Raw genomic sequence first — 57,008 nt, forward strand, 5'->3', positions numbered from 1 at the left:
AGCCGCCAGCCTGTGCATCATTTCGACATCTCGCGGCAGTACAGCGGACGTCAGGATGTGCCGCAATCTGGCATGTTCTGCGCCATCGACACCCAGCAGGAAGGTCGCACCCAACCCGAGCTCCGACATTTCCTTTCCAAAAGGAACAGGGAAGTCTGAGGTGCGCAAAAGCACATCGCGCACCTGTTCATCCCGGGAAATGTGGATCAGGCCGCCCAGCTTCATCACCGGATTGAAAGACCGCGAAAAAGCGTACAACCGGGGCAGACTTTTCCGTTTCAGTGAAGCGCCGATCTTCGCAAATCTTCCCGCTGCTGCGAGCCTGTTCAGATCGAACCTGCGCGGTGTATTTTCTTCCCCGTCTTTATCACGGTCAATTTCCGAAAAATACTTGGCCTGAGGCATATCTTGCGATCCCGCTGCTATGTTTGCCCCTTAGTCGGTGTAAGTCGCAGCCTGGTTCAATCCATCTTTCAGCGCGGCGTTGCGCGACACATCGAGGTAGGGAAGCCAGTCGATGAAATGCGGTTTGAATTTGGGCTGGGCTGCCAGCATTTCCGCATACGCAGCTTTCGCCTCCGTCATTCGGTTCAGGCCGGCGAGAGCATTGATCCGGGCCACATGGGATGACCAATAGGCCGCTCTGCGCGACAGCGAAGCCTCAGCATGGACAATCGATTCTTCCAGATTGCCTTCGGTCAAATGGGCCATCGCCAATTCGCCTTCGGTGAAAAACAGATCGAAATCGTTGGGGCTAAGACGAATAGCCGTCTCGAGCGTTTCGATGGCCTCTTCGGTCTCGCCCTTGTGGTAGAGCGAACTGCCCAGCTGGGCATGCGCCATCACCAGGCTCGGGTTCAATTCCACGGCGCGGCGCAGCAACCCTTCTGCGCGGAGCGGCTGATGCAGCCAGAACTCCGCAATGCCAGCAATCATATGCCCGCGGGCATCGCTGGGATCGGCAAATATCGCTGCCTGGGCGGACTTGCGGAGCGCACGGATTTGTTCCTCTGACCCGCGACTGAGCCAAAGCTTCCTGACAGTCAGCCATGCCCGTTCGATCATGACTTCAGACGAATTGGGTTGCAGTTCTGCCGCCTGATCGAGAAGACCTTCCGCGATTGCGATATCCTCATCGGTCAACCTGACGAGATGCCAGCGCGCCTTCCAGATCAACTGCAGCAAGTCCGGATTGCGGTCCGTCGTTCCGATAGCGCGCAATTGCTCACTGTGGTCGATCCGGTGATCCAGCGCGGCGGTCAGACCATCCAGCGTCGCCTCGATTGCATCGGGGTCTTCAATTGCCTTGAGTACTATTGCCTCGTTCCACAAAGTCTGACCGCTTTCAGCATCAGCCAGACCGATGGACAAGCGAAAGCCGGACCCAGACGAACGCAGGCTCCCTTCCACGATATACCGCGCGCCCAATGCCCGGCCGGCAGCGACGGGGTCGGTCAGTTCCGGTGCCAAGGCAAAACTGGAACTGCGAGCAATAACCGGCAACCAGCGAAGCCGTGACAGGCGATTGATCAATTCTTCGCCAAACCCATACGCTGCGAACTCCAGATCGGGTTTGGGCGGTTCCATCCGGATCGGCAGCACAGCAATGGCCAGCTTGGTCGGCTTGACTTCGGAGGTATCCAACCCTGCATCTGCCTGAGCTGGCAGGCTGGAACCGTCGGAGGAGCCGCTCAACTCGCTGCGTTTCTCCCGCAGCCAATCTTCGAATGCCTCCTCCCCAGCAATGTCCATTCCTTCGAGGAATTCTTCGCCAGTGGACCCGGTATTTTGGAAGACATCGATCCAAAGCTGATCCGTATCCACCCACACCCGGCTACTGTCAGCCTGCAAAAGTGCCGGCTCCGACACGTTGACGGCCTTTTTAAGGTTCGAAAGTTCTTTGCGCAGGCTGGCCTTGGCCTGTTCGGACGGCTTCGCACACCACAGCGTGCTTTCCAGCCAACTGCGCGATCTTTCCCCGCGCGGCGATGTCGCAAGGATCGCGAGCAGCGCCTGCCCGCGCTTGCTGGTCACAGCGACACGATTGCCATCGGCACCGTTCAGGCCGAACGGCCCCAACAGCGTCAAACGAAATAGTGCCCCCTGATCAGGAGTTGCCCTCGTACTCCTCATGCAGCGCAAATAGCAGGTAACATGGTTAAAGGGCAACTTTTTCACGCATTTGGAACGCTGCTGGGACGCCGGTCGGATGCCTCACCGATATCCCTGCAGGCATTATGACCCATCAAACCTATCCATTCCGCATTTATGATCAGGTCCTCACGCAGTTCGAGGCAGGCCAGATCAAACAGGGCACACTCATGCTTGCAGGTGTCTTCGACGGAATTCTTGCAAGTGGAGGTGATCTCAAACGCTGGCGCCTCGATCTCAAGCGGCACCCTTTGCGGGACCTGCTCAGCTACAGCCCGCCGGTTGAAGGATCGGAGGCCCCGCCGCCTGCACGGTCGCCAGCAGCGTTCCCGCAAAGCTCGGCGCTGACAAATGCAGTCGATGAATTTTCAGGCAACCGCGCAAGAGCGGCCCGGGCGAAGTTGACCGAGCAGGCGCTAAGACAGGCGATCAAAAGCGGAAAGCTCATCAGTTTTGCAGACGGCACGGAGCAGGACGGTTCATGCGATTTGATCGCGGCACCGCACCTCCCCGACAAATGCACGGAACAAGAATTGATTGCTGAGCTAAGCGCGCTGAAGGCCAAACTCGCATCTGGCGGGACCATCCTGATTTCCAGTCTGGTGCCGGGTTATTTCGGCATTGGATGGCAGTATGTCTGCAATGGCGTTCAGCCATTTTGCCACGATGAAGATACGCTATCGCAGGTGGCGGCAGAAGCCGGGTTGGCTCTCAAACATTTCCGGGACGCGAGTGATTGCCTGATCTGGGGCGTGTTGTCCGTCTCAGAGCGAGACGCGGACGGGCTGGATATCTTCGATGGATAGCGGCGCGCTATTGAGGGCAATCGGCAGAGGGGATCGCGCTGCATTCACCCGGCTCTACCGAGAAGTCAGACCAGCGATGATGGCTCATGCTGCTGCGATCCTGAAGGGTGACTTCAGCACCGCCGAAGACGTGGTGGACGAGGCATTCACCGATATCTGGCGGCTTGCAGGCAAGTTCAAGGACATCAACAATGCGTCTGCGTGGATCAGGCGGATCGTGCGTAACAAGGCGATTGATTACCTGCGCAAACCGGCAAGCCGCGAGACGAGCCAGGAAAGCGCATTCTTTGAACACTATGAGGATCAGGCCCCAAATCCTGAAGAAGCGGCGATGATCGATGATGATAGTCGCTGGCTTCGCAGCGCACTGGCAATTCTGAACTTGGATCAGAGGGAAGCTGTCGTGCTCTGCTATTTCGAGGCGATGCCATTGCAGGAAATCGCGCAAGCGACCGATTGCAGCGTAAACACGGTCAAAACGCGGCTACATTATGCACGCCGGAAACTGCGCGGCTGGATAGAGGCGCAGAACCAGAGCAGCGCCGCACCGGAGCCGGCGAACAATCGCGACATTCCGCGTTTGAAGTTGGTCAGCTAACCACAGTCACAGGACGGCAAAGCGCAAATCCCTTGCTCGATCAGTGTTCCCTGGCCTGACGTGCGCCGCGCGGTACCCTGATCATTTCGACCAGCTGACCAATTTCTTGCGGTGGAGGCGGGGTAAATTTGGCGACGATGATGGCTACGCTGAAATTGATCAGCATACCGATTATGCCGATCCCCTCCGGAGAGATACCCAGAAGCCAGTTCGCCGCCACATTGGCCTGCGGGGCCCAAAGCTTGAAATAGGCAATATAAAGGAAGGTGAAAGCAAGCCCGCTGACCATCCCCGCTATCGCGCCCTCCCGGTTCATCGATTTTGTGAAGATCCCCATGAAGATCGCTGGAAACAGCGATGCTGCCGCCAAACCGAATGCGAATGCAACCACCTGAGCAACCCACCCGGGCGGATATATCCCGAGGAAACCGGCAACGATGATTGCCGCGCTGGCAGCGAGCCGGGCTGCACGCAGTTCTCCCTTTTCCGAAATCTCGGGCCGGAATGTCGATTTCAGAAGATCGTGGCTGACCGCCGCTGAAATCACCAACAGCAGGCCCGCCGCGGTCGATAGCGCCGCAGCCAGCCCGCCAGCGGCAACCAGCGCGATGACCCAGCCGGGCAGATTGGCGATCTCGGGATTGGCCAGCACCATGATGTCCCTGTCGACATAGACTTCGTTATCACTGCCCGCGACAGGCGCATTCGCCAGCAGCCGTTCACCGCTGGCACCTGTTTGTTCGAGATATTCAGGCGCGCCTTCAAACGCGTCACCGCTGGCGACTTGCATCACCCCATCGCCGTTCTTGTCCTGCCAGGCGATCAGATTGTTCGCCTCCCAATTGGTGAACCAAGCGGGGGCATCCTGATAGGCTGTCTGATGGACGGAATCGTTGAAGTTGATGCGTGCAAAGGCAGCAACTGCGGGCGCGGTCGTATAGAGCAAAGCGATAAAGACCAGCGCCCACCCGGCCGACCGGCGCGCATCCGAGGCCTTGGGAACGGTGAAGAACCTGACAATGACATGCGGCAGGCCAGCTGTGCCCACCATCAGCGCCGCGGTGATGCAGAACACGTCGACCGCCGATTTGCTGCCCTGCGTATAGGCTCCGAAGCCCATCATTTGCAGAGATTCGTCAAGCTTCTGCAACACGGTAAGCCCGGATCCGTCATTGACCACGGAGCCAAGCCCGAGCTGCGGCACGGGATTGCCGGTGATCAGCAGCGAAATGAAGATTGCCGGAACCAGATAGGCAAAAATCATAACGCAATATTGCGCCACTTGGGTGTAGGTGATCCCCTTCATCCCGCCCAGCACGGCATAGACGAAAACGATCGCCATCCCGATGACAACGCCGATTTCCACCTCCACATCGAGGAAGCGCGAAAACACGATGCCGACACCGCGCATTTGCCCCGCAATATAGGTGAAACTGATGAATATCAGACAGATTACCGCAACAGTCCGCGCGGCCTTCGAATAGAACCGCGTCCCGATGAAATCAGGCACGGTGAACTCGCCGAATTTGCGCAGATAGGGCGCCAGCAACAGTGCGAGCATGACGTATCCGCCCGTCCACCCCATGAGATAGACCGAACCGTCATAACCCAGAAACGCGATCAGACCGGCCATGGAGATAAATGATGCCGCGCTCATCCAGTCAGCAGCCGTCGCCATCCCGTTTACCACCGGGTGGACGCCGCCGCCCGCGACATAGAATTCCCGGGTTGATCCGGCCCGCGACCAGATGGCAATGCCGATATACAGCGCGAAGCTGAGGCCGACGAAAATGTAAATCAGAGTTTGCGTTGTCATGGCCGCGACCTCAATCGTCCAGATCGAATTTGCGTTCGAGGCGCTTCATCCGCCAGCTGTAGAAAAATATCAGGACGATAAAGACGTAGATCGAGCCTTGCTGGGCAAACCAGAACCCGAGCGGGAAACCGCCGATCATGAATTGGTCGAGGATTGGGCGGAACAGGATGCCGGCTCCGAAAGAAACAAGAAACCAGACGGTCATCAGCGCGCACAGGAGACGGATATTCGCTTTCCAATATGCGTCCGCCCTTTTGGAAGCGGCATCTGAATTCTTGTCCATCGCGGTTTCCCCTCCTATGCGACTATGCGTATTCGCACTGTGCATGGCATGCCAGCAATCTGGCGGCCTGAAAATACCGGCATGAAGATCGCGGTGCGTAATTCGCGCTGCAGAGCAAAGCCGCCGCAAGTTCGGGCAGTGCCGACGAAGGACACGAAAACAGACCCATGACCGACAAGACTTGCCGCCCCGAGAGCTTTACCGTTGCGGCCCTTTATCAATTCACATCATTCGATGATCTGGAGGCGGTCCAGGCACCGCTGGCCGAACTGTGCGAGCGAAACGGCGTCAAAGGTACGCTGCTGATCGCGCGAGAGGGCATCAACGGGACGATTGCCGGATCGCAAGCGGGCATCGACGCAGTTCTTGCGCACATCCGAACCCTACCCGGATGCGACACCATCGAAGTGAAGTTTTCCCATGCACCATCGATGCCATTCCGCCGAATGAAGGTCCGGCTGAAACGCGAGATCGTGACCATGGGCCAGCCGGACCTCGACCCCGTGGGCGATGTCGGCACCTATGTTTCACCCGAAGACTGGAACACGCTGATCGACGATCCCGATACGATCGTGATCGACACCCGCAACGATTACGAAGTCGGCATCGGCACATTCGCCGGGGCAATCGACCCGCAGACGGAAAGCTTCCGCCAGTTCCCCGAATGGTTTCGCGAAAAACGCGCGGAATTCGAGAAAGAGGGCAAGCTTCCCAAGATCGCGATGTTTTGCACTGGCGGCATACGCTGCGAAAAATCGACTGCTTTCCTGCGCAGCGAAGGGGTGGACGAGGTCTACCACCTAAAGGGCGGTATCCTGAAATATCTGGAAACAGTGCCGGAAGAAGAAAGCCGCTGGGAAGGTGATTGTTTTGTTTTCGATGAGCGGGTCAGCGTTAGACATGGGCTCGAAGTGGGCGACTATGCGCTGTGCCGGGCGTGCCGAAATCCGCTGTCGCGCGAACAGATGCAATCGGAAAAATACGTCGAAGGCATCAGCTGCCCGAACTGTTTCGATACACGGACCGATGAACAGCGCGCCCGGTATGCAGAGCGCCAGCGCCAGACCGAACTCGCCAAACAGCGCGGGGCGGACAGCGGGGAAGTGACGGAAGGGTCCGATGAATAAACCGGTCCTCTACAGCTTTCGCCGCTGCCCTTACGCAATGCGCGCCCGCATGGCTCTGGTGGCCAGCGGGATCGAACCCGAATTTCGGGAAGTCAAATTGCGCGAAAAGCCTGCTGAAATGCTGGAAGCCTCGCCTAAGGGTACGGTCCCGGTGCTGGTGCTTGAAAACGGCGAGGTGATCGATGAAAGCATCGACGTGATGCGCTGGGCGCTGGGCCGGAATGACCCGGAAAATTGGCTGCAAGACGCCGATTTCGATCTGATCGAGATGAATGACGGGCCATTCAAGCATCACCTTGATCGCTACAAATATTCGACCCGGCACGGTACCGATGCCGAGGAACACCGCACTGCGTGCCTTGCCATCTTGCAGAACCTGGATGAAAGGATCGGCAACGATCCATATCTGCATGGCCATAAGCCTGGGTTGACCGACGCGGCGATCATGCCGTTTGTCCGCCAATTCGCCGCGACTGACCGGGAATGGTTCGACACCCAGCCGATCCCGAATGTTCGCCGCTGGCTCGATACAATGCTCGAATCCGAATTGTTCAAGACGGTCATGGTCAAACGCGACCAGTGGCGGCCAGAGGCAGGATGACAACCGACAGTCTTGAGCTGGTCGCCGCGGAAGACAGCTTTCAGATCCTCCTCGGCAGCCGGGTCCTGCTTAGCCACGATCCGAATCGGCCAGCATTTTTCGCCGGCTCGGGCAGGCCGGACGTTCATTCGGACCGGGGCCATTTCAGTTTCAGTGACGAACTGGCGTGGAAGGGGCCGCTCTCAGTTGTGCGGCAATCCGGCTACTCTGTAGAATTTGGGCGCAGCGACGGCACGGAAACGATTCTGACGATGACGCTGGACCGGATGACAATCCGGCTGGAATGCACTGACCCTGAGGTGAACCGGTTCTGGATCGACTTCGAAGCCAGCGAGAGAGAATACGTGTGGGGCTGCGGGGAACAAATGTCCTACCTGAATCTGCGAGGGCGCAAATTCCCGCTATGGTGCGGTGAACCCGGCGTCGGCCGCGACCCGCATGGCATACCGGCCAGCGCGTCCAACCCGGCGCATATCGGGGATTACTGGACAACCTACTATCCGCAGCCGACATTTCTTTCCTCGCATCGTTATGCGCTGCACGCCGATACCCGCGCCTATGCAGAATTCGATTTCACATCGGACGACCGGCACAGACTGCACTTCTGGGACGTTCCGGCGCGTCTGGAAATTTTCGCGGCCGCTGACCTTTCGGGACTTGTCAGCCAGCTGTCCGACCGTTTCGGAAGACAGCCGCAATTGCCGGAATGGGCAATTTCCGGGTCGATCATCGGCCTGAAGGACGGTGAAAACAGCTTCGCCCGGCTCCAGCGGATAATCGATGCTGGGGCAAAGGTCAGCGCGCTCTGGTGCGAGGATTGGGCGGGCATCCGCCAGACCAGTTTTGGCCGCAGGCTTTTCTGGGACTGGAAGGCAGACCAAACGCGCTATCCCGATTTGGCAGACAAGATTGCAGGGCTGGCCGATCAGGGCATCCGGTTTCTCGGTTATGCGAACCCCTATCTTGCCGCCGACGGGGAATTGTTCGGTGAAGCAGCCGCTGGCGGGCACTTCGTTTTAAACCCTGACGGCGATGCGCCCTATCTGGTCGATTTCGGGGAATTCGAATGCGGCCTGATCGACCTTACAAGCAGTGCGGCGCGCGATTGGTTCGCCGCGCGTATCCTGCGCCGCGAAATGCTGGATTTGGGCATGGCAGGATGGATGGCCGATTTTGGCGAATACCTGCCGGTGGATGCGAGGCTGTCCGATGGATCGGACCCCATGCTGACGCATAATGAATGGCCGGTGTTGTGGGCCATGACCAACGCGGCGGCGGGGGATGCGCTGTTCTTCATGCGGTCCGGCCATAGCGAGGTCGGCGGTTTCTGCCCGCTGCTGTGGGCCGGCGATCAATCGGTAGATTTTTCGCGGCATGACGGGATCGGCACCGCGATATGTGCCGCGCTGTCAGCCGGGCTGGTCGGCAATGCCTATCATCACAGCGATATCGGCGGGTACACCAGCCTTGATGGGCGCACGCGGTCGCCCGAATTGTTGATGCGTTGGTCTGAACTGGCCGCGTTCACCCCGGTCATGCGGACCCATGAAGGCAACCGGCCGGAGGACAATCTTCAGATCGACAGTTCTCCTGCAATCCTGACGCATTTTGCGTGGATGTCTCAGGTCCACTCGGGTCTGTCCCCCTATGTCAGGCATTTGTGTGAGGAAGCGGAGCGCACCGGCCTGCCCCTGCAGCGCCCCGTATTCATGCATTATGAAAGCGACCCGAACACGTTCGATTTGCAATGGCATTATCTCTATGGCCGCGACCTGCTCGTTGCCCCGGTGATTGAGGAATTTGCCGATCGCTGGCCAGTCTATCTCCCTGCAGGGGACATTTGGGTCCACATTTGGACCAATCAGACCTTTGAAGGCGGGCAGTGGATCGATATTGACGCGCCATTGGGCAATCCGCCCGTTTTCTACCGGAAGGGAAGCAGCTTCTCTGCGACCTTCCAGACAATAGCAAAATCCAGGACCTATCAATGACCGAAATACCGCTACCCGCGATCAAGGCCGAACGCGAACTGTATGCCGGAGGTCCGAAAATCTCGGCCGCAGCCTGGGGTATGTGGCGCTTCCACGGTGTGTCAGTCCCGCAGGCGCGCAGCTTGATCGATGCCGCATTCGGGGCCGGGATCACTCTATTCGACACCGCCGACATTTATGGGTTCAACGGTTCGGACGGTTTCGGCGATGCAGAGACATTGCTGGGCCAGGTGTTCAGCGAAACGCCCGGTCTACGCAGCAAAATGGTACTTGCGACCAAGGGCGGCATCATTCCCGGAGTGCCGTATAATTCGTCTGCCGAATACCTTTCGCAGGCGCTCGATGCCTCCCTGTCGAGGTTGCAGGTGGAGAACGTGGATTTGTGGCAAATTCACCGGCCGGATATCCTGACCCATCCAGACGAGATTGCACGCGCGCTGCAAGACATGGTTGCTTCGGGCAAAGTCGGCGCGGTCGGCGTATCGAACTTTACGCAGGCGCAGATCGCGGCATTGCGCGCAGCTCTCGATATTCCGCTGGTCAGCAGCCAGCCTGAATTTTCGCCGCTCCATCTGGATCCGGTATTAAACGGGGAATTCGACGATGCTGTCCAGAACGGAATGGCGATCCTTGCCTGGTCGCCGCTTGGAGGCGGGAGGCTTGCCTCTCCGTCGAACGAGCGCGAGCAGGCTGTCGCGCAAGCACTGGATCAAGTGGCCAGTCAGTTCGGCGTATCGCGCGCCGTCGCCGCCTTCAGCTGGGTAGCCGCGCACCCCGCACGCCCCATTCCGATCGTCGGCAGCCAGACAGCGCAGCGGATTGGCGAGCTTGCCGATCTGGCTAAAGTCGAATGGACACGCAGCGCATGGTATTCGGTTATGCAAGCTTCGATGGGCAAGCCTTTGCCCTGAGCTGGGGGCAGCCAGCAATCAGCGAAACAGCGAGGCGAGCACCCTGCGCTTGCCCGCGAACGGCCGCCTGCCGTGCATGACGGTGAAATTGTCGACCAATACGACATCGCCTGCCTGCCATTGGTGATCGTAGACCAGATCATATGCCAGTTCGATTGCGCGCATCATGGCAGCGTGATCGATCGGGCTGCCATCGCCCAGGCTGATTGACCGGGATGCTTCATTGCGGCTGTCCGACCACCCGCGATATGCGGCGATCAGCTGATTGAAAAAGCTCCTGTCCCCGCTTGGCAGCACCCGCACTGCGTCAAGACGCGGCGTGGTTATGCGGAGCGAACCGTCGTCCTGCCATTCCCAGCTGTAATTCAGTTCAGCAAGACGGGCTTCTGCGGCGGTCCGGCTTTCCGCCCCCAATGTCGATTTCCAGCTGCGCCCTTGCCCGGAACCCGGATCGTCTTCGGCCGGCATGGTGTTGGAATAGCGGACGCCCTTTTCTTCGAATGAAGCAATCAAATCCGGCAGTTCGGCGCGCAGTTTTTCCAGCAGCACATCGGACCGGCAAAGCGGTGTTTCGCCCCCTGTTTCAGGCGCAGTCTCGCAGAAAAACATGAGCGAGGAGGGAAAGATCGGCGTTTGCGCCATCTCATGATGGAGGAAAATTTCGGTCGCTGGCGGGGCCTCGTTGGCCGTAAATACCCGCTCTGTGACGTTTACTCGCACCGCATTGGATAGCGATTTGGCATAGGCGAAGTTCTCCCCTCCCCATGCCTGCACTGCCGCGTCAAAATCCTGACCGTCCGACACATCGAAGCCGCGAAGGAGCACCGCGCCGCGTTCAACCAGCGCGCGTTCAATCGCCAACCGGTTCTCCCGAATGAACAGGCAAATGTCCGCCACGCCAGCGGCCGCGAACTGCGCCGGGGCGCTGTGGCTTGTATTGCTTTCCATCGCCCGATCTTCTGTCACCTAATGAAGCGCAGTCAACCGCATTCGAACCCATGCAAGACTGTCCAAACAAGTTTTGCAGTGGTAGCTAGTGCGCAATGAGTATTCTGGACCAGATCGTCTTCGGCAAAGTAAGTACTGCGCCCGATATCAGCCTGCGATACGCAGAGATGGGTAGCGGCCCTCTGGTGTTGATGGTGCACGGTTTCCCCGAAAGCTGGTATAGCTGGAGGCATCAATTGCCGGCGATTGCCAAGGCGGGATTCCGCGCAGTGGCGGTTGATGTGCGCGGCTATGGTGGTTCATCGGCCCCGAAAGAGGTGGAGGCATACTCGCTGGCTGAACTCGCTGGCGATATGGCATCGCTTGCGCATAGCCTGTCGCCTGATCAGCCCGCTATCATTATCGGTCACGATTGGGGAGCACCGATCGCGTGGACCTCGGCGCTACTCCATCCGGATCGTTTCCGCGCCGTCTCCGGCCTGTCGATACCCCATTCTGCGCCCGGTCCGGTTTCTGCGGATATCCTGCAGGACCAGTTCTTCACCCAAAAGGGTCGGTATTTCTACCAGGTCGATTTCCAGGAAGTCGGCACCGCAGAGGCGGAGCTGGAAGCAGACCCTGCCGAAGTAATCCGCAAATTTTACTACGCGATTTCGGGCGATGCCCCCGAAGGCACCTGGCCGGCGGACAAGAAACCAAGCGACGGACTGCTTAAGGGGCTGCCCGAACCACCGATGCCGCTGCCCTGGCTCGATCATGATGACGTAGCCTATCTGGCTGGCGAGTTCAGCCGGTCCGGCTTCCATGGACCGCTGAACCGCTATCGCAACCAGCGCCGCGATCACGCGATGTTGACCGCACTCGACAGCAATGTGATCCACCAACCCAGCCTTTTCATCGGCGGAACCAGTGATCTTGCGACCCGGCTTGCCGGCCCGGACAGCCTCGAAAAACTCGCGAAATTGCTACCGAGCTTACAGGGGCTGCACATGCTGGAGGGCTGCGGCCACTGGACGCAGCAGGAACGGTCCGGCGAAGTGAACGCCTTGCTTGTTGATTGGCTGGCAAAGCAATGATCCGGCGATTGCCCGCCATTCTGGCCGCATTGTGCCTGCTGATGCAGCATTCGGCCCAGGCGGCACCGGCACAGTTGCGGATAATCCCGCAGACGGAACTGCGCTTCGGCACCTTCGCGGTCCTCGACCAAGGGTACCGGGTCGTCGGGCCAGCGGGGAATGTCCAGAGCGTCGGCGTATTTTCAACCACCCGCGGTGATACCGGACCTGCACGGTTCACGATTTCGTACGATCGGGGTTCCAACAGCCGCCGGGTATTGAACCTGCGCATTCAACTGGTTCTGGCTGCTGCCCCTGTTGTGACCCAAGGCGGGATTACGGCGCGGCTGACATCGTACCAGACGGATTTGCCCGGGTATGCGTCTTTGGCCGCAGGGCAGGTCATCGAGATCAACATTCCCAATTGCCGCCAGCGCGTTTGCCAAAGGACATTTCACGTCGGCGGGCGCCTGGATGTTGACCGTAATTTCGGTGGAGGCACGGTGAGCCTGATGATTCCTGCAGATGCCGTTCTGATTTCTGTCCGGTAATGGCCGCCACTGCGGCGACGCACTGAACAATTACGGAACCTTTGGGGAAATACCTAGTTGTATTTAAAGAATAATATTTTAAAAGGAGAAATACAGCCCAGATGTTTTATCGCGCGAAACTAGCAATACTTTCTGGTTTAATCGCGATGACGTGCGCTGTAGACTTGAGGGCCGAACCAGGCTCCTCTACCGATCGAGGGGTAGCCAGCGCCTCGATTATCAAGCCCATTTCTGTCTCTGCTCAAAAACGTTTGGAATTTGGCGGTGTCGCAGTGTCAGCCAATCAGGGCGGTAATGTAACCATCGACCCCTCTTCAGGAAACGCGGCCTATAACGGGTCTGCAAAGAAGATGTGCCTCACTGCGGCGCCGTGCGCACCAGGTCCGGCGGTTTATGCAGTGCAGGGAGAAAAAGACCGCGGATACCGTGTAATCTTGCCCACCACGGTCATGGCGAGTGCGCAGCGCGGCCCAGCCCCTGATCTTGTTGTATCACAAATTACATCGGCCAGCGAGAACAGGCCAAATAACGATTCGGCTGGACTATTGAATGCCAACGGCAGGGACACGCTGAGAATCGGCGGACAATTGGAAATTCCGGCCGGAACACCCCCCGGAAGCTATGCCGCAGAGATAACTTTAGTTGTCTCCTATGAATAACGGCAAATTAATTGACTGCTAAGTAGTCTGATTTTGCAGCCTTATTTCCGGTTAGAAATTGTTAAGACCTAAGCACTATCCCTTAGAGCATCACGAAGGGCACCAGCCTTTTGTGCAAAGGTGCGCCCCGAGTGCACCGACCAGGACCAGCCTTTGGGGAAGACCAAACATGAAAAAAATCGTTCTCGCAGCTTTCGCAGCTGCCATCGCAGTTCCGGCCGTAGCAGCACCGGGTGACACAGATACTGAAGCAGGTAGCGCTACTGCAACAATCATTGCACCGATCACTCTTACGCACACACCAAACGCAGCGCTTGCTTTCGGTACGATCATTCCTGACACCACAGCAGCTGGTTCGGTAACCGTGACTGCCGCTGGCGCAGGCAGCGACGATGGCACCGCGACACTGGTCGCCGGTTCGGTCAACACCGCTGACTCGTTCGACGTCACTGGCGATCCGTCGCGTCTGTTCGACATCACCACTACACCTGGTTCGGTTACCAACGGTACGCAGACTATGTCCTTCACGACTGCACCTTCGGTCGGCAGCGCGATCATCTCCGCTGGTGGTACTTCGGCCTTCACCGTTGGCGGCACGCTTTCGGTAGGCGCAGCGCAGGCTGCCGGTGATTACGTCGGCACTTACGACGCAACCGTCACTTACAACTAAGCTTCGGCTTTCGTGGGCGGGCATTCTACAGGAATGCCCGCCTATTTTCCCTCCGGACAGGTTTGCGAAATGGCCTCCACGGCAAAAATCAGCTTCGCCTTGCGCGCCGCCGGATCAGCCCTGGCGCTGACCCTGTCGGCACAGGCAGTCGCTGCGCCGGGGGACACGCACACTCTGCAGGGGCAGGCAAGAGTCCGGATCATCGAGCCAATCGGTATCCAGAATGTTGCCGATCTGCGGTTTGGCCGGATCATGCAGCCTGCAACCGCAGGCACCGTGTCCATCGACACCGATGGTGCCGTTACAGAAACGGGCGGAGCCATTGGCGCCACCACCACGCCGCAATTAGCCGGTGATCGGGGCGCGGGTTCGTTCGCCGTATTTGGTGATCCTCGCCGCCGGTTCATCGTTTTCATGCCGCTGGCTACAACCATATCGAACGGCACCAGCACGATGCTTGTCGATCAGTTTCAATGGATGGACAGCTTCGGCTTCGGCTTTGGCCGGATGGATGCAAACGGGGTGGCCAATCTCAGCGTCGGAGCGCGCCTGAATGTGGGCGCAAATCAACAGGTCGGGACCTATTCGGGGACTTACGACGTCACCGTGCTTTACCTGTGACTCCCTGATGCTGTAGCGATAGGCCAGAGGCATGCTTCGCTGGTCGCATCACGGAATTCATAATGTCGTTCAACACTATTCATCCTGACTTGTTCGGTAGGACAAAACGCCTGGCACTGGTTGCTCTGGCAGCAATTTCATGCGCCATCGGCGGCAATTCGGCACTGGCGCAGTCCGATGAAACGGATGCCCCTGTCGCGGCTGAAGCGCCAGAGGGTTCGGTCGGCGGTTTCGGCGACATCAACCTGTTCCCGAAACGCGTGATTATCGACGGCCGCCGTCAGATCGCCACGGTCGGTCTTTACAACAAGACCACGAACAGCGGCGATTACGAGATCGAAATCGTCGATATGGGGATGAACGATCAGGGCCGGTTGCTCGTATTCGGTAACGGCTTGACCGATGCCGAACAGGCCCGGGTCAAAACGGCCAGCCCCTTCCTGCGTTATTCCCCGCGCCGCGTACGGCTCAGGGGCAGCGAATCCCAGATCATCAGGTTGATGGCGCGCGCCAGTGCAGACGTGCCGCCGGGTGAATACCGCTCGCACTTCAAAGTGACCGCAATACCTGACGATGAAGGCAACGGCTTCTCGATCGACGACGCCATCGGCGGGGAGACCTCCGACGGTATCGGGGTGACCATACAGCCGCGCTTCGGCATTTCGATTCCGGTGATCGTACGCATTGGCGACACCACGCTGGATGTCGGCATCAGGAACCCTGTTTTGCTGACTGCGCGCGACGGAACACAGGCAATCGGCCTGACTGTGACGCGTTCTGGCACCCGGTCCGCGTTCGGCGACATCGAAATCACTGCAAGGGGCGCCAATCGTCCGGTCGCCTTCGCCCGCGGTGTGGGCGTTTATCCTGAACTGGCAGAACGCAAGCTGGTCATTCCGATCGACCCGGAGACAGAGCCGGGCACGATCGCATCGGGCAGGACTTTGACGATCACCTACACCGATGACGATGTCGAACCCGGCGCCAGACTTGCTGAGCTTACCTTCGTTATCCCGTGACCAGAAAACCGCTGGCCCGGAATGTAGGAACTGTCTGTTTAGGGACGGTTCTGCTCGGGTTGGGATGCACACCGCGCAACAGCGATGATGATGACGCTGCGGACAAGGGATTACCCTTTCCGGAGAAACCCGCACCCCGCACCGGTCCGGCGCCAACTGCGGCCGACATCCCGAGGCCGCAATTTGGTCCGCTTGCGCGCAAGACCATCGAAGCTCCGCCTCCGTCAGACGAGGGCGGCGCTGTGCTTGCCCGGCAATCGGCCCAACGGGCGACTGAACGGAAGCCAAAAGAGCGGTTGCTTGCCACAGTCAGTGACCATTCGCTGGTCATCACGGAAAAGCCGGCTGCTTCGAATGGGCACCCGCCCATCACCTCCCCAGCGCCGGCTTCCTCGCCAAGCCTGATTGCGCCGCCTGAACCGGCGAATGAGGTGGCACCGTCAGCGGGTACTGAGACCGAAGCACCGTTCGAAACCGAATTCGTTTCGCTGAGCACGGAGCAAACTGAGAAATTTCCGGGAGACCAGAACGCTCCCCTCGAAGATAAAGTCGAAATTGCGACATCCGACCGCGGCGGCGCGGCAATAGGCACCGAAACGCAATCGCTTACTTCGGAACAGACGGCAGACGCGTTCCCCGCACCAGATTTCATCCCGGCTGCAGACCAGGAAGTCGAACCAGCCTTTGCCAAGAAGCAACATCACACGCTGCCACATGGGCTCGGCAACCGGGATACAGCGCCGGATACTGCGGAAAGCGCGGTACAGCAAACCTTGCCAGATGGCGCGCCGACCGAGACTTCCAAGCTTGTTGCGCAGGTGGCGGCCAAGACGCCGCCGAGCGTTGAGACCGAGCTGGAAGAACCAGCGGCGCTAGCCCGTGCCGATGAAGCACCTGCTGCGCCGCAGCCGGAAGAGCCTGAGGCGCCCGAGCCATTAGATGGTCCGGTTTTCGAACAGCGCGGGCCTGCGCTCGCACTGGCAGACAGCGGCCCAAGCATCCCGCAAGAGGCAGCAGATCAGGCTCAAACTTCCGGGTCGAGGCGAACCATTTCCGCTCGCGCCGCGCCGCAGGGTCCAGCCGAACCGTCAGCTGCCCCCTCTGCTGCGCCCGCCGGCAACAGCGAACAGCCCGGCGCCAATGTCCCCTCGATAGCGTCCGTACTGCCTTCGCGTCGCGTGCCGATACCGATGGTCAGCGTCGAGGCGAAAGTGCCGGATTCCAGTACGGTCACGCCGGCCAATGACGAAGGCGATCGGCCTGACCCACAGGCGGAACTGCCGCCGGCAGCTTCTCTCGTCCCTTCTCAGCGCTCTCAGACCTCGCTCGGTCTCTTCAAGCCGCCTGCGCCTGAGCCGGAGAACCCGCAGGCAGTAAAGCTGGGAAATGATCGTCAAACGGCGTTCACGGCATCCGCACAGCCCCCGGTACTCAGCTATCAGGATGAATTGATCCTGGAGATACAGATCAAGGGTATCGATGCCCGCGACACCATTTTCGCGTTCGGCACGCGTGACGGTGTTTACCTGCCGCTTGGCACGCTTGCGCGTATACTCGATCTTGCGATCACGGTCAGCGATGATGGCCACTATGCCAATGGCTGGGCGCTGGACGAGAACCGCACGCTGTCGATCAATATCCGCCAGGGGACGCTCGAGCTGGAAGGGCGGTCGCAGCCACTTCCCTCCGGTTTTGCCGCCGGGTTCGATGGCGAGATGTTCCTGCGTACCGATGCTTTCGAGCAGCTTTTGCCGCTGAAAATCGAGGCCGACTTGCGCTCTCAGGCGATCCTGATCGAGACGCTCCAGCCCTTCCCGTTCGAGGAACGAATGGCGCGCGAAGAGGAGCGCCGCCGGCTTGAAACCCGCGGTGTTAAACGCACCAGCCAAGAATGGCCGCGCAGTGAAACGCCCTGGCTTCTGGCATCGCTTCCGCTGGCGGACGTGGAAGTTCGGGCGCTGTCGGACAGCGTATTCGGTCCGCGGATCGAGGGGGATTTGCAACTGGCCGGCGATCTCGCCTTCATGACTGCCCAGGCCTATCTCAGCGGAGACACCAAAAACGGCCTGACTGCATCGCTCATCGAGCTGGGCAGGCAGGACCCTGATGCGGACCTTCTGGGGCCGCTGGCTGCAACAGGTTTCGCGGTGGGCGATGTCGCAACCGTGTCGATGCCGGTCGGCTTGCGCAGTGTTTCGGGTCGCGGTGTTACGGTGACGAATACCCCGCAGCAGGCGTTCTCCGTATTCGAACGCATCGATTTGCGCGGCATCTTGCCCGACGGGTACGAAGTCGAATTGTATCGCAATGAAATTCTCGTCGGTTCAACCCGGGAAACCGTCAATGGCCAGTACGAATTCCTCCAGATCCCGGTCGATTTCGGGCTGAACATCTTCCGGCTCGTGTTCTTTGGGCCGCAGGGGCAGCGCAGCGAACAGGTCCGCAAGATCAGCGTCGGCGACGGGCGCCTGCCACCTGGCAAACTGGTTTACCGTGTCGGCGCGGTACAGAAAGACACCAATGTATTGGGGGTTCGCGGCCCGAACTATATCGCGCCCGCCGATGAGGGTAGCTGGCGCGCCACCGCCGAAGTCAGCTACGGCCTCAGTTCCGGACTGACCACGGTCATGAGCGGCGCTTGGTATCAGACCGATACCGACGACAGCCGGTGGACAGCATCGGCCGGTGTGCGAACAGGGCTTGGCGGCTTCGCAGTGAAAGCTGATCTTGCGGCTGCTGACGGCGGGGCGATGGCCTTCAGCGGAGGCATTGGAGGGAAGCTCGGCGGGTCGGCGTTCACGCTCAGCCATGCCGAGTATATGGGCGACTTCATCGACGAAACCCGCAGCACAGGCGGAGAATTCCTGCGCCGTTCGACGGAACTTGATTTCAACACCTCGCTCAATCTTGGGAACCCGGTGACCGGCCTGACCATCCCGCTCAGCGCGAGGGCGCGCTATCTGGAAACGGCGAGCGGCCGGAAACAGACGAATGCCTCGCTGCGCGCGTCCACACGGGTACCGGGCTTCCTTGTTTCGAACACGCTGGAATATTCGCACACAAGCCTCCCGGGGATCGAGGCATTTTCGCAGCTGATCGGCAATTTCGATCTTGCCACTGCGACCCGTTCCAAGGTGCGCGGCCGCGTCTCGGTCGGCTATCAGGTGATGCCGCAGCCCGAACTGGTCTCAGCCGGTCTGGAGCTCGATTACGCTGTCGATAAAGACACAGCGATAAGAGGAACGGTCAGCTATGCGTTCCAGTCGGGATCCACATTGGTCGGACTTTCTGCCGTGCGTGATTTCGACAAATTCACCGTCGCGCTGGATGGTAATTATGGATTCACGGACGATACCTATTCAGTAGGATTGCGCGTTGGTCTGAGCTTTGGCCGCGACCCGCTCAGCGGCCGCCTGTTCGTCGCACGCCCCGGTCTTGCGTCATCCGGCGGCGCGTCCCTGCGCGCCTTCAGGGACGTTGACGGTGACGGCGTTTTCGGTCCTGCCGATCACCCGCTGCCGGACGTGGATTTCATCGCCTTCAACCAGACCGGCAAAACGGATGATCAGGGTATCGCTCGGCTCAGCGGCCTCGGTGCAGGGCGCGGTGTCAGCCTGCAGGTGGAAGGTTCAAGTCTGCCGGATATCACCCTCGCCCCGGCGCTGGATGGAGTTGAAATTGTCCCTCGCCCTGGCCGTATTCACAAGGCCGAGTTCCCTATCATTGCCTTGAGCGAGCTCGAAGGCACCGTCAGTTTCGACAAGAATGGCAAGAGGCGCGGTGTCTCGGGCGTCCGCCTCAGACTGCGTGACGAGAGCGGGAAAATCGTCAGCTATGCCAAGACCGAGGTCGATGGGTATTACTTTTTCGAACGGCTCAAACCCGGAAATTACACGATTTCGCTCGATGCTGATCAAACTGCCAAACTCAACCTGTGCACTGATCAGGAATACACGCTAACGGTCGGCTACGAATCCGACATCCTGACGCGCGACGTCGACATCAGGGTGTGCACCTAGTTACGAACCAAAAGGAATACCGAGTGAAGGCCCTCGTCAAAGCGAAAGCCGAACCAGGCTTGTGGCAGCAGGACGTGCCGATGCCCGAAGTTGGCATCAACGACGCACTGATCAAGATCAAACGCACCGCGATTTGCGGGACCGACATGCATATCTGGAAATGGGATGAATGGGCACAGTCCACAATCCCGGCCCCGATGGTTGTCGGGCACGAATTCGTTGGAGAAATCGTCGAAGTCGGCAGCAATGTCAGTGACTTCCACCCTGGGCAAATCGTTTCGGGCGAAGGCCACGTGGTCTGCGGGCATTGCCGCAACTGCATGGCCGGGCGCCGCCATATGTGCGCCAATGCCAGCGGCATCGGGGTGAACCGTCAGGGCGCATTCGCCGAATACCTGTCCATCCCCGCGGCCAATCTGTGGGTCCACAGCGACGGCATCGATCTGGATGTCGCATCGCTGTTCGACCCGTTCGGCAATGCCGTTCACACCGCGCTGCAATTCGATGTTCTCGGCGAAGATGTGCTGATCGTCGGGGCCGGTCCGATCGGGATCATGGCAGCCGCTGTTTGCCGCCATGCCGGGGCCCGTCATGTTGTCGTCACCGATCTCAATGACGGCCGCCTCGAACGTGCAAAACAGATGGGCGCGACCCGTACTGTCAACGTGACACAGGAAGACCTGAAGGAAGTCCAGAATAGCCTCGGCATGACCGAAGGTTTCGATGTCGGCCTCGAAATGTCGGGATCGGAAAAAGGCTTTGCTCAAATGGTCGACAATATGTGCCACGGCGGCAAGATCGCGATTCTTGGTTTGCCATCAGGTGATGTGAAGATCGACTGGCACAAGGTCATCTTCAACATGCTCACGCTGAAGGGGGTCTACGGGCGCGAGATATTCGAAACCTGGTACAAGATGTCGGTCTTCATCGAAAGCGGTCTCGACCTATCGGGCATCATCACCCACCGCTTGCCTGCGGACCGTTTCGAGGAAGGCTTCCAAGCCATGCTCGACGGGTCTGCGTGCAAAGTCGTACTGAACTGGGAAGACTGACAATGTACGGACAATTTCAGGATCACCTCGCCGCGCAGCTGGCAGAGATCGAAGAACAGGGCCTGACCAAGCAGGAACGCGAGATCACGACCCGGCAAGGCCCGCATGTCGGTCTTGGCGCGGATGACGTGATCAATCTGTGCGCCAACGATTATCTCGGCCTGGCGGGTGACCAGCGGCTGGCTGATGCCGCGAAAGAAGCACTCGACACGCATGGCTACGGGATGGCTTCGGTGCGTTTCATCTGCGGCACACAGGACCTGCACAAACAGCTCGAAGCACGCCTTTCACGGTTTTTGGGGATGGAGGATACGATCCTCTACCCGTCATGTTTCGATGCCAATGGCGGCCTGTTCGAAACGCTGCTGACTGATGAAGACGCGGTCATTTCGGATGAGCTGAACCACGCCAGCATCATCGACGGCATCCGCCTCTCGAAAGCCAAGCGGTTCCGGTACAAGAACAACGACATGGCCGATCTGGAAGCCAAGCTGCAGGAAGCGGACGCTGCAGGTGCCCGCTTCAAGCTCATCACCACCGACGGTGTTTTCTCGATGGACGGCTTTATCGCCAGGCTCGATGAGGTATGCGATCTGGCGGAAAAATACGGCGCGCTGGTCCATTTCGACGATTGCCATGCGACCGGCTTCCTCGGCGATACAGGACGCGGCACGCATGAATATCGCGGCTGTACGGACCGGGTCGACATCACCACCGGCACATTAGGCAAAGCTCTCGGCGGGGGAAGCGGCGGTTACACCAGCGCGAAGAAGGAAGTCGTCGCGCTGCTGCGGCAGCGTTCGCGGCCCTATCTGTTTTCGAACTCCGTTGCGCCGCCAATCGTGAACGGCGCGCTGAAGGCGCTCGACATCGCGGAAGATGGCGGCGCGCGGGAGCAATTGTTCAGGAACGCGGACTATTTCCGCAACGGCCTGGCAGAAATCGGGCTGGAAACCTTGCCCGGCGAACACCCGATCATTCCGATCATGCTCTACGATGCGAAAGTGGCCAAGGCATTCGCCAACAAGGCGTATGCGCACGGCATTTATGTAACCGCGTTCTCTTTCCCGGTGGTGCCACGCGGCAAGGCCCGCATCCGCACCCAGATGTCATCCGCGCTGACAATTGCGGATCTGGATCACACGCTGGAAAGTTTTGCGAAGGTGAAAAAAGAGCTCGGTATCTAGCAGGGACATCGCCGGCCGGTGCGTCAGGCGCTGGCCGGTTCCCTGTGCCGATATGTCACGTTAATTCGCCGTGACAGGATCAGGATGGGCAGCCAGATACACATGCTGAGCAGCACCTTCTGAACATTCCCGCCAAGCAATGTCACAAGAGCGGAGGCAACCGTTTCCGGCGGCGGGACCAGGCTGACAAATTTCGCGATTGCCAGCTGCATCTGAAGGTCGAGCAGCCAGGTGAACACCAACATTCTGGGGAACAGCGGAACCCCTTTCAGCGCCATGGCAAAACACACCATGTAAAAGAAATTCAGGATCACCAGATCGGCGGTCATCGCCAGCATCAGCCACTGGCCCCATTCCGGTGCCTGTGAATTGAGCGCCGGCACTGCCACCGAAAATTCGGCGGTCCGGATCAGGATGTTGAGCAGCAGACCGACTAGTATCGTCGCGACGATCCCGGACGGGCCATAGGCGCGATCCCGCCGCGCACCGGACAGGTCCATCGGTTTCCATTTGCCAAGCAATGCCAGCCGCGATTGCGGTTGATGCGTTTCCGCACCCTTCGGAAAGGCACCACGGGCCAGAAAATACCCGGCAAGCGGGGCAGCGGTAACCAGCACGTAGGGAAGAACCAGCTGCGCCAGGGTGCCAATCGACTGCGCCGGAGTGGGGCTGGTCATCACCTTGAAGCTGCACAGCAACGCCATCAGCACCGCCCAAGCGGTAAATATCCGTGGGAGATGGGTCTCAAGCAAACGCGGAACGGCTGCACTCTGCATCAACCAGCGGTCAGCATAGGCGCGGGCGTGCCGCTCAGCCTGCTTTCCGATGATCTTCAGATCGCCAATCATTGCGCATCCTTGCCGATATGCCCGCGAACCGGCGCTGCTTTGCGCCAATTCTGTCAGGAAATTCTCGTTCCAGTTCCATAACCCACAAGGCCGGCACGAGTGCCCGGGCAGGCCGCGAGTTGTGAGCATACCCTTGCATCTTTTGGTTAATTTTTTGCGTCGGAGCCGATGCTTGCGCGCGGATGCCCATATCCACGGCCGAAATCCTGCGGTCCATGTCCCAAGGCTCACCCGAAATCTACGTATTGGAAGATCGAATAAAACAAATTCTACGGGCATTTACGTAGAATATTGCGATTCGCACCGGATTATCTGCGTTCGCTTGCGTTCTTGATGCAGATCAAACTGGATCAGCCGCCGCTGATGGCATCTCCGCGAAAAACTTTATCGTTGTTTTTCAGATCATTGCACAAATGGCGTCGAGCCAATCCGTGTCATTCTGGAACGCCTCCGGCTCTACGGGTCATTCCCAATTCTTCCGACGGGCCCGCCTCCTTAACCTCTTGTTTACCAAATTGATCGGTGCCCGGTCATGAATGGTTTGACGAGAGAAATTGTATCGGCGCGCAAAACGGTGCGCCGGACATAAATAGGGGTAATTGAAATGAAAACTTTCCTGAAAACTTTTGCAACAGACGAATCCGGCGCTTCGGCAGCTGAGTATGCACTGATCCTCGCCATCGTCGGTGCGGCTATCGCAACCGCAGCTGGCCTGCTCGGCGACTCGATCCAAGGCGCAATTAACCAAGCAACAACCAACGTCGGAACTGCAACGACTGAAATGGGCGGCTAAATTTCCGTTCAATAAGTTCTCGGCCGGCCCATCCTGGGCCGGCCGATTACACAATTCTGTCGGGGGGACGGATAATGCAGGGAAGAAACCTTATAGTCTTGGGTTTCGCTGTTTTGCTTGGTTTGGTCGCAGTATATCTGGCAAACACATATTTCAGCGGCGTAGAACAGAGAGAAGAACGGCAGGCTGAGGTAAACAAGCTGGCCCGCGTCGTCGTTGCCACGCAGGACATGGCGTTTGGCACCCCGCTCACCCAGACAAATTTACGCCTGGTCAACTGGCCGGCAAACTCGGTCCCGCAAGGGGCCTTTTCCGATATTTCAGTCGCCATGCGCGGCGGCCGCGTGGCCCTTCGTCCGATCACGATCGGCGAACCGGTGCTCGCAACGAAAGTCAGCGGCGAAGACGGACGGGCAACGCTCGCCGCGCTGTTGCCGGATGACCAGCGCGCAGTTTCAATTCCGGTGAATGAAGTCGCAGGGGTTGCAGGCTTTGTCCGCGCCGGTGATGTCGTCGATGTCTTGCTGACACGGCAAATCCCGGGCGAAGGGGCCCAGCCAAGCGACAAGATGACCACGGTCGTTCTGGAAAACACACTCGTTCTGGCCGTCGATCAGGTCGCGAGCGAGAACGAAACCGATGCGACCGTGGCCAAGACAGCCACTTTGCAGACCGATATTTACGGCGCGCAGAAACTTGCGCTCGCCCAGCAGATCGGTTCGCTCAGCCTGACGCTGCGCAACATCGAAAACCAGATGACTGGGGCAACGCAAGTCGTTCTGGCCAATGACCTTGGCGGTGCCGGTTACTATATCGGCCCCAAGACGCGGCAAGCCGCGCCGGCCGCTGCAACATACCGCCCGGCTGCGCCGCGTGCCGCATCGGGCAGCAGCGCATCCGCACCAACCCGCCCGCGCGGCCCGACCATGACGGTCGTCCGCGGCGTTGAAGATACCGAATACTCGGTCAACCGTTCGAGGGGGTGGTAAGATGACACACCGCGCAATCGCAATCGCAGTAAGTGCAATCGCCATGGCGCTGAGCCCTGCAGTCCAGGCGCAGGCCGTCAAAAGTGCAGAGGTCTACAGCCAAGGTGGATCGATCGAGATTCCGATCAACAAGAGCCAGGTTGTCACTGCTGACCGGCCAATCGCAAGGGCGATGATCGGCAATGACGAGATCGCTGACATCTTCCCGATTTCCGACCGGTCGGTTTACGTTCTGGGCAAAGAACTCGGCACGACCAGCCTTACCCTTTACGGTTCCGGCAATCAGGTTCTGGCAGTGATGGACATTTCCGTCGGGCCCGACGTGCTCGCCCTGCGCGAACAGATCGGCGCGCTGATGCCGGACGAGAACATCGACGCGCGTATTTCGAACCAGTCGATCGTGCTGAGCGGGATGGCCAAGAGCGCCGGAAGCGCAGACCGCGTGGTCCAGCTGGCCCGCGCATATGCCGGAGATGACGTGGTCAATCTGATGACACTTGGCAGCAGCCAGCAGGTCATGCTGGAAGTCCGCTTTGCCGAGGTTTCGCGCAACATTGGCGAACAACTGGGCGTTGGCGGATTCACTTCGTCCAATGGCGGCGCATTCAGCAGCGCAACCGGAACCGGATCGGGCTTCGTCCCAAATCCCGATACCGGTTTCGGCCAACTTGAACGCAGCGCAGTAACCGGCAGTTTCGGCGTATTCCGCCGGATCTTCAGCGATGTCGCTGGTCTGCGGATCGATGCCGTTCTGGACACACTTGAACAGCGCGGCCTGTCGAAAACACTCGCCGAACCGACCTTGGTCTCACTTTCCGGCCAGCGGGCATCCTTCCTCGCGGGCGGTGAATTCCCGATCCCCGTGGTCCAGAACGGCGGCGGCGGGGCAGCGACCGGCGGGGCATCGTCGATCAGTGTCGAGTTTAAATCCTTCGGCGTCAGCCTCGGTTTCACGCCCACAGTGCTGGGCGACAGCACGATCAACCTGCTGGTCGAGCCGGAAGTCAGCGCGATCGACCCGACCGCGTCGATCACGCTCAACGGCATCCAGATCCCCGGCCTTCAAACCCGGCGCGCCAGCACCGTGATTGAGCTGCGCGACGGCGAAAGTTTCGCCATTGCCGGACTGATCCAGGAAGACTTCAAGACAACGGTCGAACAGATCCCGCTGCTCGGGTCGATTCCGATCATCGGCACGCTGTTCCGTTCCACCAGCTTCCAGAAAGGTGAAACCGAATTGCTGATCGTGGTCACGCCGCGGCTGGTCCAGCCGATCAGGCCGGACCAGGTCAGGCTGCCGACCGACCGGGTGAAGGACCCCAACGCATTGGAAACCATCCTTACCGGGGAAGCTTACCGGCCCGTCGAACTGCCACCGGCAGAACCACGCGCCGATCAAGCCGAAAACACAGGCGAAAGCGAGGGAGATGATTATGATTACTGACAAGCGATTTCTCGCTCTCCCGCTCCTCACCATTTTGCTCAGCGGATGCCAGACGGGATCGGCGATCGGGGCTTTCGACGATCCGGGTTTTGGTGAGGCAAACCGCCAGACCATGGCCGCGCAGGTCGTCAATCCTGATCCGGTTTATACTGACGCCAATCCGCCAACCAGCGCGGACAATGCAGTGGACGCAATCGACCGTTTGCGCAGCGACCGGGTCAAAAAGCCCGAACGCATAGACACCCGCGAAACAGGTCCGGGTTGATCGGCTGAGATATGATCCGTCCCCGCCATCCCCATGCGAAATCGCCCCGCGCCTTCTGGGCCGACGAAAGCGGTGCAGTGGCAGCAAGCTATGCGCTTGCCCTGCCCGTTCTGGTGGCGGTGGCGGCGTTCGGGATGGATTATGCGCGCATGGTCGGGATGGATTCCGAATTGCAAAATGGCGCCGATCAGGCTGCCCTTGCGGCCGCAAGCCAGCTTAACAAGAACACCGGCGCGTGCGCCCGTGCGGCAAATGCCGCGGTCAGCCTGGTTGCCAACCAGTCCTTGCTCGGCAGCGGAGACAATGCAGTAACCATCCCGCTGGAGGAAGATTGCGACGCTGTCGGCCAGATCCGTTTCTATCAGGACAGGGCAAAGATAGACGCCGCCACGACAGACGCGAATGCCCGCTTCGTGGAGGTGCGGGTCAACGCCAAGACGGTCGATTACGCGCTGTTCCCGGTCATCGGGCTGGTCACCTCCGGCAATATGGACGCTGCCGCGTTTGCCGGTCTCGGCTCGGCAATCTGCAAGGTTCCGCCGGTGATGATGTGCAATCCGAACGAAACGTCCGATCCGGAATTCAATACAGCCAATTATACCGGTTTCGGAATCCGCCTGGTCGCCAATGTGAACGGCAAGAACGGCAACAATGATACCGCCGACGAGATCCCCGGCAGCTACGGCCCCGGCGTGTTCGGTTATCTGGAAACCGACGCGGGAAGCGGGGCCAACGCCACCGCCCAGTCGCTGGGACGGTTACAGCCGCCGGGCGAATGTGTCTCCGTCGAAGGCGCCGATGTGAAACCCGGCCAGCAGGTCAGCGTGCTCGACGCACTAAACACCCGGTTCGGCGTGTTCGACAACGGCCTGAACAATGCTTGCGGTACCGACAACGCGCTGTGCCCGCCATCTGACAACGCCCGGATCGACCTGCTGAAAAAGGCCGGAAACGGCGGAAGCTGCCGCATTCATTCCAGCGGTTTCCAGGTCGGCGACAATCCCTATCGCCCCACCTCGGGCGTGAACAATATCGACCCCACCGGCCTCGACCCGATGGGCTATCCGCGCGACAAATGCCACGCGGTCAGCGTCGACGGGATTTGTTCGGGCAACGGCAATTCGCGGGTCGGCAATGGCGACTGGGACCGGGCGGCTTATTATGCCACCAACGGTTACGGTTCGGTCCCCACGACCTGGTCCAATTACGGCTATCCGGAACTGAATAACCGCACCGCTCCGACGCGCTATCAGCAATATCGCTACGAATACGACAACAAGGCCACGATGCTGGCCGCCAAGAATGTCGGCAGCCTGCAACAGCAAGGAACGCCGCTGTGCACACCGCCAGCCGGCATCGCGCCAGCCAGCACGCCCGACCGCCGCGTGCTGAGCGTGGCAGTGATCAATTGCAACGCGGAAGACCTGAGTTCCAGCACCACCGATGCCGAGATCAAGAAATTCGTCGACGTGTTCCTGGTCGAACCGACCGCACGGCGCACGCATGACGGCACGCAATATACCCGCAACAGCGACGTTTATGTCGAAGTAATCGGCGAAACGACGTTGGGCGGCGGCGCCACGCAGGGACAGAAGATCCGCAAGGATGTTCCGTATCTTATCGAATGACCCGTCTCCGCCACCTTGATTTCCGGCGCGACGAGCGCGGCGCGGCTGCGGCAGAGATGGCGCTGGTTCTGCCCCTGCTGCTGGCGATCATGTTCGGCGGTTTTGAAGCCGGGCATTTCTTTTACACCGAACAAAAGATCATCAAGGCTGTGCGCGACGGCGCGCGATATGCCGGTCGCCTGCCATTCGATGATTATACTTGCACCGGCACAACAAGGTCGGCCGATATCCAGGAAATCACCCGCACGGGGAAACTGACCGGCGGCACCGCCTTGATTGATGGCTGGGAGAATGCCGACATCACAGTCACCGTGACGTGCGATGCAGGCGCGACCGACGGCATATTCAAGGATCTCGCGGGCGGCGCACGAATAGTCACCGTCGCAGCCACAGCGGAGTATCCATCGCTGTTCGAAACGCTCGGCTTTATCGATTCCGATTCCACCGTAAACGCCAGCGCCCAATCGGTGGTGATGGGCATATGAACGCGTTACGCGCCTTCATCCGTGACGAGCGCGGCGGACCTGCGGCTGAGTTTGCCCTGGTCCTGCCGATCTTCATTATTTTCTTCATCGGGATCATCGATGTCGGCCTGTATGCCTGGACTATAAACCGGGCGGAGAAAGCAACCCAGATCGGCGCGCGATGGGCCGTGGCAACCGACATGGTTCCTTCGGGACTGGCAAATTACAAATTCGCAACCGATGGCGGCATCCCGCAAGGCACGACCGTTCCGCAAAGCGCATTCCCCGGTATCTCCTGCACCGGTGACGGGACCAATGCGACATGCACCTGCCCTGCTTCGTGTAGCTATCCCACAACCGGCAACGGGGCCGCTTTCGCAGCGATTGTCGGCCGCATGAACGACATTATGAACACGATCGAGGCGGACAACGTCCAGCTTGATTACGAATGGTCCGGCCTCGGCTTTTCGGGCGATCCCAACGGGCCTGACGTCGCGCCCATTGTCACCGTGACCGTCCAGGACCTCACCTTCACCCCGCTCACCTTCCAGCTGTTTGGCGGTGAAGTGGATCTGCCTACCCTGTCCTATTCGCTCACCAGCGAAGACGGCGAAGGCGATTTTTCGAATTGAGAACACGATGGGCCAGATGAACGACATCATAGACCTGACAGCTGACAAGGAGTTCAAATTGACAGCACGCGTTGCGATCTGTGCTGAAGCCGAGCACCTGGGCCCACTGACCGGTCTTTCCAAGAGCCTGGAACTGATCGAGCTTTCAATTGACGAGACGCCGCCCGAAACGGCGATCAGCAATGCTCAAGTTGTTATCATGCAGGTCGATCCAGAGAACCCCGGATCGGTTAGCCGGATCGAACAACTGAAAAACAACAACCCGTCGCTGCACCTTATCGCCGCGCTGCCCGATGTGGATCTGCGCATCACGCGCAAGATGATCCGGCTGGGGATCGAGGATCTGGTCCGAATTCCCTTCAACCAGGACGAGGTGATGACCTGCGTTCTGGATGTCGAGACCCGGATCGATGACGACGAAGCCAGGATCAAACTGGCCCCGGTCGTCGCGGTTATGAAGAGCGTCGGCGGCTGCGGTGCGTCGACCATCGCCACCCATTTGGCCGGCGGTCTTGCATCCAGCGCCGATCACCCCTGCTCGGTTTGCGTGGTCGACCTCGACCTGCAATTGGGCAGCGTCGCGCCGATGCTGGGCGGCCAACCCCGTCTCAGCTTGCTGGACCTGATAGAAGCGGACGCCAGAATCGATACCGACCTGCTGCAATCCGTGGTCACGAAGACCGAAAGCAATGTCGATGTGATCGCTGCGCCCAGCGATATCATCCCGGTGGAATCGATCGACGGGGCAAAGCTGGACCGGATCATTCGTCTGCTGCGCCAGAATTACGATCTTGTCGTGCTCGACCTGCCGCTGGACCTGACAAATTGGGCGCTCGCCACGGTGATGGACGCGGATGTGACAATCATCGTCGCTCAGCTCGGCCTGGCCAGCCTGAACCAGACGAAACGCCGTCAGCGGCTCCTGACATCCATGGGTTACGACAAAGGCGCAATCGAGATCGTGCTCAACCGGACCAGCCGCAAACTGTTCGGTACGATCGACACCGGCGATGCCGAACGTGCGCTGGGTCAGGACCTTGAACTGACCATCAGCAAGGACGACGACGCATTGGCTGATGCCCAGTCGCAAGGGCTGCTGGTTTGGGACCTGAACAAGCGAGGCAGGCTGGCGAAGGAGTTTCAGGGTCTGGCCGATCACATAGCCGGAAAGGTGTTCCGCGATGAATAAAATCTGGAATCTCAACCTCGGCAATAGCGACCAACAGGATGCCGAAGCGGGCAAGGATGAAACCGCCCATGCAGAGGCAAAGGCGCTGGCCGATCTGCATACAGAAGAAAAGTCCGACCAGCTGCTGGCGCTGAAGGTCGCGATCCATGGCGCATTGCTCCAGAAACTGAACCTCTCGGTTCTCGACAAGCTGCCGGAAGAGCAGATAATTTCAGAGATTTCGGCAATCGTGCCGGAACTGCTGCTGGAATTCGACAAGCCGCTCAACCGCGAAGAACGCGCCAACCTCGTACGCGAAGTGCTGGACGAATTGCTGGGCCTCGGACCGATCGAACCGCTGCTCAAGGACGAAACGATCACGGACATTCTGGTGAACGGCGCGCAGACGGTTTTCGTCGAACGCAATGGTGTTCTCGAGGCAGTCGACACGCGCTTCCAGGATGAGAAGCACCTGCTTCGCATTATCCAGAAGATCGTGAGCGCTGTCGGGCGGCGTATCGACGAATCCTCCCCCTTCGTCGATGCGCGCCTTGCCGACGGGTCGCGCGTCAATGCGATCATCAAGCCGCTGGCGCTCGACGGGTCGCTGCTCTCTATTCGTAAATTCGCAAAGATCCCGATCAGTATCCAGAAGATGATCGATATCGGCAGTGTGCCGGAACAGATGGCGAGTGTCCTGGAAGCGGTCGTGGCATCGCGCCGCAATGTCCTGATCTCCGGCGGAACCGGTTCGGGCAAGACGACGATGCTGAACGCGATGTCATCCTATATCGATGAACGCGAACGCATCGTGACGATCGAAGACAGCGCCGAATTGCAATTGCAGCAGGCGCATGTCGCGCGGCTAGAAACCAGGCCGCCCAATATCGAGGGCAAAGGCGAAGTGACCCAGCGTGACCTGGTGAAAAACGCCCTGCGTATGCGACCCGACCGGATCATCGTGGGCGAAGTCCGCGCGGGCGAAGCCTTCGACATGTTGCAGGCGATGAATACCGGCCATGACGGGTCGATGACCACGGTCCACGCCAACACCGCGCGCGATGCCTTGTCCAGGGTTGAACAGATGATCGGCATGAGCGGCATCGACATCACCCCCAGGTCAGCCCGCAACCAGATCGCCTCGGCCATTCACGTAGTGCTGCAGGTGGGCAGGCTGTCCGATGGCCGGCGCAAGGTGATGAGCGTGTCAGAACTCACCGGCATGGAAGGTGAGACGATCACCATGCAGGAAATTTTCCGCTTCAAGCAGGAAGGTGTCGATGATGACCGGATGGTCGTCGGCCATTTCGAGGCCACCGGTGTCAGGCCCAAATTTCTGGCTGCTGCGGAAGCTTACGGCATCGAACTGCCATCGGAACTGTTCCGCCCGGACCTGAAGATCGGATAGACGATGAACGAGATTTTCATTCGCGTCTTTATCCTGCTGGTCCTGTTTGCCGCGGTGTTCCTGCTGAGCCAGCTGGCGATCCGCAATTTCGTGTCGAAACGGTCGAAAAGAGCGGCCGTGAACTACCGCCTCAAGATGATCCGCGAAGGCGCCTCTCGCGAGGCGATCATGGGCGAGCTGCGCAAGAATCAGCCACGTTCTTTCGACGGCCTGCCGCCGCTGCTCGCGGGTATGTCGCGCAGCTTTCAACGAACGGTTTTCGCATCGGGCATCACCCTCACTCCGCTGCAGTTTTTCCTCGCCATAGCGACTGCGTTCGCCGTCATCTTCACCATCGCTGTCGTGGCGGCCTATGTTTCCGGCTTCACAATTACGTTCGGGGTGATCCAGTTGCTGCTGGTGTTTGCGGCCGCCCTTGCAATCGGGGTTCCGCTGCTGATCCTGAAGTTTCGCGCCGATCGCCAGCGCAAGGCAATCGAAAGACAGTTTCCGGTTGCGCTCGACATATTCGTTCGAGCGCTGCGATCTGGTCATCCCATCGCCTCCGCCATCGAATTGCTGACACATGAAATGGAAGACCCGATCGGTTCTGAATTTGGGCTGGTGAATGACGAGGTAACGTTTGGTGCCGATCTGACATCGGCACTCGCCGCCATGGCCGACCGCTGGGACCTGGAGGACATGCGGATGTTTGTCGTCTCCCTCTCTGTACAGTCGGAAACAGGGGGCAATCTGGCGGAAATCCTTGAAAACCTGTCGGACGTGATCCGGGCCCGGGCGCAGATGTACATGAAAGTTCGCGCGCTGAGTTCGGAAGGCCGGATGACGGGATGGATGCTTTCCGTCCTGCCCGTCTTTGCATTCGTCTCGGTATTTCTAGGCAGTCCCGGCTTCTATCTCGAGGTCGCCGACGACACGATCTTCATCGTCGGGGCAATCGGCCTGCTTACCCTGTACTTCATCGGGGTCTTTACGATCCGCAAGATGGTTGACCTGAAAGTTTGACATGATTGACCTGATCGCCAGCAGTGCAGCCTTGCGGATGACCATATTATTCGGCGTGTTCCTGATCGTGGTCAGCGCCGCATTCTATGCGATCAACACCGGCGCACGGCGTGCAAATCTGGTGAAAGGCATCCGGTCGATCGAGGGGTCTGGGGACGGTGTAAGCACCGCCTTGTCCGGTGGGCAGCAGGACGGCGCATGGACGAAGCTGGCGGACCGGATCGAGAAATCGGGCCTCAGCCTCAAGGATTCGAATATGGACGAGCTTCAGATGAAGCTCCGCGCTGCAGGCTACACATCCAAGGCCGCCCCCAGAATCTACACTCTGGTCCGGCTCGTTCTCGTGTTCGTGCTGCCTGCTTGGTACCTGCTGATCACATCGTTTTCAGCCGAGCCCGCCTCGGGCCCGATGATTTACCTGATTTGTGCGATTCTGGCCCTGCTGGGCCTGTACATTCCCAACCTGTTTATACGTGCGAAAGCCGACCGGCGGCGGTCTGAAATCATCAACGGGTTCCCCGATTGCCTGGACCTGCTGCTGGTCTGTGTGGAGGCCGGACTGGGCCTCGAGGCGGCGCTGGGCCGGGTCGGAAGGGAAATGATTGGCAGCAGGCCGCTCATCGCTGAATTGCTGGTCGAGACAACCTATCGCCTGCGCGCAGGCGCATCACGCGAAGACGCCCTGCATCACCTGAGCGACAATTCGGGTGTCGACGAAATCCGTTCCTTCGCCACTTTGCTGATCCAGTCGGACAAGCTTGGCACCAGCATCTCGCAAACGCTGCGTGTCTATGCCGGCGAAATGCGCGAAGCGCGGCGGCTTCGCGCCGAGGAAAAGGCACACCGCCTGCCAGTGCTGATATCGATACCGCTGGTGGCGTGCATGTTGCCGACAATGATCGGGGTCTTGGCCTTGCCAGCGGTCGTCCGATACGTCCGCGAAGTTTCACCGGCCATGGGGGGATAAGCCATGAAGACCAGTTCGTTCAAATTGATCGCCTGTATAGCAATCGCAAGCAGCCTGTCGGGGTGCCAGTCCTTCCTCAGTTCGCTAAATTTCGGTGAGCGGGGCCAGGCACAGGCGCGGCAGTCGGGTATTTTCGGCGAAATAGAACTGGCTGAAGGGCGCAAAGCGCTGAGCGCAGGCAATGTCACGACTGCGATCGACCAGTTCCGTCTGGCTGCAATCAACGATGCGACCAGAGGCGACGCACTGAACGGTCTAGGCGTGGCCTATGCCAAGCTGGGCCGCGGCGATCTGGCAGAAAGATATTTCATGCAGGCGCTCGAGTGGCAGCCCTCAAACCCGCGCTATTTGGCCAATCTCGAGAAATTCTACACCTCGTCGCCGGGCAAGTCTTTGCTGGAGCGCAGGGCGAGCAAAGAAGCAGCCGTCAAAGTTGCCAAGGCGGCGCAGCTCCCTGTCCGGGCGCTACCCAATAGGCGTGCGAGAGAGGTTTTCATTCGCACGGGTACAGCCGGGCCATCTCAGGCGCTTGCCGCATCCTCCGCACCGCACTTGGTGAGAAGCAACCGGAACGAGATTTTCATCGCCAGCCAATCTGGCTCGGCCGCAAATCGCGCGCCTCAGGCAATGAAGATCACCAGCCGCAATTCCGCACCAAAAAGCGATAGCGAGGGGCCAGCCGGACTACCCAAGATCGCGGTAAAGTCTGAAAAGGCTGACCAGCAATACCCCATCAGGGTGAACATACCGGACGGCGAGGTGATCGAGCAGCCGGAGGAAGCGCCGACCAAACCAGTGCCGGCGCGTAAGACCATCTATCCGGTTCGCATCAACATGACCAAACTAAAATAGGGTTCGCATAGTATGCCCGAGCCCACAGTTATCGCTGGCCTGTCCGTACTGGCAGCCATCACCGTGATCGGGTGTTATCTGGACATCAAATATCGGCGCCTGCCGAACTGGTTGTGCTTGGCCACGGCTGCGGGCGGACTGGCATATGTGCTGCTTTCAGCCGACTTGAACGCCGCAATGCTGGCGGCAGCCCACGGTGCCGCCGCGCTGGTTGTAGGTATGGTCATTTTCAAGTTCGGAATGTTCGGCGGCGGCGACGCGAAATTCTATGGCGGTCTGGCCTGCTGGATTCCCATAACCAAAGGGTTTTTCCTGCTGGCGCTGGCATCCGCGTGCACGCTTGTGTTTGTCCTGGTCTGGTTTGTCGCCTCTGCCGGAAAGCAGAAAACAGACGCGGGCGGCGGCGGTAAGAAGGCCATGCTGCCTTTTGGTGTACCTATTTCGATCGCCAGCTGGATAACGGTTTACCTGCTATCCGCAGGATGACGCAAAGCGCGTTTCGATTGCGCTTTTGAATAAAGGAAAAGGAGGGGAAAATGCCGATGAGCGGAAATACAATTCACGCCGGTTTGCGTAGAATCCCCACCTTGAATTCACTGGTGCCGCGCGGGCATTCTATAAAAAACAATAATCAGAAAAGGTAGTCGAATGCGCTGGTCCCGCATCACATTAGAACCAAGTGAGGGTGTCTATTCAGACACCAAATTCGCGTGGTGCAGATATCAGATCAACCTGCCTTTGGTCAGTGACGGCAGAATTGCCTATCACGAGTTGCGCGCTCACCCTGACCTGTCGATTGTTGAACGCTTCCAGCCGGACCATGGCCATTCCCGCGGCAATTTTGCTCTGGTGGAAAACAGGCACACGATTGTCTGGGCGGAAGGATCCGCCCCGCCCCCGCCGCGAACCCGCATGAGTTTTACCAAAATCCGGCGCGGCGCAGCGGTCGTGCTTCGCCCGGGCTTTGGACCGGCGCAATTGTTCGATGTTCAGGCCGTGGAACTGGTGCAACCTTCGAGCCGGCCGATCATTCTGCAGCAGCCGGTCAGGGAAATCATCTAGACGGCAGCATTCAAGCGGCAGCATCGTCCTGATGGTCCATCATGCCGGCGACAAAGGCAATGTGAAGCATCTCTGACAAATTCTGCACTTCCAGCTTCTTCATCGCATTCGCCCGGTGCACCTCGATCGTCCGCGGGCTGATTCCCAAATCATAGGCGATCGTCTTGTTGGGGTGCCCCTTTACCAGACCTTCCAGCACCTGGTGTTCCCGCCGGGTCAGGTGTTCGAGCTTTTCCTCTGCATCGCGGCGTTCCTTCGACGTTGCATGAGGGTGCGTCATAAGCTCTGACGCAGCGCCGAGTGCCGCCATCAGGTCGGACTTCGAAAACGGTTTCTCCAGGAAATCTACCGCACCTTCCTTCATCGCCCGAACGGCACTGGAAACCTCGCCGTGACCGGTCATCAGGACCACCGGAAAATCGCACTCATGTTCGTGCAGATATTTCTGGAGCGCCAGACCGCTCATGCCTGGCAGCCTGAGGTCGACCAGCAGGCATCCCGGCTTCATGTTTCTGAAACCTTCCAATAATTGTTCAGCGCTGTGATAGCGGTGAACATTGTAGCCTTCCGCACGCAGCATGAATGCTACGGACTCCAGGATTTCTGCGTCGTCATCGACAATGTGAATGTGCATCAGATCCATCGGATCATGCCCCCTGTGAAGCTGAATTGTCAGCTATTGGTAGTGTGAAGTGGAATTTGGCGCCGCCGAGATCGGTTGAGGAACTGACCCAAATCGCCCCGCCGCACGCCTCGACAATTTGCCTGCAGATCGCGAGCCCCACGCCCATGCCGCCGCCCTTGGTCGTCACGAAATTATCGAACAACGTATCGCTGATTTCGGGATCGATACCGGCCCCGCTGTCTTCCACGATAAATTCGAGCATACCCTGATCGCTTGGCGCGACTTCTATCCTCAGGCGCTGTCCGGCTTTTTCATCGGCGTGCATGGATTCGAATGCGTTGCGGATCAGGTTGAACAGCACTTGCTGTCCTTGCAGCGGATCGACGGCAACAGACGGAAGTCCAGCAGGAATTCGGCGCTCCAGCGTCACGTTGCGGCGGAACCCGTTGATCATCGCCAGCGTCAGCGAATTGTCGATCAAGTCCTCGACCTCGACCGCTTCCTTGTGGGTTTCGCCGCCGCGAACGAAATCCCTCAAGCGGTGGATCAGCTGCCCAGCACGCAGCGCCTGCTTGCTGCAGGTATCCAGATTCTTGATCAGATTATCACGGTCAGGGAAATCGGCCCCGTTTTTCAGGATGTCGCGGCAACCCTCGGTATAATTGGCAATGGTGGTGAGCGGCTGATTGAGTTCGTGCGCAATGGCGGTTGCAAACGCCCCCATTGCCGCCACCCTTGAGGCGTGAGCCAATTCGGCGAGCATATCCTGCGCCTGCTTGCGGTCTTCTTCCCGCTGGTCCAGTCCGCGCACAAATCCCACGAAGTAGCGGGTGCCGTTGGAATGGGTTTCACCGATCGAAATCTCGACCGGGAAAATGTGCCCTTCCTTGTCCCTCGCCTTTTCCACCCGCAAATTGCCGATGATCCGTTTCTCGCCGGTTTCGCGGTAGTGTTTGAGATAGCCGTCATGCCGCTCGGCATGGGGCGGTGCCATAAGGATGTTGACGTTCTGGCCGACAGCCTCGTCTTCGGCATACCCGAACAGGGCCTGCGCAGCCTTGCCAAAAGCAAGGATGGTGCCTTGTTCGTCCATGACGACCAGAGCGGACGGGGAAGTCTCCAAGACCACCCGCAACTGCTCACTTTGTGTCAGAAAGGACAAACGTCCTGTGTTCGAAACGCACTGATGCAAGCTTCGCCCCCTTAGAAGCATCAAACTCGCGACCGTCTGTTTTCCTTATGACTTTTCTTAACCAAGTCATGGATGTTCCGTGACGCCCTCTGCCCGGAACACGACCAACTAAGTAGCATCGAACAAGCGAATCACAAAACTGCGGGAAATTACGTAGTTCACTCCGAGTCGCATAAGGCCTTCATGGTTAATGCAAATCGCTGCTCGCTGAATCCATTGTCGCCATAATCCGCAATAGCTGACACGCTGCATCTTTTCGTATTTTATTACAGCGGCTTACGCGCGGTTCATGGGCTCGATCATCCCTCCAACTACGTCGCCATACGTATACGGAGGTTCCCCAATTATGACTCTGTCGCAGTAGCCTTAAGCCTTTGTTTACCAAGTTAACAGGCGATGTCTTAAGGATTGCAAGCGTCGGCGAAAGTGAACTTCGCCAGCGAATCGCAAACCACCGGACACCGCCACGGAAGTGGGGCGGGATGTGCTGAAAGCACTAGGCAAATGGTGGGGCAAGGCCGGGCGATATGCTCTCGGTGCGGCCATTTGTGCGTTGGCGATAAGCCCCGCTCAGGCTCAGGATATCTCTGCGACTGTATACGCACCCGGCGACATTCCGCCCGGCAGCGGCGCAGGAACCAGCATCACTCTGACACCTATTTACGTACGCGCTTCTGTGGGCGGCCGGTGCGGCTTTGCCGACGGTCAATCGCCCAACGGCGCTGTCAGCCAGCCGGATTTCGACGTGACCGGTTTCGATGCCACCTTCAATTTCGTACTCGATTGCAGCGGGCCAGCCCGGGTCGGTGTCGTTTCGGCAAACGGCGGACTGTTCCAGAATGCCGCCCTGACACCGGGCTACACGAGCCTGGCGCCTTACGATGTTGGCCTCAGCCTTGCCGGTGATGCTGGCGCGGTGGCGACAGCCAGCTGCGAGGCGGCGGCGCTGGTAGCGGGTTCGACAGCCTGCAGCACAGCCTACGGCGGCGCAGGCGGCCCACAAGTGAACTTTACCGGACCGGCGGATGAAACCACCGGACTGCTTTTGAACGCCCCGTCGACCGAAGGCACGGTCTCGACAATCCGCGTTCTGGCCGGACCTTACAACGCGCCAGATGTGCTGGTCAGCGGCAATTATCAAGATGTCCTCGTCGTCACTTTGAGCGGGGCCATATGATCCAGTTTCGAACCTATCAATTGATTGAAATGCAAGGAGAATGAATATGAAATACACAGTAGGAGCATTCGCAATCGCTGCAGCTCTGGCAGCAGCTTCAAGCCCGGCTTCAGCGCAAAGCGTCAGCGGCACTGTAACCATCAACGGAACCGTCGGTGAAAAATGCATCGTCACCGACGCCGGTGATGATCCAAACCCCGATTTTGGCGGCATCGTCGATCTCGGCGCGCTGGATGATACAGACGGCACGCTGCGCACTATCGCGGACATCAACGCGTCGAGCGATCTGAACAACCTCGGCTTCCGTGTCGTCTGCACAACCGCAACCCCGACTGTTGCCGTCAGCGCCGCACCGATGGTCAACGCCGCGACTGCACCAGCTGGCTACGCCAATACCGTGCACTTCACCGCAGACGCCAATTTCAGCGTCGTCGGCGGCACTGACACCTATCAGGTCATCACCGACGCGACCGCAACCAATGGCGGCACGCTCAGCAACCGCCTGGCAACAGGTCCGGACAATGTTCAGGTCGACCTCAGCGGTTTCCACACACCTGCCGTCACCGACGTGCTGGTCGCCGGCAACTATACCGGTTCGGTTTCGATCACGATCTCGCCGAACTGATCGACTGATACCCTTCAGGAGTATTTAACATGAGACGCATTCTGGTTTTACCGGCAGCAGCCATCGGCTTTGCGCTTTGCGCGCAAGGGGCCGCTGCCCAGACCGCACCTGCCGAAGGTGAGGTGACGATCCTTGGCCAGGTGGCTGATCGTTGTCTCTTCACCCTGCCATCGAAGATCATCGATCTGGGCGAGCTGTCGCTGCCCGGGACCGATGGCAGCGCCGGTCGGCTCGACCCGGCAAAGGTGAACGGTGCAACCGAAACCCTGGAGGGATGGTGTAACGGAACCGCTGCGACCATGACGGTCGAAGCGCTGCCGATCTCCAACATCACCTTCACCGCTGCGCCGCCAGCCGGCTTCGATTCGACGGTCAATTACACGGCCACTGCAACCGCCAATTCGGTGGATGGCAGCGATGGATCGGCCAGCCCCGGTGCGGGCACACCCGTATCGGTCGGCATGTTTGCCGGCACGATTCCGGTCGTCCTGAGTGCGGCGAGCACTCCGGGTGGCGGGATCATGGTCGCCGGTGACTATCAGGGGCTGGTCAAAGTGACACTGGCACCCAACGTCACCACAGGCGGAACACAGTAGTGCCATGACGATCTGGACGCCCCATAGATCAACCAGCCGAACAGCATTTCTCCTTGCTGCGCTGTCGGCATGCGCCCTGCCCCACTCTGCTTTTGCGCAGACTGCTGGGGACAGCGACGAAGGCGAAGTTCAGATAATCGGATCGGTCGCACCGATCTGCAGCCTGGGCGAACCTTCCGACGCAGTGGTTGATCTGGGCGTCCTGATCGATCTTTCCGGCCCACGGGTCGGGCGAACCGCCTCGATCACGCCGCGCCAGGTCACGATGCCGGGCAGTTTCTGCAATTATGCCAATACGATGATTTCGATCACCGCGAGCGCCATGACCGAACAGACGGGTGCGCCGCTCAACACCGGATTTTCCCGCGCGGTGAATTACCGTGTCAGCGTCAGCCCATGGTCGGCCACCGAGGCTGACCTGCTAACCAGCGCGGCGAGCGATGGCAGCGGCCTACCTGGCAATGCCAACAGTTCCAGCCAGCCGCTGCCCAAAATTTCGGACCTGACGATGGAGCTGGCCGATTTTGCCGCTCCGTCCGACGCCTTGCTCGTTGCGGGCGAATATTCCGGTCTGATCACGGTCACGCTTGGCCCGGCAAACGATTTCTGAAGGAGGCAGATATGAAAAAGACAGTTTTAGCAGCCTTGCTCACTGGCATCGCAATGGCCCCTGCACAGCTTGCTGCACAGGAAGCCCCGCCTTCGACCACTGACAGCGAGAATTTTCAGGTGATCGGCACCGTTCCTCCGCTCTGCTCTGTCGGCATTCCCGATAACACCGGCGGGATCTTCGACATGGGCGTGCTGGTGGACACCACCACCGGCCTGCTGCGGACAGACCTTGCCGCGCCCGACAAGATTTTGGCAGGAGCTTTCTGCTCCTCGCGCAGCACCATCGCGGTTGACGCGACACCGATGCAGGCGCTGAATTTCGTCGGCACACCGGCTGCTGGCTTTGCCAGCGCAGTCGACTACGTCGCGACAGCCAGCGGGTGGACCGTTGCCCCGGCCAGCTTCGATACCGCAGCCACCAGCAACCCTGGTGCATCGCAGGACCGCGCGAGCGCGTTCACTGGCAACATTTCTGTCGGGGTATCCGATTTCGCGACCGCTGGCGGCGCTACTCTGCGCCCGGTGGCCGATGACGAATATCTTGGTGAAATCACCGTCACGCTTTCGGCATCGGAGTAAACGCGATGTCTGTCCGCAGCCTTTCGACCCTGATCCTCTCCGCCGCGATGCTCACGGCCCCTGCCGCAGTGGCAGCGCAAGAGGTCCCGGTGGAAGATACTGCGGAGTTCCAGGTTGCGGGCAACACGCCGGTGATCTGCACATTGGCGCTGGGCACAGGATCGGAAGACGGGCTGTATAATTTCAGCACCGCTGACCGGAATGTCTACCGCGTTGACCAGATGCTCGACGCAGCGACGCTGTCGACACGTGCGGCATCGTTCCAGATCACCATGGACGGGGTGTGCAACAGTGCGCACCGGATCAGGGTCGAAAGCCTGAATAACGGACTGTGGCAATTGTCCGAGCTTCCGCCGGAGCGGCCACAGGGTTTTGCAACCGCCGTTCCTTACGACCTGACAGCGCGGTGGACCGATCAGGTCGTGCGTCTTTCGGCAGATGCGGCTGTTCGCGGCACCACCGAACGCAGCGTACCGATCGCAAGCGCGGCCAGCGGCGAATTGACCCTGCGTTTTGAAATTGCCGCGGGCGCCACCAATCTGGCGGCGAATGCCCCGATGATCGCAGGTGCTTATTCGGATACGCTCACCATAGTTCTGGAGCCGCAGCAATGATCTGGACCGGTCCCTCCATTCGCCTTTGCGCAATTGGCGCAGCCCTGTCGGCAATCGCTGCCGCTGGACCTGCCCCCGCGCAGGATTTCTCCGGATCGGGTTTCGATGCCACCGGCCGCCAGCAACTCGAAGTGGTCGCGGTGGGACAGCCGGTGTGCAATGTCTCGCCAGGCAGCGCCTCCGCGCTCAGCAATGCGACCTTCACCAGCGAAGGCGCGAGCGGCGGGACTGTTTCGATCACCAACCTTTCCAACCCGCAGACCGCACTGGCCCAACCGGTCAACGTGCAGGTCGAAGTGCCGGTTATCTGCAACAGCGCGCACGAGATAACAGTGCGTTCCGCCAATGGCGGATTGCAGCGCGCCGGCGGCACCCGCGACGCAGTCGGCGGATTTGTCCAGTTTCTCCCCTATCAGGTGCGCTTCGACTGGGCCGGTCAGGTTCTTTCCGGGCAATCGGACGATGGCGCCGAACTGGCCATGTCCATCCCCAATGCAGGCGAAGGTGCGCTGCTGGTGGATGTTGCGCTTGATGGCTCCGACGCTCCGCTTGTGGCCGGTGCATACGAAGATACGCTGCAAATCGAGATAACCGCAGCCAACTGAATTTAACGGGACGGGAACAACGAATGGGAATTTTCAAGAAAGCACTGGCAGTTGCCGCAGCCTTCGTAATGGCTGTGTTCCCTGTGCTTCAGGCATCTTCCATGACGGTACAACCCGTGGTGGTGAACCTGACCTCCTTTGGCAGCGGGATGTCCCGCGTGGTCACGGTTGAAAACACATTCGCCACCAGATTGCCGGTTGAATTGCGGGTCGAAGAACTGGTTTTCGAAGATGGTCAGCTGGTCAACACCAAGACGGATCCGGGCGACATCCTGGTTTTCCCGCCTCAGGCTATGATCGAGCCGGGTGAAACGCAGAGCTTCCGGATTCAGTATATCGGCGATCCCGAACTGGCGCAGAGCAAGCACTATTACGTGACGGTCGCCCAGCTTCCGGTGCAGCTTGCCGAAGGGCAATCCGCGATCCAGATCCTGTACAATTTCCAGGTCCTTGTCAGCGTCGCCCCAGCGCAGGCAAAACCCGCACTTGAAATTGTCGGCAGCGAAATTGCGACCAATCAGGATGGCAAACCGGTACCCGCAATAACCCTGGCCAATACATCAAACGCACATGGTTACCTTTCCAATGGACGGCTGCGCATCTCGCAGAAAGACGCCAACGGCAAGGAAATCTACAAGCGTTCGATTTCCGGTCCGGAAATGCTGCAAATCGTCGGTTTCGGTCTGGTCGGTGCGAATACCAATCGAACCATTCAGATACCGGTGGAATTACCGTCGAGCGAGGGGAGTCTTGATGCGAAATTCACGCCTGAATAAGCCAAGCCGCCGCCGTACGGCCGCATCGCTGCTGGCCATCGCTGCTGCGACCTGCCTCACCTTCACACCGGTGCAGGCGAGCGAGCAGGTCGAAGATTTCGCTGGCGGTTCGCAGCCAACCGAAATTGTCCTGCCCGCGCCGCAGACGTCGATGGGCGATGGGCTGGAACTGAACCCGACAGACCGCCCGATCCGGCTGACAATTTCTGCCAATGATGGCCCCGTCCTGCTGGGCGAAGTGCCGGTCACTGTGATGCCGGATGACCGGCTGCGAATCAGCACCCGGCGCATTCTGGACCTGCTGGCGGAATCGGTTGATGCCGACAGGCTGCAGGCCATTTCCGGTGCCCTGCTCGCGCGGCGGGAAATCTCGCTTGATGAATTCGAGCGTTCCGGCATCGGCCTGCGCTTCGACCCGCGCAGCCTGACGTTGCAATTCCTGATCCCCAGCGAACTTCGCGCCAGCCGCAACCTGCAGGTCAGCGCGCTGGACCGAGGACGCGTGGGCGATTTCCTCCAGCCCGAAAATTTCAGCGCCTACCTCAACATTCGCGGCGCACTCGATTATGTCAGCGACGGCCCTTCGACCGGCTTTCAGGAACCGACGTTCTTCCTCGACGGGGCTAGCCGCATCGGTGACGTCGTTATCGAAGGCGAAGCGTTCTGGCAGCCCGGCGCGAACGGTGCGGCAGACTTCCAGCGGCAAGGCACGCGGATCGTCTATGATGATCTGGACAATCTGTTCCGCCTGACAGCGGGTGATTTGCAGCCGGTGGCACGCGCATTCCAGGTGACGCCCAATATTGCGGGCCTTTCACTCGCGCGTTCTTACAGCGAACTACGCCCGCAGCAGATCATCCGGCCGCGCGGCAACCGTTCGTTCCTGCTCGAACGGGCTGCAACCGTTGAAGTGTATGTGAACGGATCGCTCGCCCGCCGGGTGCGGCTGAACCCGGGCAATTACAACCTCAATGATTTCCCCTACACTCAGGGCGCGAATGACATTCGCATCAATATCATCGATGATAGCGGGCGGCAGGAAACGCTGCGCTTCAATATCTTCCTCGACCAGACGCAGCTTGCCAAAGGCTTGACCGAATTTGGTGTTTACGCCGGTGTTCAGGCGCCGCTTGGCCCGACCGGCCCCGATTATTCGAACGATCTGGTCTTTACCGGTTTCGTTCGTCACGGCATTTCCGACCAGCTGACGCTTGGCGGCAACCTGCAACTGGATGAAAATTCCGCCATGGGCGGGGTCGAGGCGGTGTTCGGCACAGCCATCGGCACCTTCTCCAGCAACCTCGCCGCGTCGCATGTCGACAATGTAGGCGAAGGCTGGGCCGGGACGGTTTCCTTCCAGCGCCTGTTCCAGCGCCCACAGGGTTATGCGGATTCGCTCAATGTGTTTGTCGAAACGCGGAGCAAGAAATTCGCCCCGATCTCGTTCTTCCTGCCGGTAAATCCGTACGAGGTTGAATTGGGCGGTGGCTATTCGCACGCGATCAACGAACGCGCCTATGTCGGCGTGGACGGGCGGTTTTCCAAAGGACGCAACGGCTTTGCCGACCAGCACAGCTACCGCCTGTCCAGCGGATACCGCGTAAACGACCGCATCAGCTTCACCGCAGAGGCACGATACGAAAAGAACCTGTTCCGCGACGAGGTCAGCGGCATGGTTTCGCTCAACATCCGACTGGGCGGGTTCTCCAGCGCCCGCGTCCAGTTCGATAGCCGCGACAACCGTGCGCGTGCCTCGTTCCAGACGCTGACAGGCCAGGGTGTCGGATCGTTCAATCTCAGCGCCGATATCGAACGCAGCGATTTCGGCAGCGGCTTCAACTTCAATGGCAATTACTATTCGAATGTCGGCGAATTCGGTCTTTCGCACTTTGGCGACTTTGCCGGTGATTTCGGCCAGTCGCGGTCACAGCGCTCGACGCTGCGCATGGCATCCTCGATCGCATTTGCCGGAGACAGCCTGGCCATTGGCAGGCCGATCTACGACAGTTTCGCGATCGTAAAACCGCACGAGAAACTGAAGGGCGAAAAGATCCTGATCGACCCGAGCGTTGCAGGTTATGTCGCCGACACCGCCACATTCGGTGCTGGCGTGCACCCCAGTCTCAATTCCTATTCGGAGCGGACAGTGGCAGTTGAAGCACCCGAATCCTCGGCAGGGACAGACCTCGGCACCGGGACCTTCCGTGTCCTTCCGCAATATCGCAGCGGCTACAAGATGATCGTCGGGTCGGAATATTCGATGACTGCAATCGGCACGCTTCTAAACCCTGAGGGCGAGCCTGTTTCGCTTGCAATAGGCAAGATCACGGAAGTCGATAAAGACAATCCGATGAGTTATGAGATATTCACGAACCGCGAAGGCCGCTTTGGCATTCCCGGCCTGGCACCGGGCAAATGGCGTCTGGAAATGCTGGACGATGATCGCAGCTCGGCAGAGATCACGATCCCTGACAACCCGGAAGTCAACATCGTCAGGCTCGGGCCCATTCGTACAAGTGGAAGGCAGTAAGATGTTCGGATCAATCACTCGAAAATTCGCGCTGTCCGCCTTGCCCGCTCTGGCTTGGCTCGCAGCGCCCACACCCGCAGCGGCTCAGTCGGTCACTTGCGGCATCACCGGCAGTGCCACCGCACAGGCTGCAATCTATGATCCGTTCAGCCCGGTCGGACTGCCGACGACGCGCATCACGCTGACCATGCAGCGGATCAATCCCGGCGGCGGCGCGAAAACGTCGCATGTCGGCTTTTACCTGACCGGACAGGGATCAGAGACGGACAATTCCACCATCGTGCCGGTTTCAGCTGCTGGTTCAGTCAATATTTACGGCACCAACCAGAACATCTTCTACAATTTCGGTTCACCGGGTCCTCTGATCGATCTGTCGACCAATACGCCGCCCGGATATACGATTGTCGAGTTTACCGGCAACAATACGGCATCTGACTTCGTGACCGTCGATTTCGACGTTACGCTGCCGGCAAATCTGGACATCGAAGCTTCGCAAACACTTGATTTCGATGTCAATTTTGGCTGCAAGGGAACCGGCGGCGGACCGCCATTCGAAGACGCCGGCACAATCCCCAACGCTGTCAGCTTCCCGATCAAGGTGCTGAGCGGTTTGCAGGCCAGCTATTCCGGCCACGTGCTTGATTTCGGCGAGATTGGCGACAAAACCGATACCGATATCGCCGCCGACCAGCTGAACTACACCAAGTCAGGCTGGGTCAACGTGCGCAGTTCCGGCCCCTATACCGTCGATATGGTGTCGCAGAACGGATACCGGATGACCTTCCCCGGCGGCAATCTGGGCGATCCGTCGCAAAGGCTGAATTATTCGGCAACTTTCGCTGGTCAAACCGTCGATACCGCCAGCCCGGCTTTCACCACGGTGGTATGCCAGCGTGCGGGCTTGGCAGTCAGGCAGTTACCGCTATCGGCTGAACTGGCTGAGGGCGGGAGCACAAAGGCGCCGAGCCCGGATTATCAGGATATAATCAGCATCACGCTGGCCCCGCTTGCAGGCGGCACGCCGGGCGGATTGAACTGCCCCGCCCTTTAGGCAAATTCGGGCAGACAGCAAAAAGCGGCGGGCAGCACTCAGGCTCCCGCCGCTTTTTGATTGCGCGAAGGATTGCGCGATTGATTTCCCGCGAAACTTAGCGGGGGCTGATCCGGAAAGAAATCTGCAGATTATCGAGATTTTCTACGCCTGCCAGATCGAGCGACAGGTCGCGCGTCTTGATCGCTGCGTTGGCTTCAGTCGCAAATGCAACCGTTCCGGCGTCGGTAAGGTCGATCTCGCGTCCGCTGACCAACAGCTTTGCGCCGGTCATCGACTGATTGTAGTCGAGGTGGACGGTATAACCTGCGGCATTGTTGCAGAATTCGCGAACCTGGCCAATCTCGACCATGTCGGCGTTCACGTTCACGACCGCATTCTGGGTCGAGACATTGCACGTTACGGGCACGAAGCCCTGAAGTTTGACACCATAGGTGGCAGCGGCGGCAGGCGAAGCCAGAACGCAGGCGGCCGCCCCAAGGGATACGAGTTTGCTATACATCAGACATTCTCACTTTGGCGGAACATCCACTCTAGCTAGACAGGCATGATTGAAATCAGCCTACCGGTTAAGGTTAAGGCTTGGTGCACATGTTCGCTGCTAGACCTGAAAACCGAGGAATTTCAGTGCAATTTAGCCGGTGAAGCAGCGCACATTTTTGCGATTATCGTGATTAAAATAAGCCGTGAAATCCGGTTAACTGCAATTTTTCGCCGGTATTGCCTGCACGTCGGTCATCCGCATTCTCCGCTTCAAGACACCCATTACGCATGTCCTGTGCTCTACCCGTCTTTCCCAAGCTGACCGCCGCGTGTAGGCCATCTGCATGACTGATAGCCTCCCAGCCCATGACCTGCCCTCCGGAATCCTCGACCTTCTGGAGAGTTCGAAAATCGCGCTGACAATTGCTGACGCGGCGGTCGATGATTTACCGATCATTGCCGCCAATCAGCCTTTCTACGATTTGTGCGGTTATGAGCCGGATGAAGTGCTCGGGCTCAACTGCCGGTTCCTGCAACCAGCGGGCGGCGGCGGCCCGGTGCGCAAACGCCTGCGGGATCTTCTGACCGATCCAGGCAAGAATGACGGCCGTTTCGCCTTGGCAAATGAACGAAAGGACGGCACCGCTTTCCTGAACCTTGTCTACATTACCAAGCTGCGGGAGAACGGTGCAGTTCGTTATTTTCTTGGCTCACAATTCGACGCCGGACGCTTTGAACCCGACGCGGACCGGTATTACCGGGAAGCTTTGAGCAGCGATTTGCGCAAGTTAGGCCAGATTGGCGGAGAGATGGGACTGGTTATGCTCGGCAATTATGATACCCTCGCTTCCAGTCATGCGTTGATCGCGCAGGCCAAGCTGGACGATTGATTCTGCGGCAAGGGAAGCAGAAGTGAGCGAAATGGAAGAACCGGTGCCTGTCGTGGGGGTAGGCGCATCGGCGGGCGGCCTCGAGGCGTTGCGCGAAATGTTTCAGGGCTTCACTGACCCGACCGGCATGGCATTTGTCGTGGTCCAGCACCTCGATCCTACGCACGAATCGCTGATGGCCCAATTGATCGAGCGTTATACCTTGATGACGGTCAAGCAGGCCGAAGGCGGCGAACCGCTGGAAATGGACCATGTTTATGTCATCCCTCCGGGCCACGGGCTGGCGGTGCATGACAACGTGCTTCAGCTGACCGAATTTACCGACCCCCGCGGAATGCGCCGGCCAATCGATGATTTCTTCGAAAGCCTGGCCGAAGACCGCCAGCGACTGGCCGCCTGCGTAATCCTGTCAGGGACCGGCGCCGATGGCAGCCGCGGGCTGCGCGCCATCAAGGAACATGGCGGCCTGTGTATTGCACAGCAGCCCGACACCGCACGGTATGATGGTATGCCCGTCTCTGCGATCGGCACCGGCTTGGTCGACATCGAATGCCAACCATCTGAAATCATCGATTCCCTGCGCAAGTTCTTCGACCGCAATCCCGATGGCCGCGGTCTGGAAGACGAAGCATCCGAAGTGATCGACAATATCGACGAGCTTTGCGAAATCCTGCGCGAAGAGGTCGGTCATGATTTCTCCGGCTACAAACGCGCGACACTGGTGCGGCGCATCGCCCGCCGGATGCAGGTACTCGGGACCGAGGATGCGCGCGAATACGTCAAGCGGGTTCGGGCCGATCACGAGGAATGCGGCGCGCTGTTCCGCGACCTGCTGATCAATGTGACCAAGTTTTTCCGCGACACGCAGGAGTTCGAAACCCTGAGGCGCGATGTGATCGAGCCGATGGTCGAAAACTCCAGAAATGCCAGTGAGCTGAGGATCTGGATCGCCGGCTGTTCCAGTGGCGAGGAAGCTTACACCATTGCGATGATGTTTGCCGCGGCATCCAAACGGCTCGATGTATTTCCCTATATCCAGATCTTCGCGACCGACATTGATGAAAAGATGCTCAGCATTGCAAGGTCGGGTACCTATCCGCTGTCGGCGCTGGACGACATTCCCCAGGAATACCGTTCCGCCTACACCATCTGTTCCAGCGATTCCTTCACCATCGCCCCCAAGATCAGGGACATGGTCCGCTTCAGTCTCCACAACCTCGTACGCGACCCGCCATTTTCCAACATTGATCTGGTGTCCTGCCGCAACCTGCTGATCTATTTCGATGATGCCCTTCAGCAGCAGGTCCTGCCGCTGTTCCACTTCTCTCTGCGCAACGATGGCTACCTGTTTCTCGGCTCGTCCGAGGCGATCGGACGCTTCGACGATCTGTATGAAATAGTCGATCAGTCTGCCCGGCTGTTCAAAAGGAAAGACGTGAAGAGCCGTTATACGATGCAGGCCAGCAGATCACGGCCCGCCACGTTCAACAAACGGGTTCAATCGGAAACCTCGCAAAGCGTTCCGCGGAGCAATCCGACCGAAATCGCCGCGCTCAAACGCATCGCAGACAAATATGCGCCTGTGTCGCTACTGCTAGACGAAGAAGGCATCCTGCTGGAGCGCTGGGGCAGTGCAGGCAAATTTCTGAACTTTCCTGACCGCCTTGAACGCAACATCCACGTACCTTCGCTGGCGCGGCCCGGACTGCGCGAACTGGTTGGCCCAATGCTGCGCGAGGTGCGAGGCACCAATCGGCGGGTCATCAAGCGGGATGTCGAAATCGCGACTGAGTTCGGCCGCCTGCCGACGACAGTAGTCTGCGAACCTGTGAACGAGGTTTCCTACCTGCTAGTCCTTCGCGACACTGGCAGTGTTGAACCATTCGGCGAGGATTTTGGCGAGGATTTCGAGGTTGAAGACGGGCAACTGCGCTTCCTGGAGGAAGAATTGCAATCGACCCGGCACAGGCTTCGGTCGACGGTTGAAGAGCTTGAGACAACCAATGAGGAGCTCAAGAGCAGCAACGAAGAAATGATGTCGATGAACGAGGAGCTTCAATCGACAAACGAAGAGCTCACAACCGTCAATGACGAGCTGAAGAACAAGGTCGACCAGGTTACGGTGGCCCATGCCGACCTGAAAAACTTCTTCGATTCTACCGATATGGTCGTGATGGTGGTCGATGCAGACCTCAAGATCCGCAGCTTTACAGAAGCAGCGGGCAGCATCTTCGCGATTTCCAGTGCCGACATCGACCGTCCGCTGTCGTCGATCGAAACCCAGCTGGATGATCAGCAATATGTGAGCCTCGCCAGCAAGGCTGCCGAGCAGGGTCGTGTGAGCGAGTATCGGTCACAGGTTTCGGCAGATGGCCGCCAATTCATCGGCCGGGTGGTTCCATACCAGAATCTCGACGGCTCGATCGAAGGCGCAACTCTTGTCTTCACCGATGTAACCAAGGCTCTCGCCCTGGAAAGCGATCTGCAGCAGGAACGCGAACGGTTAAGGCTGGCTCTCGAAGTCGCCGGGATCGGTATCTGGGAATACGAGCCTTCGACCGACAGGACAGTACTCGACGCCACGGAACGCAGCCTGCTCGGTCTGAACGAAGATGACGAAGGCGCCACGATGGAACCCATTCTGGCCAAGCTTCCGTCAGCCGACCGGGATCGCATCAACTCTTCGCTGCGCAAGGCAATGGACGGCGATGAGGATTTCGATGAGGTCTTTCGCGTGCCGCTCGCCGACGGTTCATACCGCTGGCTGCACGGGTTGGGCCGGCGTCTAAGCCTGACCGATATGAAGAAGTTCATCGGTGTGACCTACGACATCACTTCGGAACGCGAGATCCTTGAACAGCGCGAAATGATGATCAGCGAAATGAACCACCGGGTGAAAAACCTGTTCGCGGTCATTTCGGCGATGATTTCAATCACTTCGGCAGAAGCTGACGAGGTGGGAGAATTCGCGAATGATCTGCGCAAGCGCATCTATGCACTGGGGCAGTCACACGCCCTGACCAACCGGTCGAGCAAAGCCGAGCAGATTTCGCTGGAGGTACTGATCGAAACGGTGGTTTCGCCGACCTTGAGTTCTCAGGACTTCAAGACGTCAGGCGGCGCAATCGAGGTGAAGACCTCCCAACTGACCCCTCTTGCGCTGATATTCCACGAATGGGCCACCAATGCGTCCAAATACGGAGCGCTGTCGATCCCGGACGGGAAGCTGCATGTCGACTGGAAGGTCGAAGGCCAGAGAGTTCTTCTCAAATGGGAAGAAAGCGGTTTTCGTTCCGAAACCGACATCTCAAGCGGGTTCGGAACGCGCTTGATCGAAGCTACCGTCAGACAGCTGAAAGGCACGATAGAAGGCCATCGCAGCGATAACGGCTATATCCGAACGCTGACCTTCGATCTTTTGCCGGAAGCGGCCTAGCCCGCGATTTTGACAGTGCTGAGCGCCTCGCAGATTTCGGTCTGCGATGCCGGCTTGTCGATAAATTGCGCGCCGGAGAATTCGCCGGCAAGCTCGGCGTGGCAGTTCTTCGCACTGATAAACACGATCTGGCAGTCGGTCGTTATCAGACGCCGGGCCAATGGCCACACAAGATCACCGGCGATATTGATATCGAGCAGCGCGACGTCCGGTGTCTGCTCATCAACCAGCGACATTGCCTCGTCCAGCGAAAGTGCCGGGCCCATTACATCGTAACCAAGCGACTCCACCGTGGTGCTCAGGTCGTAAGCAATCAGCGCTTCGTCATCTACGACAAGCGCGAGGGTTTTATCAGCGGCAGTCATGGGCAGTAAACGCTGCGGTGTCCTGCAGGTTCCTCGCAGCGCATAACGCCCGTCGAATTCCTGTGTTTGGCAAGCATGCGGTTGCTCTTTTCAGGCGCCGGGCCTGGCATTCTGCGGCGCCCAATCCCGGCCTGCACCATTGGGCTTACTGGTCACACCGGGCCGGAAACTTACGTATAGGCCGCGTTTGGACCTGCGTTCATTCTTCGTATGCAAGCACAAAGCGTGCTTTTTTTGATATGAGGAAAAGGTCCGAAACGATGACGGTCCATAGCCCGTCCCTTGCCGCAAAATCCGATATTGCCGCTCTAATGCGGCCCCATGCCGGGGCGTTGCCCTCGCCCGATGCGCCCGATTTCGCTGACGCGTTCGAACAATTCAGCGATGCCCGCGTGGTTCTGATGGGCGAGGCAACGCACGGCACACACGAATTCTATGCCGCCCGGGCCGCGATCTCGAAAATGCTCGTGGAAAGACATGGCTCCACAATCATCGCCGTCGAAGGGGATTGGCCCGACTTCGCGAGGCTGGATGATTATATCCGCCACGCCGATCCGCGGCCGCGGCTTGGCCAGCCCTTTGCCCGGTTCCCGACATGGATGTGGCGCAATCAGGAAATGTTGTCGTTCATCGATTGGCTGCGCGGATTCAACGCAGACCTGCCCGCAGATCGCCGCGTATCGCTGCGCGGGCTCGACATATACAGCTTGGGCGGATCCATCCATGCGGTGACCCGCTATCTCGACCGGCATGCACCCGCCGAAGCCGAAAAAGCACGTGAGAGGTATGGGTGCCTGACCCCGTGGCAAGATGATCCGCAGCTATACGGCCGCACAACTGCAACCAGCAGATTTGCCCGGTGCGAAGACGCGGTGGTGCAGCAATTGCGCGATCTGCTTGCCCGCAGGATGGACTGGATCGCCGACGATGGTGAGGCGTTCTTCGACGCGGAACGCAATGCCAGGATCGTGCGCGCAGCGGAGCAATATTACCGTTCGATCTACCGCGGCGCGAAAGAAAGCTGGAATCTCCGCGACAGGCACATGTTCGAAACCCTGCAGGCGTTGATGGCGCATCACCGCGATGCCCGCGCGGTGGTATGGGCGCACAATTCCCATGTCGGAAACGCTGCTGCCACTGCCATGGGCTGGCGCGGTGAGTTCAATATCGGCGAGCTTGTCAGAACGGATTACGGGAAACAGTCGAGGACCCTATTTCCTTCTCGCCGCAAGACGGTCTGCCGAGATTGTTCAGAATGTCGGCGTTGAATGCCTGACCAGCGTCGCGTCCGGTGATCTCAATCTTCGCTTCAATAGCACTAATGGTCGCCGCCAACCTTCGGGGGGCGATCCTCTTACTATCGGTGCGAAGTGACCGCCAAACCTCTTTGCGACCAATCAATCTCTGCGCGTCGAGCGGAACCAATTGCCGATAGTAGTATCGGCGGCCACGTATGAACACGCCTTTGGGCAAATTTCGTAGCAATTGATCGTAGCAGTTCAACGTAGCAAACGCGCTCATGAGACCGTCTGCGCGACGATTTCTCAAGGGTTTCAGACTGTTGAGAAAACTGGTGCCAGAAGAGGACTGGCTCGGCAACTCAGAAAACCGCAGAAATCCAAGGGTTTACAAACAGCGACTGTACCCGCCGTATAGGACGATTGTAACAGTTTACGCAATAGCGGCCCAATTCGAGTCCTAAAGGAGGACTCACATTCAGCATTTGCCTCAAAACGGGTCCCTCGGTAAGCGATCAGCCTGTTGCTTCAGCCATCGCCATGATTGGCTTCCTCAGCTGCGAGTGCCTCTGCTTCCAATACCTCTTGCTCCTGTTCTTCGAGCCAGCTTTCGTATTCTTCCTCATCTCCGTAATCGATGTCGATGCTTCCGAAGTCTACGGCAATTGTTTTTTCGACGAGCTCGGCCTTCAAAACTGTGAGGTCCTTAAGAGGGCCATCTAGAGCGCCCGAAAGAGTGATCAAGGCATCAGCCTCTATGTCGACCTCGACCTCGTTTGCAGCCGAGCCCATTGAAATGTAATCTTTGTCAATGCCGTCCTTGACTGAAAGGGTGAACACCGCCTCCACCTGCAGTGACAACGTTAGCCTAACCTGAGCAACGATTTCATCGTTGCCAAGCCTAACAATCTTACTGCCATTTTCGCCGAGTTCCCCTACTGGCGCAAAGTCGAGCAAGGTCACTTCATAACCGTCCATTTCAAAGCTCAAATAGCTTTCGCCCTCCGCGATCACGCCTAGGTTAGCGACTGAGGCAGATAGCTCCTCCTCAAGCTCTTGGGTCAAATTAGGACAGGTTGCGTTCTCCAGCGCATGGATAAAGCTCGTTACAGTTTGAGACGCATTCTCAGTGTGAGTCTGAAGCGTAGCAAGCGCGTTGCCCAAATCAGATTCCACATCGATACAATCACTATTTTCAGCAAATGTTTGCCAGCCCTTATCAGCAGAAACGGCGAGTATCTTCTTTCCGTTCGACTTCGCCCATGCTTCTAGTGCGAGCAATGCCACTGCGTCAGGGAACTCAGCCTTTTTCGCACCGGCTTCATCGAATGGCGGTTTCGCATTGAAATAGAGCTTCATCACTTTAGCTGCAGCGACGTCCTCCGAGCTTGCGAAGCTAGCTCCCGTTGACATCAAGAAGTTTGTGAGGCGAGCCTTTACAGCTTCGCCCGGGTCGACAAGATTTTCCGCTGCCTCGGATAGCGGCCCGACTGCAGCGCCCTCGACAAGCTTGGTAGTGATCGCCTTTTTTATGGCGCTAATCGCAGTATCTCGAGCCTTCCGAGTAGCATTGAGCAAATGCCGCCGCATTTCCCAAACCACGACATCAGCGATCACAAAGTCAATTGGGGCCTCTTTGAACTGAAAAAGTTGAGCCATCATCCCGCTTTCGAGGTCAAGCCCGGAATGAACTGCGACATTTGTATCGATAGTGATTGCATCATATGGCATCCTCAATGCCTACCACGCGGTTTTCCTTTGAGAAAGAACCGCAGTGCGCTGCGTTTCTAGTTTCTAACACTGGCAGTCGTCGGCCTGATATTGGTCTGGCCTCACAAGCCTACACTCCTGAAATTTTTTGAGCGCATTTACCCCCATACCCCCCCACCAATGTCTTGCTGGTGGGGGCAACGCTGAGATTGAACCAAGCAGCTTGACCTTATCGTTCACAGGTATACGGAGGTTTACCTGTGAACAGTAAGGCTGGAACATGACGGATCAACGGAACGCAATTGCCTACCTTCGAGTATCGACAATTAGGCAAGGTCGAAGCGGACTAGGGCTAGAGGCGCAACGCGAAGCCGTTGCCAGATACGCCGCAGAGGCTCGGCTAGAGCTTGTAGGTGAGTTCGTAGAGGTCGAGACGGGCAAAGGGAGCAATGCGCTCACAAAGCGTCCACAGCTCCTTGCAGCGCTGGCTGAAGCCAAGAAAGGCAAGGCCAAACTCGTCCTTGCGAAACTCGATAGGCTAGCGCGCAACGTTCACTTCATTTCCGGATTGATGGAAACCGGCGTAGACTTCGCAGTTGCCGACATGCCCAACGCCGATAGATTCCAACTCCACCTCTATGCAGCCCTTGCCGAGAAAGAAGCAGAGATAATCTCGCAGCGGACCAAGGCGGCTCTTGCTGCTGCCAAAGCGAGGGGGACCGTCTTAGGACGAAACGGCAAACATCTCGCTATGCGCAACAAGGTGGAGGCGAAGGCTCGACTTGAGCCCGTTTCCAATCGCCTGTCCATGATGCGAGCAGAAGGGCTGAGCATCCGAAAAATGGTTGCAGCTTTAAATGCCGAAAAAGTTCACTCTCCTTGTGGCGGTACTTGGCATCCTGCCAACCTTCACCGTGCCCTTAAGCGACTGGGGCTCTAGGGTCTCCATACCGCTGGAGCACGAAGTCCCAGACTTGCTCAACCTTCGTATCCCATAGCCCCTTCGGATACGGCGTTTCAGGCAGCTCGTTGAGTCCGACCCTGATTGCGGTCCAAACAGCGCCACGGGTTTCTTGGCCACGAAGCCAATCGACGGCATCGACCAGTCCCTGCAACTTTTCTAACAGCGCGCGGGCCACTTGCTTCACCTCCCTCTCCTGAGCTTTGGTGAGCTTGGGCTCCGGTGTTGTCAGTAGGTCAAAGATTGCAAGCTCGCCTTCGGTTAGCTCTTCCCTAGCTGCCCGCTGATCTTCTTTATCTAGACTCTGGATGAACTCCTTCAGCCCCTCAAAAAACTTCTCGGCGTCGATGGAGCTTGTGTTGTAATCGGCCACCAGCTTTTCCAGCCGCTCTACGAACCCCACTCTCGTCGGGTTTGCTTCGGCCATCTGCCTAGCTTTCTCCTCAGCCGCCTCGCGCATCTTCTCGGTCGCGACCTTAGGGCTAGTCTCGAACAAGCTGGCGAGCTTCTCGAAGTCAATCCCCGACAGGTCGACCCTACCCTCTGCCGTGTCCCCTTCAACTATCGGAGTGACAATCGCGACCCCTTCGAGCTTCTCGTCGAGCAGTTGGGCAATCCTTGCCGATATGGCCGAGATGTCGACAGGACCAAGCTTGGCTCGGACGGCCTCGGCTAGGGTATGGAAGACTGCAACGGGCCTTAGGAAAGGCGATGCACGCTCATCTGGCAACAACGCCTTGTATGCCTTGGTCACACCTCCGGCGAGCCTCAGGAACTCCCTTCGGCGATCCTCTGGAGCCACAAGTGCCTCCACAGCTTCATTGATGAGCTTCAGGCGCTCAAAGTCCCGCGCATCCATGATGCCCTCGGGATCGACTTCGTACGGTTCAACAAAGGCCCTGACCGTTTCCAGCGCCCCCTCCAGTGCGCGAACGAGCTCCTCTTTATCTTTGATTGGCGTCTCGCCATCGCCTCGCCCGCCAGCGTAAACGGCCAGCGCCTTCTGCAGGTTTTGGAAGACACCAACGTAGTCGACGATGACCCCCGAGGTCTTGCCCTCGGCTTTCCGGTTTGCCCTGGCGATGGTCTGCATAAGGGTGTGCGACTTCATCGGTTTGTCGAGATAGATCGTGCCAATGCTGGGCACATCAAAACCAGTGATCCACATGGCGCAGACGAACACCAGGCGCAGCGGGTCGTCCTTGTCCTTGAACTTGGTCTCCAGGTCTTGCTTCTGCATCCGCTCACGGTGCGGCAGGATGTCGAGGCCCTTCTGCCTCAGGTCGTCGACCTCGTTCTGGCCCTGGCTAACCACCACTGCCATATCAAGCTCTCGCAGCCACACCAGCCGCT

At 58.7% G+C, this 57,008-nt stretch carries 56 protein-coding genes (2 of these 56 running past the window's edge); 42 read left to right on the forward strand and 14 right to left on the reverse strand.

Features of this window, described 5'->3' with window-relative positions; all coding sequences use genetic code 11:
- On the reverse strand, positions 1 to 405 hold the start of the coding sequence (locus PO778_RS09410; protein WP_271439437.1) for a cytochrome P450. It extends 4,155 nt beyond the left edge of the window; 405 of the gene's 4,560 nt are visible here — the first part of the coding sequence; its start codon is at positions 403 to 405; its stop codon lies beyond the left edge, outside the window.
- 30 nt (positions 406 to 435) lie between these two features.
- Complete coding sequence (locus PO778_RS09415; protein ID WP_271439438.1) at positions 436 to 2,133, reverse strand: tetratricopeptide repeat protein; 1,698 nt, start codon at positions 2,131 to 2,133, stop codon at positions 436 to 438.
- Positions 2,134 to 2,237: 104 nt separating this feature from the next.
- Here PO778_RS09415 and PO778_RS09420 point away from each other — a divergent pair, with 104 nt between their 5' ends.
- On the forward strand, positions 2,238 to 2,957 hold the full coding sequence (locus PO778_RS09420) for a hypothetical protein (RefSeq protein WP_160731539.1): 720 nt from the start codon (positions 2,238 to 2,240) through the stop codon (positions 2,955 to 2,957).
- Positions 2,950 to 3,555, forward strand: a complete 606-nt coding sequence (locus PO778_RS09425; protein WP_271439439.1) for an RNA polymerase sigma factor — start codon at positions 2,950 to 2,952, stop codon at positions 3,553 to 3,555. The genes PO778_RS09420 and PO778_RS09425 overlap by 8 nt, the downstream gene beginning before the upstream one ends.
- A gap of 40 nt (positions 3,556 to 3,595) precedes the next feature.
- Here the strand turns inward: PO778_RS09425 and PO778_RS09430 are convergent, their stop codons facing one another.
- Both PO778_RS09430 and PO778_RS09435 read right to left on the reverse strand, forming a co-directional pair.
- Entirely contained in the window at positions 3,596 to 5,371 is a 1,776-nt protein-coding gene (locus tag PO778_RS09430; RefSeq protein ID WP_271439440.1) for a sodium:solute symporter family protein, read from the reverse strand.
- A 10-nt stretch (positions 5,372 to 5,381) separates the two neighbouring features.
- Positions 5,382 to 5,654, reverse strand: coding sequence for a DUF4212 domain-containing protein (locus PO778_RS09435; protein ID WP_271439441.1), 273 nt, complete (start codon positions 5,652 to 5,654; stop codon positions 5,382 to 5,384).
- Between the two features lie 167 nt (positions 5,655 to 5,821).
- On the opposite strand from PO778_RS09435, the gene trhO reads away from it, so the two are divergent.
- The 4 genes from trhO to PO778_RS09455 are packed head-to-tail and all read left to right on the forward strand — an operon-like array spanning position 5,822 to position 10,284.
- Complete coding sequence (gene trhO, locus PO778_RS09440) at positions 5,822 to 6,781, forward strand: oxygen-dependent tRNA uridine(34) hydroxylase TrhO (protein WP_271439442.1); 960 nt, start codon at positions 5,822 to 5,824, stop codon at positions 6,779 to 6,781.
- Entirely contained in the window at positions 6,774 to 7,382 is a 609-nt protein-coding gene (locus tag PO778_RS09445; RefSeq protein WP_271439443.1) for a glutathione S-transferase, read from the forward strand. Before trhO ends, PO778_RS09445 begins: the two co-directional genes overlap by 8 nt.
- Entirely contained in the window at positions 7,379 to 9,373 is a 1,995-nt protein-coding gene (locus PO778_RS09450) for an alpha-glucosidase (protein WP_271439444.1), read from the forward strand. Before PO778_RS09445 ends, PO778_RS09450 begins: the two co-directional genes overlap by 4 nt.
- Entirely contained in the window at positions 9,370 to 10,284 is a 915-nt protein-coding gene (locus PO778_RS09455; RefSeq protein WP_271439445.1) for an aldo/keto reductase, read from the forward strand. The genes PO778_RS09450 and PO778_RS09455 overlap by 4 nt, the downstream gene beginning before the upstream one ends.
- Before the next feature lie 18 nt (positions 10,285 to 10,302).
- Here PO778_RS09455 and PO778_RS09460 read toward each other — a convergent pair whose 3' ends face one another.
- On the reverse strand, positions 10,303 to 11,232 hold the full coding sequence (locus PO778_RS09460) for a TauD/TfdA family dioxygenase (protein WP_271439446.1): 930 nt from the start codon (positions 11,230 to 11,232) through the stop codon (positions 10,303 to 10,305).
- A gap of 95 nt (positions 11,233 to 11,327) precedes the next feature.
- On the opposite strand from PO778_RS09460, the gene PO778_RS09465 reads away from it, so the two are divergent.
- From PO778_RS09465 to PO778_RS09505, 9 genes are all read left to right on the forward strand, one after another.
- Positions 11,328 to 12,308 (forward strand): alpha/beta fold hydrolase, encoded by a 981-nt coding sequence (locus PO778_RS09465; protein WP_271439447.1) that lies wholly within the window; start codon positions 11,328 to 11,330, stop codon positions 12,306 to 12,308.
- Positions 12,305 to 12,838 (forward strand): DUF4402 domain-containing protein, encoded by a 534-nt coding sequence (locus PO778_RS09470; protein WP_271439448.1) that lies wholly within the window; start codon positions 12,305 to 12,307, stop codon positions 12,836 to 12,838. Before PO778_RS09465 ends, PO778_RS09470 begins: the two co-directional genes overlap by 4 nt.
- 101 nt (positions 12,839 to 12,939) lie before the next feature.
- Positions 12,940 to 13,497 carry a DUF4402 domain-containing protein gene (locus PO778_RS09475; protein ID WP_271439449.1) on the forward strand — a complete coding sequence of 186 codons (558 nt, stop codon included), beginning with the start codon at positions 12,940 to 12,942 and terminating at the stop codon, positions 13,495 to 13,497.
- A 169-nt stretch (positions 13,498 to 13,666) separates the two neighbouring features.
- Positions 13,667 to 14,167 (forward strand): DUF4402 domain-containing protein, encoded by a 501-nt coding sequence (locus PO778_RS09480; RefSeq protein ID WP_271439450.1) that lies wholly within the window; start codon positions 13,667 to 13,669, stop codon positions 14,165 to 14,167.
- Positions 14,168 to 14,236: 69 nt separating this feature from the next.
- Positions 14,237 to 14,788: a DUF4402 domain-containing protein gene (locus PO778_RS09485; protein WP_271439451.1), complete on the forward strand. Its 552-nt coding sequence runs from the start codon at positions 14,237 to 14,239 to the stop codon at positions 14,786 to 14,788.
- Positions 14,789 to 14,850: 62 nt separating this feature from the next.
- Positions 14,851 to 15,807: a fimbrial biogenesis chaperone gene (locus tag PO778_RS09490; RefSeq protein WP_271439452.1), complete on the forward strand. Its 957-nt coding sequence runs from the start codon at positions 14,851 to 14,853 to the stop codon at positions 15,805 to 15,807.
- A gap of 59 nt (positions 15,808 to 15,866) precedes the next feature.
- Entirely contained in the window at positions 15,867 to 19,826 is a 3,960-nt protein-coding gene (locus tag PO778_RS09495; RefSeq protein ID WP_271439453.1) for an SdrD B-like domain-containing protein, read from the forward strand.
- A 23-nt stretch (positions 19,827 to 19,849) separates the two neighbouring features.
- Positions 19,850 to 20,878, forward strand: coding sequence for an L-threonine 3-dehydrogenase (gene tdh, locus PO778_RS09500; protein ID WP_271439454.1), 1,029 nt, complete (start codon positions 19,850 to 19,852; stop codon positions 20,876 to 20,878).
- A 2-nt stretch (positions 20,879 to 20,880) separates the two neighbouring features.
- Complete coding sequence (locus tag PO778_RS09505; protein WP_271439455.1) at positions 20,881 to 22,065, forward strand: glycine C-acetyltransferase; 1,185 nt, start codon at positions 20,881 to 20,883, stop codon at positions 22,063 to 22,065.
- Between the two features lie 23 nt (positions 22,066 to 22,088).
- On the opposite strand, the gene PO778_RS09510 is transcribed toward PO778_RS09505, so the two are convergent.
- Positions 22,089 to 22,913, reverse strand: a complete 825-nt coding sequence (locus PO778_RS09510; RefSeq protein WP_271439456.1) for a DUF2569 domain-containing protein — start codon at positions 22,911 to 22,913, stop codon at positions 22,089 to 22,091.
- A gap of 604 nt (positions 22,914 to 23,517) precedes the next feature.
- Here PO778_RS09510 and PO778_RS09515 point away from each other — a divergent pair.
- From PO778_RS09515 to PO778_RS09575, 13 genes are all read left to right on the forward strand, one after another.
- Positions 23,518 to 23,706, forward strand: a complete 189-nt coding sequence (locus tag PO778_RS09515) for a Flp family type IVb pilin (protein WP_271439457.1) — start codon at positions 23,518 to 23,520, stop codon at positions 23,704 to 23,706.
- Positions 23,707 to 23,804: 98 nt separating this feature from the next.
- Complete coding sequence (gene cpaB / locus PO778_RS09520) at positions 23,805 to 24,695, forward strand: Flp pilus assembly protein CpaB (protein WP_271439458.1); 891 nt, start codon at positions 23,805 to 23,807, stop codon at positions 24,693 to 24,695.
- 1 nt (position 24,696) lies between these two features.
- Positions 24,697 to 26,139 carry a type II and III secretion system protein family protein gene (locus PO778_RS09525; RefSeq protein ID WP_271439459.1) on the forward strand — a complete coding sequence of 481 codons (1,443 nt, stop codon included), beginning with the start codon at positions 24,697 to 24,699 and terminating at the stop codon, positions 26,137 to 26,139.
- Positions 26,129 to 26,404 carry a hypothetical protein gene (locus PO778_RS09530; protein ID WP_271439460.1) on the forward strand — a complete coding sequence of 92 codons (276 nt, stop codon included), beginning with the start codon at positions 26,129 to 26,131 and terminating at the stop codon, positions 26,402 to 26,404. The genes PO778_RS09525 and PO778_RS09530 overlap by 11 nt, the downstream gene beginning before the upstream one ends.
- Before the next feature lie 11 nt (positions 26,405 to 26,415).
- Positions 26,416 to 28,032, forward strand: coding sequence for a TadE/TadG family type IV pilus assembly protein (locus PO778_RS09535; RefSeq protein WP_271439461.1), 1,617 nt, complete (start codon positions 26,416 to 26,418; stop codon positions 28,030 to 28,032).
- The gene (locus PO778_RS09540) at positions 28,029 to 28,517 is read left to right on the forward strand and encodes a TadE/TadG family type IV pilus assembly protein (RefSeq protein WP_271439462.1); all 489 of its coding nucleotides are present in this window, start codon (positions 28,029 to 28,031) and stop codon (positions 28,515 to 28,517) included. The genes PO778_RS09535 and PO778_RS09540 overlap by 4 nt, the downstream gene beginning before the upstream one ends.
- Complete coding sequence (locus tag PO778_RS09545; RefSeq protein WP_271439463.1) at positions 28,514 to 29,128, forward strand: TadE/TadG family type IV pilus assembly protein; 615 nt, start codon at positions 28,514 to 28,516, stop codon at positions 29,126 to 29,128. Before PO778_RS09540 ends, PO778_RS09545 begins: the two co-directional genes overlap by 4 nt.
- Before the next feature lie 16 nt (positions 29,129 to 29,144).
- Positions 29,145 to 30,317 carry a CpaE/TadZ family protein gene (locus tag PO778_RS09550; protein ID WP_271439464.1) on the forward strand — a complete coding sequence of 391 codons (1,173 nt, stop codon included), beginning with the start codon at positions 29,145 to 29,147 and terminating at the stop codon, positions 30,315 to 30,317.
- A gap of 1 nt (position 30,318) precedes the next feature.
- The gene (locus tag PO778_RS09555; protein WP_438944403.1) at positions 30,319 to 31,704 is read left to right on the forward strand and encodes a TadA family conjugal transfer-associated ATPase; all 1,386 of its coding nucleotides are present in this window, start codon (positions 30,319 to 30,321) and stop codon (positions 31,702 to 31,704) included.
- Positions 31,705 to 31,707: 3 nt separating this feature from the next.
- Positions 31,708 to 32,709: a type II secretion system F family protein gene (locus PO778_RS09560; RefSeq protein WP_271439466.1), complete on the forward strand. Its 1,002-nt coding sequence runs from the start codon at positions 31,708 to 31,710 to the stop codon at positions 32,707 to 32,709.
- 1 nt (position 32,710) lies between these two features.
- Positions 32,711 to 33,676, forward strand: a complete 966-nt coding sequence (locus PO778_RS09565) for a type II secretion system F family protein (RefSeq protein ID WP_160731513.1) — start codon at positions 32,711 to 32,713, stop codon at positions 33,674 to 33,676.
- Positions 33,677 to 33,679: 3 nt separating this feature from the next.
- On the forward strand, positions 33,680 to 34,528 hold the full coding sequence (locus tag PO778_RS09570; RefSeq protein WP_271439467.1) for a tetratricopeptide repeat protein: 849 nt from the start codon (positions 33,680 to 33,682) through the stop codon (positions 34,526 to 34,528).
- 12 nt (positions 34,529 to 34,540) lie between these two features.
- Positions 34,541 to 35,014, forward strand: a complete 474-nt coding sequence (locus PO778_RS09575; protein WP_271439468.1) for an A24 family peptidase — start codon at positions 34,541 to 34,543, stop codon at positions 35,012 to 35,014.
- Positions 35,015 to 35,221: 207 nt separating this feature from the next.
- Here the strand turns inward: PO778_RS09575 and PO778_RS09580 are convergent, their stop codons facing one another.
- The 3 genes from PO778_RS09580 to PO778_RS09590 are packed head-to-tail and all read right to left on the reverse strand — an operon-like array spanning position 35,222 to position 37,428.
- Entirely contained in the window at positions 35,222 to 35,614 is a 393-nt protein-coding gene (locus PO778_RS09580; protein WP_271439469.1) for a hypothetical protein, read from the reverse strand.
- Positions 35,601 to 36,233, reverse strand: a complete 633-nt coding sequence (locus tag PO778_RS09585; RefSeq protein WP_271439470.1) for a response regulator transcription factor — start codon at positions 36,231 to 36,233, stop codon at positions 35,601 to 35,603. The genes PO778_RS09580 and PO778_RS09585 overlap by 14 nt, the downstream gene beginning before the upstream one ends.
- Before the next feature lie 4 nt (positions 36,234 to 36,237).
- Complete coding sequence (locus PO778_RS09590) at positions 36,238 to 37,428, reverse strand: sensor histidine kinase (protein ID WP_271439471.1); 1,191 nt, start codon at positions 37,426 to 37,428, stop codon at positions 36,238 to 36,240.
- Between the two features lie 463 nt (positions 37,429 to 37,891).
- Here PO778_RS09590 and PO778_RS09595 point away from each other — a divergent pair, with 463 nt between their 5' ends.
- From PO778_RS09595 to PO778_RS09640, 10 genes are read left to right on the forward strand one after another with little or no spacing between them, the layout of a single operon-like run.
- Positions 37,892 to 38,584, forward strand: coding sequence for a hypothetical protein (locus tag PO778_RS09595; protein ID WP_160731507.1), 693 nt, complete (start codon positions 37,892 to 37,894; stop codon positions 38,582 to 38,584).
- Positions 38,585 to 38,630: 46 nt separating this feature from the next.
- On the forward strand, positions 38,631 to 39,209 hold the full coding sequence (locus PO778_RS09600; RefSeq protein WP_160731506.1) for a hypothetical protein: 579 nt from the start codon (positions 38,631 to 38,633) through the stop codon (positions 39,207 to 39,209).
- Between the two features lie 29 nt (positions 39,210 to 39,238).
- Positions 39,239 to 39,805, forward strand: coding sequence for a hypothetical protein (locus PO778_RS09605; protein WP_271439472.1), 567 nt, complete (start codon positions 39,239 to 39,241; stop codon positions 39,803 to 39,805).
- A gap of 4 nt (positions 39,806 to 39,809) precedes the next feature.
- The gene (locus PO778_RS09610) at positions 39,810 to 40,415 is read left to right on the forward strand and encodes a hypothetical protein (RefSeq protein ID WP_271439473.1); all 606 of its coding nucleotides are present in this window, start codon (positions 39,810 to 39,812) and stop codon (positions 40,413 to 40,415) included.
- An 11-nt stretch (positions 40,416 to 40,426) separates the two neighbouring features.
- Entirely contained in the window at positions 40,427 to 40,996 is a 570-nt protein-coding gene (locus PO778_RS09615) for a hypothetical protein (protein WP_160731503.1), read from the forward strand.
- Between the two features lie 5 nt (positions 40,997 to 41,001).
- A complete protein-coding gene (locus tag PO778_RS09620) occupies positions 41,002 to 41,610 on the forward strand; it encodes a hypothetical protein (protein WP_271439474.1) in 609 nt (202 codons plus the stop codon).
- Positions 41,607 to 42,215, forward strand: a complete 609-nt coding sequence (locus tag PO778_RS09625) for a hypothetical protein (protein WP_271439475.1) — start codon at positions 41,607 to 41,609, stop codon at positions 42,213 to 42,215. The genes PO778_RS09620 and PO778_RS09625 overlap by 4 nt, the downstream gene beginning before the upstream one ends.
- A 23-nt stretch (positions 42,216 to 42,238) precedes the next feature.
- Positions 42,239 to 42,991, forward strand: a complete 753-nt coding sequence (locus tag PO778_RS09630; RefSeq protein WP_271439476.1) for a fimbria/pilus periplasmic chaperone — start codon at positions 42,239 to 42,241, stop codon at positions 42,989 to 42,991.
- Complete coding sequence (locus PO778_RS09635; RefSeq protein WP_271439477.1) at positions 42,969 to 45,521, forward strand: fimbria/pilus outer membrane usher protein; 2,553 nt, start codon at positions 42,969 to 42,971, stop codon at positions 45,519 to 45,521. Before PO778_RS09630 ends, PO778_RS09635 begins: the two co-directional genes overlap by 23 nt.
- Position 45,522: 1 nt before the next feature.
- Complete coding sequence (locus PO778_RS09640; RefSeq protein WP_271439478.1) at positions 45,523 to 46,572, forward strand: hypothetical protein; 1,050 nt, start codon at positions 45,523 to 45,525, stop codon at positions 46,570 to 46,572.
- 97 nt (positions 46,573 to 46,669) lie between these two features.
- Here the strand turns inward: PO778_RS09640 and PO778_RS09645 are convergent, their stop codons facing one another.
- Complete coding sequence (locus PO778_RS09645; RefSeq protein ID WP_160731497.1) at positions 46,670 to 47,074, reverse strand: hypothetical protein; 405 nt, start codon at positions 47,072 to 47,074, stop codon at positions 46,670 to 46,672.
- Positions 47,075 to 47,399: 325 nt separating this feature from the next.
- Between PO778_RS09645 and PO778_RS09650 the strand changes: the two genes are divergently transcribed.
- The gene (locus tag PO778_RS09650) at positions 47,400 to 47,945 is read left to right on the forward strand and encodes a PAS domain-containing protein (RefSeq protein ID WP_271439479.1); all 546 of its coding nucleotides are present in this window, start codon (positions 47,400 to 47,402) and stop codon (positions 47,943 to 47,945) included.
- A 31-nt stretch (positions 47,946 to 47,976) separates the two neighbouring features.
- Complete coding sequence (locus tag PO778_RS09655; RefSeq protein WP_271440020.1) at positions 47,977 to 51,381, forward strand: CheR family methyltransferase; 3,405 nt, start codon at positions 47,977 to 47,979, stop codon at positions 51,379 to 51,381.
- Here PO778_RS09655 and PO778_RS09660 read toward each other — a convergent pair.
- Positions 51,378 to 51,746 (reverse strand): response regulator, encoded by a 369-nt coding sequence (locus PO778_RS09660; protein ID WP_160731494.1) that lies wholly within the window; start codon positions 51,744 to 51,746, stop codon positions 51,378 to 51,380. The genes PO778_RS09655 and PO778_RS09660 overlap by 4 nt on opposite strands.
- A gap of 260 nt (positions 51,747 to 52,006) precedes the next feature.
- Here PO778_RS09660 and PO778_RS09665 point away from each other — a divergent pair, with 260 nt between their 5' ends.
- A complete protein-coding gene (locus PO778_RS09665) occupies positions 52,007 to 53,014 on the forward strand; it encodes an erythromycin esterase family protein (RefSeq protein WP_271439480.1) in 1,008 nt (335 codons plus the stop codon).
- On the opposite strand, the gene PO778_RS13670 is transcribed toward PO778_RS09665, so the two are convergent.
- Both PO778_RS13670 and PO778_RS09670 read right to left on the reverse strand, forming a co-directional pair.
- Positions 52,926 to 53,267, reverse strand: coding sequence for a DUF6538 domain-containing protein (locus PO778_RS13670; RefSeq protein ID WP_369123450.1), 342 nt, complete (start codon positions 53,265 to 53,267; stop codon positions 52,926 to 52,928). The two genes, PO778_RS09665 and PO778_RS13670, sit on opposite strands and share 89 nt — an antisense overlap.
- 245 nt (positions 53,268 to 53,512) lie before the next feature.
- Positions 53,513 to 54,715, reverse strand: a complete 1,203-nt coding sequence (locus PO778_RS09670) for a PIN domain-containing protein (RefSeq protein WP_271439481.1) — start codon at positions 54,713 to 54,715, stop codon at positions 53,513 to 53,515.
- Positions 54,716 to 54,974: 259 nt separating this feature from the next.
- On the opposite strand from PO778_RS09670, the gene PO778_RS09675 reads away from it, so the two are divergent.
- Positions 54,975 to 55,634 (forward strand): recombinase family protein, encoded by a 660-nt coding sequence (locus tag PO778_RS09675; protein ID WP_271439482.1) that lies wholly within the window; start codon positions 54,975 to 54,977, stop codon positions 55,632 to 55,634.
- On the opposite strand, the gene PO778_RS09680 is transcribed toward PO778_RS09675, so the two are convergent.
- Positions 55,615 to 57,008 carry the end of a type I restriction endonuclease subunit R gene (locus PO778_RS09680; RefSeq protein WP_271439483.1) on the reverse strand. 1,765 nt of this gene lie beyond the right edge of the window, so only the last 1,394 of its 3,159 coding nucleotides appear in the window; the start codon falls outside the window, past its right edge; the stop codon is at positions 55,615 to 55,617. The genes PO778_RS09675 and PO778_RS09680 overlap by 20 nt on opposite strands.

The organism is Pontixanthobacter luteolus (assembly GCF_947494915.1).
Lineage (GTDB): Bacteria > Pseudomonadota > Alphaproteobacteria > Sphingomonadales > Sphingomonadaceae > Pontixanthobacter > Pontixanthobacter luteolus.

What these genes read in the sequence shown, in the direction of transcription:
- PO778_RS09665 (WP_271439480.1), top strand. Translation starts at nt 52,007, where the DNA reads ATGACGGTCCATAGCCCGTCCCTTGCCGCAAAATCCGATATTGCCGCT.
- PO778_RS09540 (WP_271439462.1), top strand. Translation starts at nt 28,029, where the DNA reads ATGACCCGTCTCCGCCACCTTGATTTCCGGCGCGACGAGCGCGGCGCG.
- PO778_RS09565 (WP_160731513.1), top strand. Translation starts at nt 32,711, where the DNA reads ATGATTGACCTGATCGCCAGCAGTGCAGCCTTGCGGATGACCATATTA.
- PO778_RS09530 (WP_271439460.1), top strand. Translation starts at nt 26,129, where the DNA reads ATGATTACTGACAAGCGATTTCTCGCTCTCCCGCTCCTCACCATTTTG.
- PO778_RS09585 (WP_271439470.1), bottom strand. Translation starts at nt 36,233, where the DNA reads ATGGATCTGATGCACATTCACATTGTCGATGACGACGCAGAAATCCTG.
- PO778_RS09490 (WP_271439452.1), top strand. Translation starts at nt 14,851, where the DNA reads ATGTCGTTCAACACTATTCATCCTGACTTGTTCGGTAGGACAAAACGC.
- PO778_RS09605 (WP_271439472.1), top strand. Translation starts at nt 39,239, where the DNA reads ATGAGACGCATTCTGGTTTTACCGGCAGCAGCCATCGGCTTTGCGCTT.
- PO778_RS09660 (WP_160731494.1), bottom strand. Translation starts at nt 51,746, where the DNA reads ATGACTGCCGCTGATAAAACCCTCGCGCTTGTCGTAGATGACGAAGCG.
- trhO (WP_271439442.1), top strand. Translation starts at nt 5,822, where the DNA reads ATGACCGACAAGACTTGCCGCCCCGAGAGCTTTACCGTTGCGGCCCTT.
- PO778_RS09475 (WP_271439449.1), top strand. Translation starts at nt 12,940, where the DNA reads ATGTTTTATCGCGCGAAACTAGCAATACTTTCTGGTTTAATCGCGATG.
- PO778_RS09575 (WP_271439468.1), top strand. Translation starts at nt 34,541, where the DNA reads ATGCCCGAGCCCACAGTTATCGCTGGCCTGTCCGTACTGGCAGCCATC.
- PO778_RS09670 (WP_271439481.1), bottom strand. Translation starts at nt 54,715, where the DNA reads ATGCCATATGATGCAATCACTATCGATACAAATGTCGCAGTTCATTCC.
- PO778_RS09630 (WP_271439476.1), top strand. Translation starts at nt 42,239, where the DNA reads ATGGGAATTTTCAAGAAAGCACTGGCAGTTGCCGCAGCCTTCGTAATG.
- PO778_RS09420 (WP_160731539.1), top strand. Translation starts at nt 2,238, where the DNA reads ATGACCCATCAAACCTATCCATTCCGCATTTATGATCAGGTCCTCACG.
- PO778_RS09525 (WP_271439459.1), top strand. Translation starts at nt 24,697, where the DNA reads ATGACACACCGCGCAATCGCAATCGCAGTAAGTGCAATCGCCATGGCG.
- PO778_RS09675 (WP_271439482.1), top strand. Translation starts at nt 54,975, where the DNA reads ATGACGGATCAACGGAACGCAATTGCCTACCTTCGAGTATCGACAATT.
- PO778_RS09480 (WP_271439450.1), top strand. Translation starts at nt 13,667, where the DNA reads ATGAAAAAAATCGTTCTCGCAGCTTTCGCAGCTGCCATCGCAGTTCCG.
- PO778_RS09570 (WP_271439467.1), top strand. Translation starts at nt 33,680, where the DNA reads ATGAAGACCAGTTCGTTCAAATTGATCGCCTGTATAGCAATCGCAAGC.
- PO778_RS09435 (WP_271439441.1), bottom strand. Translation starts at nt 5,654, where the DNA reads ATGGACAAGAATTCAGATGCCGCTTCCAAAAGGGCGGACGCATATTGG.
- PO778_RS09625 (WP_271439475.1), top strand. Translation starts at nt 41,607, where the DNA reads ATGATCTGGACCGGTCCCTCCATTCGCCTTTGCGCAATTGGCGCAGCC.
- PO778_RS09445 (WP_271439443.1), top strand. Translation starts at nt 6,774, where the DNA reads ATGAATAAACCGGTCCTCTACAGCTTTCGCCGCTGCCCTTACGCAATG.
- PO778_RS09615 (WP_160731503.1), top strand. Translation starts at nt 40,427, where the DNA reads ATGAAAAAGACAGTTTTAGCAGCCTTGCTCACTGGCATCGCAATGGCC.
- PO778_RS09640 (WP_271439478.1), top strand. Translation starts at nt 45,523, where the DNA reads ATGTTCGGATCAATCACTCGAAAATTCGCGCTGTCCGCCTTGCCCGCT.
- PO778_RS09535 (WP_271439461.1), top strand. Translation starts at nt 26,416, where the DNA reads ATGATCCGTCCCCGCCATCCCCATGCGAAATCGCCCCGCGCCTTCTGG.
- PO778_RS09425 (WP_271439439.1), top strand. Translation starts at nt 2,950, where the DNA reads ATGGATAGCGGCGCGCTATTGAGGGCAATCGGCAGAGGGGATCGCGCT.
- PO778_RS09610 (WP_271439473.1), top strand. Translation starts at nt 39,810, where the DNA reads ATGACGATCTGGACGCCCCATAGATCAACCAGCCGAACAGCATTTCTC.
- PO778_RS09505 (WP_271439455.1), top strand. Translation starts at nt 20,881, where the DNA reads ATGTACGGACAATTTCAGGATCACCTCGCCGCGCAGCTGGCAGAGATC.
- PO778_RS09545 (WP_271439463.1), top strand. Translation starts at nt 28,514, where the DNA reads ATGAACGCGTTACGCGCCTTCATCCGTGACGAGCGCGGCGGACCTGCG.
- PO778_RS09460 (WP_271439446.1), bottom strand. Translation starts at nt 11,232, where the DNA reads ATGGAAAGCAATACAAGCCACAGCGCCCCGGCGCAGTTCGCGGCCGCT.
- PO778_RS09645 (WP_160731497.1), bottom strand. Translation starts at nt 47,074, where the DNA reads ATGTATAGCAAACTCGTATCCCTTGGGGCGGCCGCCTGCGTTCTGGCT.
- PO778_RS09655 (WP_271440020.1), top strand. Translation starts at nt 47,977, where the DNA reads ATGGAAGAACCGGTGCCTGTCGTGGGGGTAGGCGCATCGGCGGGCGGC.
- PO778_RS09580 (WP_271439469.1), bottom strand. Translation starts at nt 35,614, where the DNA reads ATGCTGCCGCTTGAATGCTGCCGTCTAGATGATTTCCCTGACCGGCTG.
- PO778_RS09550 (WP_271439464.1), top strand. Translation starts at nt 29,145, where the DNA reads ATGAACGACATCATAGACCTGACAGCTGACAAGGAGTTCAAATTGACA.
- PO778_RS09415 (WP_271439438.1), bottom strand. Translation starts at nt 2,133, where the DNA reads ATGAGGAGTACGAGGGCAACTCCTGATCAGGGGGCACTATTTCGTTTG.
- PO778_RS09510 (WP_271439456.1), bottom strand. Translation starts at nt 22,913, where the DNA reads ATGATTGGCGATCTGAAGATCATCGGAAAGCAGGCTGAGCGGCACGCC.
- PO778_RS09470 (WP_271439448.1), top strand. Translation starts at nt 12,305, where the DNA reads ATGATCCGGCGATTGCCCGCCATTCTGGCCGCATTGTGCCTGCTGATG.
- PO778_RS09455 (WP_271439445.1), top strand. Translation starts at nt 9,370, where the DNA reads ATGACCGAAATACCGCTACCCGCGATCAAGGCCGAACGCGAACTGTAT.
- PO778_RS09450 (WP_271439444.1), top strand. Translation starts at nt 7,379, where the DNA reads ATGACAACCGACAGTCTTGAGCTGGTCGCCGCGGAAGACAGCTTTCAG.
- PO778_RS09590 (WP_271439471.1), bottom strand. Translation starts at nt 37,428, where the DNA reads ATGCTTCTAAGGGGGCGAAGCTTGCATCAGTGCGTTTCGAACACAGGA.
- PO778_RS09465 (WP_271439447.1), top strand. Translation starts at nt 11,328, where the DNA reads ATGAGTATTCTGGACCAGATCGTCTTCGGCAAAGTAAGTACTGCGCCC.
- PO778_RS09600 (WP_160731506.1), top strand. Translation starts at nt 38,631, where the DNA reads ATGAAATACACAGTAGGAGCATTCGCAATCGCTGCAGCTCTGGCAGCA.
- PO778_RS09485 (WP_271439451.1), top strand. Translation starts at nt 14,237, where the DNA reads ATGGCCTCCACGGCAAAAATCAGCTTCGCCTTGCGCGCCGCCGGATCA.
- PO778_RS09430 (WP_271439440.1), bottom strand. Translation starts at nt 5,371, where the DNA reads ATGACAACGCAAACTCTGATTTACATTTTCGTCGGCCTCAGCTTCGCG.
- PO778_RS09620 (WP_271439474.1), top strand. Translation starts at nt 41,002, where the DNA reads ATGTCTGTCCGCAGCCTTTCGACCCTGATCCTCTCCGCCGCGATGCTC.
- PO778_RS13670 (WP_369123450.1), bottom strand. Translation starts at nt 53,267, where the DNA reads ATGAGCGCGTTTGCTACGTTGAACTGCTACGATCAATTGCTACGAAAT.
- PO778_RS09635 (WP_271439477.1), top strand. Translation starts at nt 42,969, where the DNA reads ATGCGAAATTCACGCCTGAATAAGCCAAGCCGCCGCCGTACGGCCGCA.
- PO778_RS09515 (WP_271439457.1), top strand. Translation starts at nt 23,518, where the DNA reads ATGAAAACTTTCCTGAAAACTTTTGCAACAGACGAATCCGGCGCTTCG.
- PO778_RS09650 (WP_271439479.1), top strand. Translation starts at nt 47,400, where the DNA reads ATGACTGATAGCCTCCCAGCCCATGACCTGCCCTCCGGAATCCTCGAC.
- PO778_RS09560 (WP_271439466.1), top strand. Translation starts at nt 31,708, where the DNA reads ATGAACGAGATTTTCATTCGCGTCTTTATCCTGCTGGTCCTGTTTGCC.